We start from the raw sequence: 46,086 nt of genomic DNA on the forward strand, positions 1-46,086 counted from the left end.
CCCCGCCCCCCGGGCGGGCGGTCTTCGTCCGCCCCCCCCGCGCGCCCCCCCCGCCCCCCCCCCCGGGCGCCCCCCCCCCCCCCCCCGCCCCGCGGGCCGCCCCCCCGGCTCCGGTTCCGGCTCTGGGGTCGCGTTGCGGCCTTGCGCAACAGCGTCCGCACTGGCAACGGGCGTGGAGGGACAGCGGCTCGTCCGGTCCGGTCAGGTGGCCGGAGGCGCGCCCTGCTTCGGCGCCGCCATGTGTGGCGGATTTCTTCGTTCGGGCAGACAGCTGCCGCAGTCATGCGTCGGCATGACTGCGGCGGTGGGGAGTTCTGCGAGCTGCGTCGACTGGGCGCTCACGGCCGGGAGACCGCTGTCAATCGCTGCGCTGCGCCCAGCCGTGAATCATCCGGATTGACGTCACCCTGAGAGGGCGTGGTCACACTCCCCAGTCGTCGTTGACGGTGACCGCGTCGGCGATGCGGAACCGGCCGCCGGGGACCGGCGGTTTCGCGGACTCACCCATTTCGACGACGTGCTTGCCGAACTGAGGGGCCAACGGGCGGCCGACGTCCCGCTTGAGCCACAGACGCAGCAGGTGCCGACGACGTTCCGGCTCCGGGTGGTCGACGTAGCTGGTGCGCGAGTGCAGCGCGGCGTAGTTGAGCAGCCACTGCACGTCCCCCGGCTGGAAGTCCATGTCGATCGGCAGGCCGGGCTCCTGCGAGATCTCCTCGAAGAGGGTGATGGCCGCAACCTGGTCGGGCGTCAGTTGCGGGACGCCGGGATACTCCTGGGCACTGAAGATCATCGAGCTGCCGGCGTAGGTGCTGAAGACGCCGTCGACGTAGCTGATGATCGGCGAGGTGTACGTCAGTTCCGGGGAGTCGGGGTCCTGGCGCCGCCAGTCCCAGTGGTAGGTGTCGAAGAGCCGGGGGGCGAGGTCCGGCCTGAGGCGCAGCATCTCGTTGTAGATCGTGGTGCCGCTGACCAGGCTGGAGGCTCCGCCTTCCTTGGCACCGCGCAGGCACATGAGCGCGACGACGTCGGAGCTGTCGGAGTGGAACGGCAGCCGGTCCCGTACACGAGAGGGCAGCGCCCCCTCGTCGGACAACGTCTTGTTCGACGTGGCGATCACGTGGTCGAGCAGGTCCCCCCGCTGGTTCTGCCCGATCGGCTGGCCGAGGTGCAGGCCCATGATGAAGAAGATGGCAGCGGCCATGGCGTCGCCGTACTCTTCGGTGCGCAGGCCGCGCACCAGGACGAAGCCGCGTCCGGCGTCCATCTGGGCGGCGCACTCGTCGTTGAGCGCGCGACAGGCGTCGAACGGGTAGTCGGCGGCGGTGACGGTGCGCAGGTCGGGGTCCTCGGCGGCGAAGCGCCGTCCCAGTGCCTCAAGCTCGGCGAGCTCGGCGTCGCTGAGCGTGTAGATCCATTCGGTGGACCTCGACAGTGCGTCGCCGCGCCAGGCGGACGGTCCGGAGATCGGCTGAAGGCCGACAGAGATGGTCATGGTGATGCGCTCCTCGAAAAACGCGGTGAAACGCCCGTGGGCGAAGACGGACGGACGACGAAGGTTTCGGTGCGGCGGGCGTTCGTCGCTCGGCGACGAACGGCACCCGGAACACTCAGAACGGGGTCTGAGGCTCGCCGGCGGCCGTACCGGGGCGCAGTCCTTCCCTGGGTGGGAAGTAGCTGAGCGGCTCGTCATAGGTCCGGCGGCCAGCGCACGACACGAGCAGAACGCCGATCAGGGCGACTGTCTTCATGCTGGTCCCGTCCTTTCGAGAAGTGCCTCCACCATAGGGGAGGGCCGATTTGTAGTCAACGGGCGTGATGACGTCTCGCAATGCGAAAGTGAAAACCCCACCGGCGTCGGCGGGACCCTCGGGTTGATCGCCGCCGTCGGCTCGTAGGGCGGCACGCTGTCGGCCCCGACGAGATACGGGTCGTGGCCGAGGAAGGTCGCATGCAGCGTGCTGGCGAGGTGGTTCAGCGAGCGATGCTCGACGGCTACACCCTTCGGCGCGCCCGTCGAGCCGGACGTGTAGATGAAGCCGCCGTTCGGCCACCCCGGACAGCGGCAGATCGCCGAGGCGACGCCCCGGGGCCGCGGCGGCGGCGCCGAGCAGCGTCAGATACTGGGCGGCCAGCAGGCCCATGCGGGGCCGGTCGAACAGATCGGGGCAGTGGTTCAGGACCCCCCGGTACGAACCATCGTCTGACCGCTTGATGTCCAAGGACAGGTCGAACTGCGAGACGGCCCCCCGACCGTGTACCGCTCCACCTCCGCCCCGGGCAGGCCCGGTCGCGCCGCCGACGTGCTCAGGAGGTGGATGGTGGCCTGGACGAGGGGGTTGTGGCTGAGGTCGCGCTCGGGTGCGGATGTGCCTCGACCAGGGGCTCGACGCAGGTCCTGATGGGCAAAGGCGCCGAGTGCGGCCGGTTTGCGGGCTGTGGAGGGACACCGGTGCCTTCGTTGGGTCAGTTCCCGGGGACCATGAGGTCACTGGCGTTGCTGGCGGCATTCATGAAGTCCGAAGGGGGGCGGCCCCGCCCGTCGGTCTGTACAGGATCAGCCCTTGTGGGTCTTGATCTCCTCGGTCAGGGCCGGGACGACGTCGAAGAGGTCGCCGACGACGCCGTAGTCGACGAGGTCGAAGATCGGGGCCTCGGCGTCCTTGTTGATCGCGACGATGGTCTTCGAGGTCTGCATACCGGCGCGGTGCTGGATCGCGCCCGAGATGCCGTTGGCGATGTACAGCTGCGGCGAGACGGACTTGCCGGTCTGGCCGACCTGGTTGGTGTGCGGGTACCAGCCGGCGTCCACCGCGGCCCGCGAGGCGCCGACGGCCGCGCCGAGGGAGTCGGCGAGGGTCTCGATGATCGCGAAGTTCTCGGCGCCGTTGACGCCGCGGCCGCCGGAGACCACGATCGCGGCCTCGGTCAGCTCTGGGCGGCCGGTCGACTCGCGCGGGGTGCGGCCGGTGACCTTGGTGCCGGTGGCCTGCGCGGAGAAGGAGACGCTCAGGGCCTCGACCGCACCGGCGGCCGGGGCGGCCTCGACGGCCGCGCTGTTGGGCTTGACGGTGATGACCGGGGTGCCCTTGGAGACACGGGACTTGGTGGTGAAGGACGCGGCGAACACCGACTGCGTGGCCACCGGGCCCTCGTCGCCGGCCTCCAGGTCGACGGCGTCGGTGATGATGCCGGAGCCCAGACGCAGCGCCAGACGGGCGGCGATCTCCTTGCCCTCGGCGGAGGACGGGACGAGAACGGCGGCCGGGGAGACGGCCTCGACGGCGGCCTGGAGGGCGTCGACCTTGGGTACGACGAGGTAGTCGGCGTACTCGGAGGCGTCGTGAGTGAGGACCTTGACGGCGCCGTGCTCGGCGAGCGCGGCGGCGGTGTCGGCGGCGCCGTTGCCGAGCGCGACGGTGACGGGCTCGCCGATCCGGCGGGCCAGGGTCAGCAGCTCCAGGGTGGGCTTGCGGACGGCACCGTCCACGTGGTCGACGTAGACGAGAACTTCAGCCATGGGAATGCTCTCCTGCGGATTGCGAAGTCTGAGGGGCGGAAGGGGGGTTGAGCCTCGGCGGGCCAGAACCCTTAGATGAACTTCTGGCTCGCGAGGAACTCGGCGAGCAGCTTGCCGCCCTCGCCCTCGTCCTTGACGATCGTGCCGGCCGTGCGGGCCGGACGCTCCGTGGCGGAGTCGACCGTGGTCCAGGCACCCTCGAGGCCGACCTGCTCGGCCTCCAGGTCCAGGTCGGACAGGTCCCAGGGCTCCACCGGCTTCTTCTTCGCCGCCATGATGCCCTTGAAGGAGGGGTAACGCGCCTCGCCCGACTGGTCGGTGACCGAGACCACTGCCGGGAGGGAGGCCTCCAGCTGCTCCGAGGCGGCGTCGTCGTCGCGGCGGCCCTTGACGGTGCCGTCCTCGAGGGAGACCTCGGAGAGCAGCGTGATCTGCGGGACGCCCAGGCGCTCGGCCAGCAGGGCCGGGACGACGCCCATGGTGCCGTCGGTGGAGGCCATGCCGGAGATCACCAGGTCGTAGCCGGCCTTCTCGATCGCCTTGGCCAGCACCAGGGAGGTGCCGATGGCGTCGGTGCCGTGCAGGTCGTCGTCCTCGACATGGATGGCCTTGTCGGCGCCCATGGACAGCGCCTTGCGCAGCGCGTCCTTGGCGTCCTCGGGGCCCACCGTCAGGACGGTGACCTCCACGTCGTCGGCGTTCTCGGAGATCTGCAGCGCCTGCTCGACCGCGTACTCGTCGAGCTCGGAGAGCAGACCGTCCACGTCGTCCCGGTCGACGGTCAGGTCATCGGCGAAATGCCGGTCGCCGGTGGCGTCGGGCACGTACTTCATGCAGACGACAATTTTCAGAGCCATCACTTCTCCTTGTGGCGTGCTTGCGTCGTCAGTGGCCGCGGTCGATCCATTCCTGAAGGTGCGGGGCCTCGGCACCGATGGTGGTGGGCTCGCCGTGACCGGTGAGGACCTTCGTCTCGGGCGGCAGGGCCAGCAGCCGCTCGCGGATCGAGTCGATGATCGTCGGGAAGTGGGAGAAGGACCGGCCGGTGGCGCCCGGGCCGCCCTGGAAGAGGGTGTCACCGGTGAAGACGGTGCCGAGACCGGGGTCGTAGAGGCAGACCGCGCCCGGCGCGTGGCCGGGGGTGTGCAGCACCTGGAGGTCGGCTCCCGCGGCCTCGATGACCTGGCCGTCGCGCAGATGGGCGTCGGGGTCCCGGTCCGGATGGGTCTGCTTCCACAGCGGCAGGTCGTCGGGGTGCAGCCAGATGGTGGCGCCGGTGCGCTCGGCGAGGGCGGGGGCGGCGTCGATGTGGTCGTTGTGGGCGTGGGTGCAGACGATCGCGGTCAGCCTGCGGTCGCCCACGGCCTCGAGGATGGCGTCGGCGTCGTGGGCCGCGTCGATGACGACGACCTCGTGGTCGTCGCCGATGATCCAGACGTTGTTGTCGACGTCCCAGGTGCCGCCGTCGAGACTGAACTGCCCTGAGGTGACGAGGCGTTCGATGCGGGCGGCCATCAGAGCACCACCACCGAGCGCAGGACGTCGCCGTGGTGCATGCGCTCGAACGCCTTCTCCACCTCGTCGAGTTGGATGGTCTCGGTCACGAACGCCTCCAGGTCCAGGCGGCCTTGCAGATGCAGGTCGATCAGCATGGGGAAGTCCCGGGAGGGCAGGCAGTCGCCGTACCAGGACGACTTGAGCGAGCCACCGCGCCCGAAGACGTCGAGGAGCGGCAGCTCCAGCTTCATCTCGGGGGTGGGCACGCCGACGAGGACGACGGTGCCGGCGAGGTCGCGGGCGTAGAAGGCCTGCTGGTACGTCTCCGGGCGGCCGACCGCCTCGATGACGACGTCGGCGCCGAAGCCGCCGGTCAGTTCACGGATAGCCTCGACCGGGTCGGCGTCCTTCGAGTTGACGGTGTGGGTCGCGCCCATGGTGCGGGCCTTCTCCAGCTTCCGGTCGTCGATGTCCACGGCGATGATCCGCGCCGCGCCCGCGAGGCGGGCCCCGGCGATCGCCGCGTCACCGACACCACCGCAGCCGATGACGGCGACGGTGTCGCCCCGGCCGACGTTGCCCGTGTTGATCGCGGCGCCGATCCCGGCCATCACCCCGCAGCCCAGCAGACCCGCGACCGCGGCGGAGACCGACGGGTCGACCTTGGTGCACTGCCCGGCGGCGACCAGGGTCTTCTCGGCGAACGCGCCGATGCCCAGAGCGGGCGAGAGCTCGGTGCCGTCGGTGAGCCTCATCTTCTGCTTCGCGTTGTGCGTGTTGAAGCAGTACCAGGGGCGACCGCGCAGACAGGCCCGGCAGTTACCGCACACGGCACGCCAGTTGAGGATCACGAAGTCGCCGGGCGCGACATCGGTCACCCCCTCGCCCACCGACTCCACGACACCGGCCGCCTCATGGCCGAGCAGGAAGGGGAAGTCGTCGTTGATCCCGCCCTGCTTGTAGTGCAGATCGGTGTGACAGACCCCGCATGCCTGCACCTGTACGACAGCCTCCCCGGGTCCCGGATCCGGCACCACGATCGTCTCCACCCGCACCGGCTCGTCCTTGCCGGGTGCGATCACACCGCGAACTTCCTGCGCCATGTGTGCTCTTCTCTCTCCGATTCCGAGGGCTTGCGGTGATCAGACGGCCGGTGCCGTCGCGTGGTCGTGGAAGCCGCGCCCCGACTTCCTGCCGAGCAGACCCGCCTCCACCATGCGCAGCAGCAGGGGCGGCGCGGCATGCTGGGGGTCCTTGAACTCCGTGTACATCGCGTCGGCGATCGCGGTGAGGGTGTCCAGGCCGATCAGGTCGGCGAGGCCGAGCGGCCCGATGGGGTGGGCGCAGCCGAGGACCATGCCCGTGTCGATGTCCTCGGCGGAGGCAAAGCCCGACTCGAGCATCCGGATCGCGGAGAGCAGGTAGGGCACCAGCAGGGCGTTCACCACGAAGCCGGCCCGGTCCTGAGAGCGAATCACCCGCTTGCCCAGCACCCGCGTCGCGAACTCCTCGGCCCGGGCCTGCGTCCGCGTGCTCGTCAGCAAGGAGGGCACGAGCTCCACCAGGTCCAGGACCGGCACCGGGTTGAAGAAGTGCACTCCGATCACCTGGTGCGGCCGCGCGGTGGCGGTGGCCAGCTTCATGATGGGGAGCGAGGAGGTGTTCGACGCCAGCAGCGCGTCCTCCCGTACGACGACGCGGTCCAGGGTGGTGAAGAGTTCGAGCTTGACCGCCTCGTCCTCCGTGGCCGCCTCCACGACCGCGTCCCGGTCGGCGAGGTCCGCGAGATCGGTGGTGGCCCGCAGCCGGCCGAGCGCGGCGTCGCGTTCCTCACCGGTGAGCTTGCCGCGGCGGACCCCGCGGTCCAAAGAGGCGGTGATCCGGGACAGGCCCGCCTTCGCCGCCTCCTCGGTCACCTCGTGGATCACCACGTCCAGCGCCGCCCGGGCGCAGACTTCGGCGATGCCCGCGCCCATCAGACCGCAGCCGACGACGCCGACCCGGCGGATGTCCGGTGCCGACGGCCGGGTGTCGGTCACCGGAAGGCCGCCTGGCCGGTCAGGGCCTGGCCGATCATGAGGGTATGCATCTCCACGGTGCCCTCGTAGGTGAGGATCGACTCGAGGTTGTTGGCGTGCCGGATGACCGGGTACTCCAGGGAGATGCCGTTCGCGCCCAGGATCGTGCGGGCGGTGCGGCAGATCTCCAGGGCGGCGCGGGTGTTGTTGAGCTTGCCGAAGCTGACCTGCTCAGGCCGCAGGCCACGGTCGTCCTTGGTGCGGCCGAGGTGGAAGGCGAGCAGGGTTCCCTTGGCCAGCTCCAGCGCCATGTCGGTCAGCTTGGCCTGGGTGAGCTGGAACGAGCTGATCGGACGGTCGAACTGGACTCGCTCGTTCGCGTACGCCAGTGCGGTCCGGAAGGCCGAGCGCGCGGCGCCCATCGCGCCCCAGGCGATGCCGTAGCGGGCCTCGTTGAGGCAGGACAGCGGGCCGCGAAGTCCCCGTACGCCAGGGAGGACCGCTGTGGACGGCAACCGTACGGAGTCCAGGACGAGTTCGCTGGTCACCGATGCCCGCAGCGACATCTTGTGCTTGATCGCGGGAGCGGAGAAGCCGGGGGTGTCGGTGGGGACGACGAAGCCGCGGACCCCGTCGTCGGTGCGGGCCCAGACCACCGCCACGTCGGCGACCGACCCGTTGGTGATCCACATCTTGCGCCCGTCGAGGATCCAGTCTCCCCCACTCTCGGCTTCGCTCGAGCGGGAGGTGCCCCCACCGTCGCGGCGGGCCGAGGTGCGCATGCTCCCTGGGTCGGAGCCGGAGTCGGGCTCGGTGAGGCCGAAGCAGCCGATGGCGGTGCCCGCGGCGAGGCGGGGCAGCCACTCCTCCTTCTGCTCCTCCGAGCCGAAGGCGTGGATCGCGAACATGGCCAGCGAGCCCTGCACCGAGACCAGAGAGCGCAGACCGGAGTCGGTCGCCTCGAGTTCCAGGCAGGCCAGCCCGTAGTCGACGGCGCTCATCCCCGCGCATCCGTAGCCCTCCAGGTGCATGCCCAGCAGGCCGAGCTCACCGAGTTCCTTGGTCAGGCCGCGGATGTCCTCGATCGCCCCCTGCTCGAACCACTCGGCGATATGTGGTTCCACGCGCCGGTCGCAGAAGGTACGGACGGTGTCGCGGACGGCGCGCTCGTCAGGGGTCAGCAGGGAGTCGAGCTCCACGAGGTCGAGGGGGTCGGCCGGACGGCCGGACTGCTGTGCGTGCATGAGGTCTCCAGGAGAGGTCGTATGGGGGAGGAGGCCGCCGGTCGGGGGAGGGACCGGCGGCCCGGGCTACGAAGCGGTCGTCAGGCCGGCGCTCACGCGCTCGCTGTCGGGCTGATGATGAAGTTGCTGAAGCCGCCGTTGCGCTCGGCGATGCCGCTGATGGCCTCGTTGACCTGTTCCAGCGGGAACACCTGGTGCTCCAGCGCGCTGAGGTCGATCACACCGGCCTCCACCAGGTCGGCCATGGCCTGGCCCTCGCCGGAGGTGAACCAGGCCGAGCCGATCAGCCGCAGCTGCTGGTCCATCATCCGGTGGATGTCGATGGGGAGGTCACCGGCGACGGCCCCGATGTTCACCGCGATGCCGCCGCGCGCCATGGCGCGCATGCCGGCCAGGAACGTCTCGTGCGGCGCGCCCGGGCCGAGCGCGTCGATGTAGATGTCGACGCCGTAGCCGTCGGTCTCCTTGCGGATCCACTCGTCGAGCGGGCCGTCGTGGAGGGAGTGCAGGCGCAGTCGGCCACCGCCGAGCTGCGCGACCTGGTCGAGCAGGCCCTTGTCGCGGCCGGTGCCGTAGACGTGCGTGAGGCCGAAGGCGGGAGCGAGGAGCGCTGCGCCGATGCCGAGGGTGCCGCTGATGCCGTTGATCAGGACCGACTTGCCCGGGGCGGCGCCGGCTTTGCGCAGGGCGGAGTACATGGTGCCGAGGTAGCCGAAGCGGGCGGCGGCCTCGAAGGACAGGTTGTCGGGCAGTTTCACCAGGGAGTACGCGGGGGCCAGCATGTACTCGGCGAGGCCGCCCTGGTAGCGGTCCAGAAGGTCGATCGCGGTCGGTGAGAAGCCGAAGTAGCCGGCGAAGGCGTAGCTGGCGCAGTTGATCGAGTCGTCGTTGCGGCAGGAGCGGCACGAGCCGCAGGAGCGGCCCGGGTTGACGTAGACACGGTCGCCGGGCTTGAACGCCTGGACGCCCTCGCCGACCGCCTCGACCACTCCCGCGGGGTCCAGGCCGAAGATCGCCGGAAGGGTCGGCAGAGGGCTGTGCGGGAACCACGTGGTCCACATGTTCAGGATGTTGGCGAGGTTCGGGACGATGTTGACGGCGTGAACGGCCACGCGGACGTCGCCGGGACCCGGCTCGGGAACGGGGAGTTCCTCGATCTTCATGGGCTCGCCGACGTGGTGCATCCGCGCGGCTCGCATGGTCGCACTCATGGCTTCTCCTGGGGTGTGGGTGTGGAGATGTCGCCGGTGGCACCGGCCCCCATCTCACGGGCGGGGGTGTGTGGGGGAGCTGGGAGGGGCGTGGGGGTGTCGGCCGACGGGTGTCAGTCGTCGAGCAGGATGGCGAGGCGCTGCCGCTGGAGCTTCCCTGTGGCGCCGCGCGGCAGTGCCGGTACGACGCGCACGCGGCGGGGCCACTTGTGCCGGGCCAGTCGGCCGTCGAGGTGGGCGCGGACGTCGTCCAGGGAGGGCTCCCCGGCATCGGAGACCAGGAAGGCGGTGACGACCTCGCCCCAGATCGGATCCGGCGTCCCGGACACCGCGACCTCGACGACGCCCGGCAGGTCGGCCAGCGCGTTTTCGACCTCGGCGGGGTCCACGTTCTCCCCGCCGGTGATGATGGTGTCCTTGACCCGGCCGACGACCTCCAGGCGGCCCTCGGCGTCGAGGCGTCCGCGGTCTCCGGAGTGGAACCAGCCCTCGGCGTCCGTGACGGGCAGCGGCCCGGCGGCGGTCCAGTACTCGGCCGCCACCGACGGCCCGCGCACCCAGATCTCACCGGGCCTGCCGGCCGGGGTGGGCGATCCGGTCGCGTCCACGACCGCCAGCTCGACGTGTGGAACCGGGGATCCGGTGGAGGCGGCGGGCTCGTCCGGTGCGGAGTACGTCACCCCGGCCGCGGTCTCCGTCAGGCCGTACGAGTTGACCACACCGATCCCGCGGGCCCGGAACTGCTCACGGGTGGCGGCCTGGGCCGGTGATCCGCCGGACAGGATCCACCGCAGGCTGTCCAGATCGCCGCCGGCGAACCGGGGGTGGCGGGCCAGCAGGGCGGACATGGCCGGTACGGCGAAGGCGCAGGTCACCCGGTGGTCGCGGACCAGGTCGATGAACAGGTCCGGGTCGAAGCGCGGTGCCAGGACCACTGTGCCGCGTCGCGCCCACGTGTACTGCGGAAGTCCGCCCAGTACGGCGACATGGGCCAGGGGTGTGGAGACGAGTGCGGTGTCGTCCTCCCCGAAGGGCAGCCCAGCGAGGCCGTTGAGCATGCTCCAGTGCAGGTTGTCGTGGGTCAGTGCGACGCCCTTGGGGCGGCCCGACGTACCGGAGGTGAACGCGATGACGGCGACGTCGGAACCGGCCGGCGGGTCGCAGGCGGGAGCCTCGGGCCCGTCGTCCTCGGGATGCAGTTCCTCCCAGGTCAGCCGCAGGCCCGTGCCCGCCGGGAACTTCTCGTCGGCGACCACGGCCGTGGGGCCGGTCTCCTCGCACACGACCGTGAGCTCCCCGCCGGTCACCTGGGGGTGCAGGGGCACGAGCACCGCCCCCATCCGCGTCACCGCGAACAGCGTGATCAGGGCCTCGGGCCGCGCCGCGCCCTGCATCACCACCCGGTCGCCCCTGCACACCCCGGCCTTGTCGAGACGGGCGACGGTGCGGCGTACGGCGCGGTCGAGTTCGGCGTAGGTCCAGCTCCGGTTCTCGAAGACGAGGGCGGTCCGGGATCCGGTCTCGGCGGCGCCTGTGGCGAGGTGGGCGCCGAAGGTGTTCGTCATGCCCTCACCTCCGCGGCACGTCTGGCACGGGCGAGCGCGCCGAGGGTCGATCCCGCGAGGTCAGCGGCGCGGACAGGGACCGGTCGCTCCAGCAGCCGACGGGCTGCCAGGTGCTCGGCGGGCCAGTTCAGTGTCTCCACGGCGACCAGCCGGTCGTCGCGGAAGGCGTACGCCGCCAGTCGCTCCGGGGCGTCACCCTGGGCCACGAGTACCTCGTCGGTGCTCGCCCGCAGCCCGGCGATCTGCAGTTTGATGTCGCCCTGGTCGCTCCAGAACCACGGCAGGCTCCGGTACGGGGCCGGCGAGCCCGCGATACGGCGGCCCACCAGCGCTCCCTGATCGGTGGCGTTCTGCACGGACTCCAGCCGCACCGGTCCGTCCGCGTGCGGGTGGGGATGGCGGGCGCAGTCACCGACGGCGGAGATCCGCGGGTCGCTCACCGAGCGCAGCTGCTCGTCCACGAGCACACCGTCGTCCACGGCCAGGCCCGCGTCGCGGGCCAGCTCGTCGCGTGGGGTGGCGCCGATGCCGTAGACGACGAGGTCGGCGGCGAGCACGCCACGGTCCGTGACGACCCGCTCGACCCGGCCCGCGCCCTCGATGGCCTCGACGCCCGTCCCGGTGAGGATGCGGACTCCGCTGCTCTCGTGCCGCTCCCGCAGGTGTTCCTGCAGCTGTGGGGAGACGGCCCGGCTCAGCAGCCGGTCGGCCAGCTCGACCACGGTCACGCGTGCCCCGCGGGCGGCGGCGACCTGGGCGAGTTCGAGCCCGATGAACCCTCCGCCGATCACGACCACGTCCCGGGCCGTCGTCAGCGCCCGGCCGATCGCCAGGGCGTCGTCGAGGGAGCGCAGCGCGTGGACGCCGTCCAGTGAAGCCCCGGGGACGGGGAGCCGGCGGTTGCGGGCGCCGGTCGCCAGGACCAGGTGCTCGTACGGGACGCGCGTGCCCGAACCGGTGACGACCGTGCGGGTGGCGGTGTCGATGGCGGTCACGCCGTCGCCGAGACGCAGGTCGATGTCCCGCTCGCGGTAAAAGGACTCGGGGACCAGATCGACGTGTATGCCGTCGGGGTCGGTGTGGGCCTTCTTGGACAGGGGCGGCCGCTGGTAGGGCAGGTGGTGCTCGTCGGCGAGGACGGTGACCGGGCCGTCGTATCCGGCGCTGCGCAGGGTCGAGACGACGCTGAACCCGGCCTGTCCGCCGCCGACGACGACCACGCCCGCGGCGGACGTCATACCTGCTCCTCGGGCACGCGCACGACCAGTCCGTCGAGCGCGTCGGAGAGCTGCACCTGGCAGCTGAGCCGGCTGCTGGGCCGGCGTTCGGCGGCGGTGAAGTCCAGCATCTCGTCCTCCACGTCGTTGGGCGGTCCCACCAGCTCGGTGTGCCGGTCGTCGACGTAGACGTGGCAGGTGGCGCAGGAGGCGTTGCCCCCGCACTCGGCGACGATGCCGTCGACGCCGTGGGAGACGGCCGCCTGCATGAGCACGGTCCCCGGTGCGGCGGTGACCTTGCGTTCGCTGCCGTCGGGCAGCTGGAAGATGACGGTGGGCATGAAGTCCTCCCGGTGGGAGCGGCTCAGGCTGCTTGCCAGGTGACGTGCAGCGAGGTGAGTCCCCGGAACACCCAGCCCTCCAGGTGGTCCTCCGCGCCCTCGACGAGGCGGAGGCCCTTCAGGCGGTTGAACACGAGGGGCCAGGCGAGGGCACTGACCTCGTGGCGGGCGATCCAGGCGCCCATGCAGAAGTGCGGGCCGCCGCCGAAGGCGAGGTGCGGGCGGTGGGGGCGGTCGATGTCGAACTCGTCGGCCCGCTCGAAGACCGACTCGTCCCGGTTCCCCGAGGCGATCACCAGGGCCACACGGCTTCCGGCGGGCAGCGTCACACCGGCGATCTCGTAGTCCTGGGTGAGCTGGCGCGGGTACATGCCGATCGGCGAGATCCAGCGGGCGCTCTCCTCGAAGACCCGCTTCCACAGTGCCGGGTCAGCCAGGACCCGGTCCCTTACGTCGGGGCGGCGCAGCAGTGCCCAGGCGCCCACGCCGAACACGTCGCGCGGCTCGTTGACGCCTCCGCCGATGATGACCTTGACGTTGTTCTGGATCTCGGTGAGCTCCACGGGCTCGGCCGCGTGGACCATGGAGGAGATCACAGAGCCGTCGGGCTCGTGCCGGACCGCCTCGGCGGTCTCGGCGACCGCTTCCTCGATGGCCCTGGTGGCCTGCTCGGCCCGGAGCCAGATGTCGGGGTCGTCGACGTAGTTGCTGTTGCCGGCCATCATCGCCCGCGACCAGTCGGCGATGTCGTCGGCCGTGGCGCTGCGCAGACCGAGGACGAGGGCCAGGTTGGCCGCGGCGAGCGGTTCGGCGAAGTCGGCTATGAGGTCGGCCTCGCCGCGGCCGGCGATCCGGTCGAGCAGCTCGTGCGCGGTCTTCTCGAACGCGCCGGCCCACAGGTCACGCACCTGGCGGGGCCGGGTGGGCGGCTCTGCCGCCGCGCGCAGCCGCCGGTGTGCGGGGTCGTCCTCGCGGAGCAGGTTGGGGCCCACGGTGCGCAGCAGCAGCGAGCCCTCCTCGCGGGAGCTGAACACCTCGGGCAGCTTCTCGGCGTGGACGATGTCCTCGTACCGGGTGAGCAGGTGGCGGCCGACCGACGTGGCCCAGGCGAGCGGCGCGCTGCGTCGCAGTGCGGCGTAAGCCGGGTAGGGGTCGTGGCGCAGCTCGGCGAGGTCGAGCTCGACGACGGGCGCGCCGGGTGCCGCCGTCGCCGGGGCGCTCATGGGGTGCCGCCCGCGCCGATCAGGACGAAGAACAGCGTGGCGGGCTCCGTGCCGAGGTTGCGCCAGGCGTGCCGGGTGGCGTTCTGGACGACGATGTCGCCGGGCTTGAGGACCGCGGTCTCGCCGCCGTCGAGGTCGAGGACGATCTCGCCGGACAGGACGACGCCGTAGTCCACGGTGGGCGTGGTGTGCATGCCGGGGCTGTCGGGCTCGAAGAGCTCGGCCAGACCCGGGGTGGCCTCCAGCTGCTCGGCGGCCGCTGCCGCGGGGTCCCAGGCGGGGTCGGCGTAGACGCTGCCCGGGGGGAAGGTCACGGTCAGCGCGATCGTCTCGCCGGGGCCCGGTACGAAGGACTGCAGTGACCCGGTGGGGTCGGCCGAGGGGGCGGCGGGGGCGGCCGTGTTCCATACGAGGGACCGGGCGAAGCCGGGGGTGTGGGTGTACTGACGGGTGCGCGGCGGCTCGCCGTCACTGACGATCACGGGCTTGCCACTGGGGCTGACACCGGTGACGATACGACGGACCATCCTTCTCTCCTTCAGGAACCGACGCAGAAGGCGTCGTACGAGGTGGCTGAACGTTAAAGCAGCTTGAGAATATTTGTTAGAGCCTTGACAGTAAAAGTTCTTACTATTCCGAGGGTGTGCGTCCCCCCGCACCGCATGCGCGGGGGAGGCGGTGGCTCAGTCGTCGGCCGGTGTCTCCTGGTTGACCAGGGTGCGCAGCAGGTGGACCAGCTCGCTGAGCTGGTCGTCGCGCAGGACGGCCGTCCAGGCCCGTTCGCGCCTGGTCTGGGCTTCGATGGCCTTGTGCAGGGTCTCGCGGCCCTCGTCGGTGAGCTCGACCGTCAGCTGCCGGCGGTCGGTCTCGACCCGCTCCCGGGAGACCAGACCGCGGCTCTCCAGGGTCGCCAGGGCGCTGGAGATGCTGGCCCGGGTGGATCCCGAGAACCGGCTGATGTCCTGCTGGGGAAGCGGGCCGTAGACCCACAGGGCGTTGAGGATGCGAAAGCCCGCCCAGGTCAGGCCGAGCGGCCGGTGGACGTGCTTCTCGAAGTCCTTGGTCAGTCGCGCTTCGAGACGGGTCAGGTCGGTGACCATCTCGATCGCGTCGAGGTCGCGGGGATCGGTCGTACCCACCTCGCGATGGTGGTGGCGCAGCAGCTCCGAGAACTTCCGGGTCCGGCCGGCGCCGGCGTCCCCCGTCTCGCGCACGGTGTCGGTCACGATCTCCCGCCCTTCCCCTCGGCTAACCGGCCACGATCGGATTGACCATAGTGCCCACGCCCGTGACCTCGGTCCGCAGGACCTTGCCGTCGGTCAGGTACAGCCGCGGCGTGCGGCGGACGCCGCAGCCGGCCGGGGTGCCGGTGAAGATCATGTCACCGGGTTCGAACGTCACCCGCTTCGACAGCCAGGCGATCAGCTCCGGCACGCTGAAGATGAGGTCAGAGGTGCGGCCCCGCTGCACCTCCAGGTCGTCGACCCAGCCGGCCACCTCGATGTCGTCCGGGTCCTCGAACTCGTCGACGGTCACCAGGCAGGGACCCACGGGGCTGAAGGTGTCGTACGACTTCGGCAGCGTGAACTGGTTGATCGGCTTGCGCCACTGCTCCTTGCGGTCGCTGACGTCCTGCCCCGCGGTCACACCCGCCACGTAGGACCAGGCGTCGGCCTCGGGGATGTTCTTGCCCTCCTTGCCCATGACCACCACGAGCTCGGCCTCGAAGTCCACCTTGTCGTACTGCGGCTCGACCACGATGGCGTCGTAGGGGCCGACCACGGACGAGGCGAACTTGGCGAACACCGACGGCTCGTCCGGGACGGGGAGATTGGACTCCTCGGCGTGCGCGCGGTAGTTCAGGGCGACCCCGATGGCTTTGTAGGGCTTGGACACGCGGCCCAGGTCACGGGGCTCGAACGGCTTCCAGTCCGCCTCCGCGGCCCGCTCGGCGAGCGTGCGCAGCTCGTCGTGGAGCGACAGGTCGGACAGGACCTCCAGGCGCGGTTCGATCGCTCCCTTGCTGGCGTCCGCGATGTCGAGGGCGCGGTCGTCGCGCACGACGACGGGGCGGCCGGCGAGGTTGGCGAGCTTCATGCGGCAACTTCCTTCAGGTCGGCGGGGCGGGGGAGGGGAAGGGCGAGCTCGCCCTCGGTCTGGACGCCGAGCGTGTTGATCACGGTGGCGATGGTCAGGTACTGGCCGACGGTGTAGAGGACGTCGATGACCTGCTCGGTGCTCAGGTGGGCGGTCAGCCGGCCCCACAGCTCGTCGTCGACGCCCTGGTGGTCGATGAGCGAGTCGGTGGCGGTCAGCAGCACCTGATCCAGCTCGTCGAGTCCGTCCCGGCTGCCGGTCGCGGCAGCCAGGATCGTCTCGTCGGCGAGACCCGCGCGGCGGGCGATGCGCACGTGCTGGTCCCACTCGTACGCCGCCTGCGCCCGGGCGGCGATCCGCAGGATCATCAACTCCCGTGACGTCAGCGGCAGGGTGTTCTTGCCCAGTACGTGGTTGCTGAAGACGAGGTAGCGGCGCAGCGCGTCCTCGTGGTGGGCCAGCGTGGCCCAGATCGTGTAGATGCGGCCGTCCTGGTCGCGATAGGGCGCCAGCGACGCCAGCGTCTTCTCCTGCAGATCCGCCTCGTCGACGGGGTGCAGGCGGGGCTTCTCCGGCATCGGAGTCCTCCTCGGCTCGATGACGAGCAACGTATTCGTCAGAGCCTTGACCGTCAAGGGTCTAACAAATACCGTCCTCGTCATGACGATCCAGAGCCTTGGTTACGTAGGGATCGGCACGCCCGATCCGACCGCGTGGGCGGAGTACGCCCGGAACGTGATAGGCCTCGCCGTCGAGGACGGTGAGCCCGAGGGCCCGGTGCGCTACCGGCTGCGAATGGACCAGCATCCGTTCCGCATGTGGCTGACGCAGACACAGACCGGTGGCGTCACGGTCATCGGCTGGGAGGTCCGCGACGCCGCCGCCGTCGACGAGATGACCGTGCGGCTGAAGGAGGCCGGCGTCGATGTGACGGCGGGCACCGAGGAGGAGTGCAGAGAGCGCCAGGTGGCCCGGCTGGTGCACTTCACCGGACCGGTCGGCATCCGCACCGAGTTGTTCTGCGGCCGTCGTCTCGGAGCGAGCCAGTTCGTCTCCCCGCTCGGCGTCGACTTCGTGACCGGTGATCAGGGGCTCGGGCACGTCGTGATGAAGACGCCGCACGTGCAGGAGGCGGTCGACTTCTACCGCGACGTCCTGGGCTTCCGGCTCAGCGACACCGCCGACTTCCCCTGGGGCACCTTCTACTTCCTGGGCTGCAACCCCCGCCACCACAGCGTCGCCTTCGTCCGCTCGCACAAGAACGAGGGCACCCACCACATCCTGTGCGAGGTGAGCACCCCGGAAGAGGTCGGCCGCGCCCTGGACCGCACGCGCGAGCACGACGTCAAGCTCATGGCCACACTCGGCAAGCACTCCAACGACGGGATGTTCTCCTTCTACATGCGCTCACCGGCCGGCTTCGGCATCGAAATCGGCGCGGGCGGCATCCAGGTCGACGAGGAGACCTGGGTCAGCCGCACCTACACGGCCGACATCTGGGGCCACCACCCGGTCTCCTAGCCCGACTTCACCTCCCTGGACCCCTCCGAAGAAAGGCGGGCCGAACCCCCATGCTTCTCGAGAGCTATCTGCAGGACACCTGGGTCACCCCGACGGCGGCCGACACGACGGCCGTTGACGTGCACGACGCCGTCACCGGCGAGACCGTCTGCCGCGTCTCCTCCCAAGGCCTCGACCTCGCGGCCGCGTTCGACCACGCCCGCGCCCACGGCGGACCCGCCCTGCGAGGACTGACCTTCCACCAGCGCGCCGACCTGCTGGACGCGCTCGCCGCAGCCGTCCGCGCCCGCCGTGAGGAGCTGTACGCCCTCTCGGCCCGCGCTGGAGCCACCCTCAACGACGCCCGCTACGACATCGACGGCGGCATCCGCGTCCTGCGCGACTACGCCGCCCGCGCCCGCACCGAACTCCCGGACACACCCCACCTGATCGAAGGCCCCGCCGAACGCCTGGCCAGGGGCGAGGACTTCCTGGGCGTTCATCTCGTCACGCCCTCCCCGGGCCTGATGCTCCAGGTCAACGCCTTCAACTTCCCCGTGTGGGCGCCCCTGGAAAAGCTCGCCCAGGCGGTGCTGGCGGGCATGCCCAGCGTGGTGAAGCCGGCCACCCCGACCGCGTACCTCACCGAGCGCCTGATCCGGATCGTCACCGACGCCGGTGTCCTGCCACCCGGTGCGCTGCAACTCGTCGTCGGCTCGGTGCGCCCGGCCCTCGACCTGCTCGGCGAACAGGACGTCCTCTCCTTCACCGGCTCCGCCGCCACCGCCGCGACGCTGCGCACGCACCCCAACGTGGTCGCCCGCTCCGTGCGCTTCAACGCCGAGGCCGACTCCGTCAACGCCATCGTGCTGGCTCCGGACGTCACACCGGGATCACCGCTGTTCGACGCGTTCGTACGCGAGGTCGTGACCGAGATGACCGTCAAGGCGGGCCAGAAGTGCACCGCCATCCGCCGCGTCCTCGTCCCCAGCGAGCACGAAGCCGCCGCCCTGGACGCCCTCGCCGCCGAGCTCGCCGACGTGACCATCGGCAACCCCGCCACGGAGGGCGTACGGATGGGCGCGGTCGTCAGCCTCGCCCAGCGCGACGACGTACGACGGGCGGTGCGCACCATCGCCGCATCCGGCCGCTTCGTGTACGGCGACCCGGACAAGGTGCGTGTGGTGGACGCCGACCCCGAGCGGGGCGCCTTCCTGGACACACTGCTGATCTCCGCGGACCCGGAGGCGGCCGCACCCCACGAGGTGGAGCCCTTCGGCCCGGCCGCGACCGTGCTGGCGTACACCGACACGGCCCATGCCACGGACCTGATCGCGCGCGGCCGGGGCAGCCTCGCCGCCTCCCTGGTCGGCGACGACCTCGCCTGGACGACCGCCTTCATTCGCGAGGCGGCACCCTGGCACGGGCGGCTCCACCTGCTGGACTCGACGAACATGGCACAGACCACCGGACACGGCTCCCCGCTCCCCGCCCTGCGCCACGGGGGCCCCGGCCGGGCCGGCGGGGGATCGGAGATGGCGGGCACACGCGGTGTCGTGGACCTGATGCAGCGCACGGCACTCCAGGCATCGCCCAGGATTCTGGACCTGCTCCGGACCACGCCCACGGGCCCGTCGGTCGACTCCGCGTGATGGCCGAACGCGGGGCACGGACCGAAGGGTGCAGCAGGCGCGCCGCACCCGAAGAACGGGGAACGGACCTGCCGGCGCCGATGCTGTCGGCGCTCGCCCTGGCCTACGGAGTCTCACCGCTGGCCATCGACATGTATCTGTCGGCGTTCCCCCGCATGGCGCGTGATCTCCACGCCTCGACCACCGGCATCCAACTGACGCTGATCACGTTCATGACCGGCCTGGCCGTAGGACAACTGGTCATCGGGCCGCTGTCGGACCACTGGGGCCGGCGTCGACCCCTGCTGGCCTAGGGGGTGTCTGACAAATGATCACCTGGCGGGTTCGCGGAGCCACAGGGACAGGGCTGCCAGGCGGCCACCGTGAATTCCACGTCGCCGGTGGTTTGTCACCTGGTCCCGGCGCTCGGGGATCGTGGCAGCGATGCCCCGGCGCCGCGGAAGGTGCCGGATCGCCCTGCTGAATATGCGCTATCGCCGAGCACTCGCACTGGCGCCGTGCGGGGCCGGCCGGTGGTGGCGCGCGGGACGCGAATCCCGTCGAGTACCTGGCCGAAGGCGGTGGCGTCGTTGGTGTTGCCGGGCGTGAGCACGATTGACAACGGCAGGCCCCGACCATCAATGGCGAGGTGGCCCTTGGTGGTCAGCCCGCCTCGGGACCGGCCGAGGGGCTGGCGCGCTTGCGAGCTGACCGGATGTTCCAGTTCGTCCCCGTCGCCTGCCCCTTTTCGGGCGCCGGCCGCATGCTGGTGGGCCCGGTTGACCGTGGAATCGACGGCGACACTCCACTCCACCCGGCCCACCGAGTCGTCGCGGACCTGGACGTGTTCCAGCAGCTTCGTCCAGGTCCCACCGCCTCTCAGCGGGCGAATCGCTCGTAGACGGTCTGCCACGGTCCGTACCGCTCAGGCAGATCTCGCCACGGGGCCCCGGTCCGCAGCCGCCACAGCACCCCCGTTGACCACCTGCCGGTGATCACCGCACGGACGACCACGCCCATCAACTGCGGCAACAGGGGCTCTATTCGCTCCCACGCCGCGTACGTCAACTCACCTCGACCTGCCACAAGATCAATGATCAGAGTGCTCGTGCTCGGACTCCCGCGCCGGATCCGTCACGAACCGGCTCAGCCGATAAGTGGTCGGCAGCGCCAGGCGCCCGCACAGCGTGTCGATCCGGATCATCGGCCCGTCGACGCCTGCCTCCCGAAGACGGCACCTCACTCAGCTTGGCCCCCGGCCGCATCCGGAGCGACTCGATGTCACCCTTCAGCCGCTCGTAGACCGCCTCGCTCTTGCCAGTCGCCCGGGCCATGAGACTCCCTGTCCATCCATGCGCACACGCTTCTGTATACAGACTACGACTGGTGCGCTGCTTGTAGGCCTCGCGGTCGAAGGCTGGCGGCCTGCCGCCCCGGCTGCCTCGACGCAGCCGGTGGCCACGCCGATCTGCCGGGACCGGGATCACTGCTCGGATGCCGCGCTTGCGCAGGTGGCTGCGGATCGCGCGGGAGGAATGGGCCTTGTCCGCCAGGACCACGTCCGGTCTGGTGCGAGGGCGTCCGCGCTGCCGGGGAACTCGCAGGCGGGCCATGACGTCGGTGAAGGCGCCGCCCTATCGCTCCCGGACCATCCCGGTCTCCCACGCCCAGGCGGCGATCTCGACCCGGTTACGGGCGTCGATCTTCTGCTGGATGCTGGTCAGGTGCGTCTTGACGGTGGACAGCGACACCACCAGCTGCTTGCAGATCTCCTGGTTGGTGCGGCCCACCGCAACCAGCCGGGCCACGTCCAGTTCCCGTTCGGTCAGCGGGCAGGCGGCTTCCGGCTCGGGCCGCGCGGCGGACAGTTGCTTCAGCAGCCGGACGGTGACGGCCGGGGAGACCAGCGCGTCGCCGCGGGCGGCGGCCCGCACCGCCTCGATCAGCAGGCTGGGCGGGGCGTCCTTGAGCAGGAAGCCGCAGGCCCCGTTGCGCAACGCGGTGTGCACGTAGTCGTCCTGGTCGAACGTGGTGATCACCACGACCCGCATGGGGTTGTGGACTCCGGGTCCGGCCAGCGCCCGGGTGACGTCCAGGCCGTCCAGTTTCGGCATCCGGATGTCGACCAGGCACACGTCCGGCCGCAGCCGGCGGGCGAGTTCCACGCAGGCGGCGCCGTCGGCGGCCTCGCCGACCACCTCGATGCCGGGCTGGGCGCCGAGGATCAGCCGGAAGCCCATGCGGACCAGCTCCTGGTCGTCCGCGATCAGTACGCGGATCGCCGTGTCGTTCACGCCGGTGATCCTTCCACAGCGGCCAGCACAGGGAAGGCGGCGGTGACCCGCCAGCCGCCGTCGTCGGTGGGGACGGCGGTCAGCGTGCCCTCCACCGCTTCGACGCGTTCGCGCAGGCCGACCAGCCCGAAGCCGCCGCGCCCGCCGACCGGAACGGCTTGGCGTGCGGCGGGTGCCGTGTTGTGCACCTCGACCCGCAGCCGGGGCCCGTCCACGTCGACCCGTACGGCCACCGCGGCGCCGGAAGCATGCCGGCGCACGTTGGTCAGGGCTTCCTGCACGACCCGGTGCACGGAGGTCTCCACCTCGGGGGCCAGTCGCACCTCACGGGCAGCCGCGGCCACGTGCAGCTGGACGCCCGTGTCGTCCGCGGAGAACACCGAGACCAGGCGGGCGAGCTCGCTCCACAGCTGCCCCGGCCGGATGCTGTCGTGGTCGTCCTCGCGCAGGACCCGCACCAGGCGGCGCATCGAGTCCAGGGTCTCCGATCCGGACCGGCTGATGTTCTCCAGCAGCGGGCCGACCTGTTCCGGTGCGCTGTGCTGGAGGGCCAGTGCGGCGTTGGCCTGGACGATGATGCCGGTGACGTGGTGGGCGACGAAGTCGTGCAGGTCGTGGGCGAGTTCCAGGCGCTGACGCTGGCGGACGGCGGCGATGTCGCGGGCCCGCCGCTCCTCCAGCAACCGGGTGCGCACACCCCATGCGAGAGCCAGGCCGACGCCGAGCGTCATCACCAGGCACCCGTTGACGAAGTCGTCGGTGCCGTAATACAGGTCGGTCGGCATCAAGCGCAGCGGGATCGCGATGATCGCCACAGCCAGTGCGGCCGCCACGGCCGCCCCCCTCCTCGGGCGCGGCACCGTCCCCACCGCGCGGGAGAGCAGCACCAGCGAAGCGACACTCTCCAGCACCCCGAACGTGTCGTCTAGGTCCGGACTCGCCCAGGTGACGATCACGGTCGTGAGGGCCAGCGAGCCACCCGCGACGAGCGCGGCACGTACCTGCACATTCGGCCGACGAGCGGGCCACAGCAGCGCCAGGCAGGCAAGCGGGCCGGACACCATCGTCAGCAAACTCGTCCAGCGGAATTCAGGCACTCCGTGGACAAACACGTCGAACAGGCCCAGCAAGCCCAGGAGGGTCCAGCCTGCGACGATCAGTGTCCGGCGGGGCAGCGAATTCTCGGAGTTCACGTCCCGCAGGATACGGAAGCGGTGCTTCCTGGCGGCCTCGGCCGAATGGCCGATGTCCGGCCCCCACAACCGGCCGTCCGGCCGAGCCAGGCGGGTGCCGTGCGCGCCGATCGTGGGCGGCATGCATCTGATGATCACCGTTTCCTCCGGGGAGTCCGCCCGATGAGCACCACCTGCGCCGTCCTGACCGGCACCGGCCTGTTCAAGTCCTACGGCATGGCCCGCGCCCTGGCCGGGGTCGACATCGACGTGCCGGCCGGCGAGTCGCTGGCCGTCATGGGCCCGTCCGGCTCCGGCAAATCCACCCTGCTGCACTGCCTGGCCGGCATCGAACGGCCCGACTCCGGTGAGGTTGTGCTGGACGGCAAGCGGATCGACCAGCTCCGCGAACCGGCCCGCAGTGAACTGCGCCGCACCGCCTTCGGCTTCGTCTTCCAGTCCGGTCAGCTGCTGCCGGAACTGCCCGCCGACGAGAACGTGGCCCTGCCGCTGATGCTCGGCGGCACGCCGCGCCGGGCGGCCGTCGAGCAGGCCCGGCAGTGGTTCGGTCCGCTGGGCCTCACAGGCCTGGAGGACCGGCGTCCCGGGCAGCTGTCCGGGGGCCAGGCGCAGCGGGTGGCCATCGCCCGGGCCCTGGTCGGTAAGCCGAAGGTGATCTTCGCCGACGAGCCGACCGGCGCGCTGGACCAGGCCACCGGCATGGACGTGATCCAACTGCTGACGGAGGTCAGCCGCCGCCAGAACACCGCCCTGGTCCTGGTCACCCACGACGCGAACGTGGCCCGCTGGTGTGACCGCACGGTACACGTCCGCGACGGACGGCTGGCCCATGCGCACTCCGCGACGGACACCGGCTCGGAGTCGAAGGCGGGGTACCGGCGATGAAGGCACTGGACCGCACCACCTGGACACTGACCTGGCGGCTCACCCGGGCCGGTGGCCGCACCGGCCTGCTCGCCATCGGGCTCGCGGTCGCGGCGGCGGCCGTGTCCACCACACTGCTCCTGCTGTGCGTCGCGATGAACCTGGGCTTCCAGCACCGCGCGGACCGCACCGACTGGCGCACCCCGGTGACATCCTCCCACCCGGTGGCCGTCCAAGCGGTCGGAACCACGTTCACCGGGGGTGAGCCGGTCACCGTCGTCGACGTCGCCCAGCTGCCCGGACGCGCCGCACCCGCCCCGCCCGGCCTCGACCGCTTCCCCGCCCCCGGCGAGCTGTGGGTCTCCCCCGCGCTCGGCGCCCTGCTCGACCGGCTGCCCGCCGACCGCCACCCGATCCCCGGCACGCCCACCGGCACCCTGGGCCGCGCGGCACTGGCCCACCCCGGCGAACTCGTCGCGGTGATCGGACACCGCTCCACCGACCCGGCGGTCACCACCCCGCGCGAGCCCGACCCGCGCCGCGTCGGGGACATAGCCTCCCCCACCCGCGTCGCCTCCTTCACCGGTGGGCCGCTGGCGGACGGCACCGGCCGCATGTACGAGTCCTTGGCCCGGCTCGCCACCATCCTCGTCATCGTTCCGCTGCTGGTGCTGGGAGCCTCCGCCGCGCGGCTGTCGGTCTCCCGCCGCGACCAGCGCCTCGCCGCGCTGCGCCTGATCGGCGCCACGCCGGGCCGCATCGCCGGAATGACGACCGCCGAGGCGCTGCTCACCGGAACGGCCGGAGCGCTGCTCGGTGCCGTGGGCTACGCGGTGCTGCTGCCGGTGGCGGCGAGCCTGCCGCTCGCGGGCGGCGCCTGGTACCTGGCCGACCTGTGGATCGGCGCACCGCCACTGCTGGCGGTCATGGCCGGAGTGATCGCGCTGGTCGTCATCAGCGCGCTCGCCGGACTGCGCCAGGTGGTCGTCGGCCCGCTGGGCGTGGCACGCCGCTCGACCAGCCGGAAAGCGAGCGCCGTGCGGGCGGTGGTTTTCGTGGCCGTCGTCGCCGTATACGGCTGGATCACCAAGCAGTACGGCAGTGACGACGTCGTGGCGCTCTCCGCGTTCGCCGCACTCTTCCTGGCGCTGGCCGTGATCGGGCCCTGGGTGGTCCGGCTGCTCGGCAGGATCGTCACCGCCCTGGCCAAGCGGCCGGCGACACTGCTGGCCGGGCGCCGGCTCCTGGACGATCCGAAGGCCGCCTGGCGGATCGTCTCCGGGCTCACTCTGGCCGGTTTCGTCGCCGGCTTCTTCGCCCTGCTCAGCATGGACAGCACTCCCCCCTGGGGAGGACGGCCCGACCAGCTCGCCATCGCCGTCCCGGCCCACAAGGTGACCCAGATGCGGACGCAGGCCGAACAGCGCCTGCACGCCGCCGGAGTGAGCGCCGTGATCGGCGTGGACGACGGCTTCGTAGCCACGGGCCCCTACGACGACAGCCGCCAGATCACCGCCACCGTCTCCGGCGGCCCGGCCGAACTGGACCGCGCCCGCACCGCGCTGACCGGCCTGACACCCGACCAGTACCCCCTCACCACCACCGACGTGAACTGGTCCGAGGCACAGTTCACCCAGGACTTCAACACCATCACCCGGGTCGTGCTCGTGGTGACCTTCACCGTCGCCATCACCTCGGCCGGCATCACCGCGGCCGCAGGCGTCCTGGACCGCCGCCGCACCTACGCCCTGCTGCACCTGGCCGGGACCCCACTGCGGGTCCTGGACACCGCCCGCAGCCGGGAGACCCTGATCCCGGTCACGGTGCTGGCAGGCGGCGCTCTCGCGGCAGGACTGCTGTGCGGGGGATCGATGATGCTCGCGGGCGGCGACTCGTCGTTCGACGCACGCGGCTTGATCGTTCTCGCGGCGTGCTGCGCCGCCGGGGTCGGCGGGATCCTGGCGGCCGGCGGGCTGAGCCGTTCTCTCCTGCACGCGGTCACCCGGCAGGCAGGGGTGCGGGGAGAGTGAGCACTGCGGGGGCTGAGCCCGACGGCCCGGTCCCCGCCGCGCGAGCGGAGGCGCCGATGACGTGAGGCCTCGGCAAAGTAGCCGGGGCAGAGCCGGTGAGCTGGCAGGCGGCGTGCGCCCGGCGCTTTGGTCGGCCGCGGCCTACGCGGCCCCGGGAGCCGTTCGCTGCCCACGTCGCCAATCAGTCGTGTCTTGCACTCCCTCGCCCTGCGGTCGCACTTCGACGGCGGAATCAGCGGTGTAACGATCTCTCACAGTCCGTCACCACGTAGGACATCCTGTAAGCCTGGCCCCAAGCGCTGTGACTGAGGGTAGGCAGGGGTAATGCTTGTCCACCCGGCTTTCCACGACTGCTCCGGTCGGGCCCTGGCGGGCGAAGCAGTCGGGAAACCTGATCTTGAATGCGGAGGGTCTGATGCAGTCAGGTGGTTCTTTCCGGCCTGAGTCTTCGCCGCAGCGGGGTCCGACTCTGGACGGTCTGATGTCGGCGGTAGGGGCCGGTGCCCTGAAGCTGGTCACGGCTCCGCACGGCGTGGCGGTTTCGGTGCGAGGCGTGACTGTCTGGGACGTGTTGGAGCCGGAGATAAGGCCAGGAGAGGTGCTGCTGGCGGTCGGGGTCGACTCGCGGTCGAGTGCGGCGGTCGATGTGGTCCGGGCCGCCGGTCGGTCCGGGGCCGTGGCAGTGGTCTTCGGTCCTGACGGACCGGAGTCGGCGAGTTCGGAGTTGCGTGGAGCGGCCGAGGCTGCGGGCGTGGCGGTGCTCTTCCGCCCGGCGTGGGTGGGATGGGTGCAACTGGTGGGGCTGCTCCGCGCGGGGCTGGCTGCCGCCGGCTACCAGGCCGATCCGCCGTTCGCCCAGGTGGCCCTGGGTGACCTGGAGGGGTTGGCCGATGCGGTGGCGGCGACGGTCGGCGGGGCGGTGACGATCGAGGATCCGCAGTCGCGGGTGCTTGCCTACTCGTCCACGGACGAGGACGTGGACGAGATGCGCCGACGCACCATTCTCGGTCGCCGGGTGCCGGCTTCGACGGTGGCGGCGATGCGGAAGAGCGGGTTCTTCCGCGTCCTGTGGGGTTCAGGGGACGTGGTGCGTCGACCGGCTGAAGAGGATCTCCCCGAGCGGCTGGCCATCGCGGTCACCGCCGGCAGTGAGGTTCTGGGATCGATCTGGGTGGCGCCTGCCGGGCGTCCGCTGCCGGAGACGGCCGCGGACGACCTGCGGGCGGCCGCCCGGGCCGCGGCTCCGCATCTGCTCCATCACCGCTCTCGGCGGGCCGGTCACCTGCGGGCCGTCCAGGAAGCCGCACGTGCTGTCCTGGACGGTTCGGGCTCCGCCGAAGCTCTGGCGGCATCCGCGGGGCTGCCTGTCGACGGCCGGTGCGCGGTCTTGGCGGTGCGCGCCGCGCCCGGTCCGGGCAGGGGTCGGGGAGAGGATCGCCTGCCGGACCTGGTGGCCCTGCACTGTGCCGCACAGGAGTATCAGGCAGTCGTGGTGGCAGTCCCCGGTGGGGTGCTCGTGCTCCTGGGCGACCTGCTGCCGGACTCTCAGCGAGCCACGGCGCAGGTGACGCGGCTGGCCGAGTCCCTTGCCGGACACCTGTCGGCAATGGTCGGCGCAAAGGTGTGGATCGGTGTCGGAGAGGTGGCGGCGGATCTGCACCGGGCGGTCGAGTCCCGACGCACGGCCGATCTGGCACTGCGGGCGCTTCTGTCCGGCAGCACGTCCCGAGCGGTCGCGCGGCTGGGTGAGGTGGCCGAGACAGCGACATTGCTGCGCATCCTGGACGCGCTGCGCGAAGTACCCCTGCCACCGGAGCTGCCGGTGACGCGTCTGGCAACATACGACGCCGAACACGACGGCGGCCTGGTGGACACCCTGCGCGCCTACCTCGACCACTTCTCGGACGTCCCCGCGGCAGCCCGGGCGCTGGGCGTCCACCCCAACACCTTCCGGTACCGGATCCGGAGGCTGCGCGAGGTGTGCGGCATCCGCCTCGACGACCCCGAGGCCCGTCTCCTGGCCCAGTTGCAGCTGCGGCTGATGGACCGCGGCGGCTCCGGCGACGGCTGAACTTGTCGCCGCGCACCATTGCCACGGGTCGGCTTCGTGGCCGGGCACAACCGCCAGCGGAGGGCTCACGGTCCCTGTCCGCAGGCACAGCTCACCCCGAGAAGGTGTGCCTTCCAGGACGAAGACGCGGTCGCGGCAGTCCGGAAACCTGGTCCTTGCGCGCCCAGTCCCCCCCGGGCGCACCGACTCGGAAGGTGCAAAAGGTGACTCTTTCCCAGGCAGCACAGCGGCGTGAGCGCATCCTGAGCGCCGCGGTACAGCAGCGGCTCCTCGACGCCGACGACGCTCCGCTGGCGGGGTTCGTCGACCTCGACGGCGTAGCCGACAGCGTCGCGGCCCTTCAGAACGCCTTCCCGTCGTCGGTCTCCGTGCAGCATGTGTTCGCGGCGAAAGCGAACCCCCTGGTGCCGCTGCTCCAAGAGCTCCGCAGGCTCGGCATGGGCTGTGAAGTGGCCAGCGCGGGCGAGCTCGCCCAGGCACTGGCCGCCGGCTTCGCCCCCGAACAGATCGTGTTCGACTCGCCGCTGAAAACCCGCGCCGAACTCCTTCAGGCACTCGAACTCGGTGTCGCGGTGAACGCGGACAACTTCCAGGAACTGGCCCGCATCGACAAGATCCTCGCGACCCGCTCGTCGACATCGCGTATCGGCATCCGGATCAATCCCCAGGTCGGCGCCGGCTCGATCGCCCTGAGCAGCACCGCCACCGCCACGTCCAAGTTCGGCATAGCCCTGGAGGACAACGGCAATGTCGATCGACTCCTGCGGGCGTACCGAGAGCATCCCTGGCTGACCTGGCTGCACGCGCACGTCGGATCGCAAGGGTGTCCGCTCGACCTGATCGCCCAGGGCATCGCCAAGACCGTCGCGTTCGCCGACAAGGTCAACGCCGAACTCGGCCGACGGCAGATCGTCGGTATCGACATCGGCGGGGGACTGCCGGTCGACTTCGGCAGCGACGACAGCGCCCCCGGCTTCGACACCTACGTCGCCCGGTTGCGTGACCACGCGCCGGGCCTGTTCACCGGTGACTACCGGATCATCACCGAGTTCGGCCACTCCCTGCTCTCCAAGAACGGCTTCACCGCCGCCTACGTCGAGTACACGAAGACCGCCGGGGAACGCCCGATCGCCATCACTCACGCCGGTGCCCACGTCGCCACGCGCACCGTGTTCCAGCCCGACTCCTGGCCCCTGCGCGTCACCGCCCACCACCCCACGGGCACCACCAAGACCGGCCCGCTGACGGCCCAGGACATCGCGGGCCCTCTTTGTTTCGCGGGCGACATGATCGCGCGAGCCCGTCCTCTGCCCGAGCTCTCCCCGGGCGACATCGTGGCCGTCCTCGACACCGGCGCCTATTGCTTCTCCGCCCCTTACCATTTCAACGGCATGCTCGAGCCTGCCGTCTACGGTGGCCGCACAGCTACCGACGGGAGTATCGGCTTCCAGCTCCTGCGTTCCGCCGAGACCATGGACCACCTGCTGAGCAGAAGCGGCACCGATGTCATGAGTTAGTGTCGCATCAGAGGGTGGCGAAGAGCGTCGAGGTGACGTTCACCAGCTCCAGGTCGACGGCGGCCGGGGCCATGCCGTCTACGGCTTCCCCTGGGGCCCCCGCCTGTGTCACCGCCACGGTGAACACCTACCTGGCCGAGGGCCGGCTGCCCGCCCGGGACACCACCTGCCGCGCGTAGGGGCTCCTCGCATCATGAAGCGCTGGCCGGACCTGGAGGCCCGTCGCCTCCATGTCCGGTTCACGAGGCTTTTGTTACCGGCGCCAGACCCCAGGCGGAACCCTGCGGGTCCGCTTCGCCCGTCACAGGGCGTGCACGGCGGCCCGGTTCCGGACTCCTCCTGTCAGCGCGCCACCTTGAAGCCGACAGGGAGGAAGTAGCTCCAGCCCTCGCCCTCGGCACCCGCTTCGGCTTTGAGGTGGGTGACCTTCTTGTCCCAGCTCTTGGGCAGGGACACCTTCACCTTGTACGTGGCGGTGGCGCCCGGCTTCAGAGTCCTGTCCACCGCCGGCGCAGCGAACGAGTGGGTGCCGCCGTTGCGCTGAGGGGTGTGGCCCACTGCGCGGCGTACTCCTCGAACCGCATCGCCCCGTACCTCGCGATCCGTTCCGCCTTCGCCTGCCCCCGCGGCGCAGCCTTCTTCGCGTTGTAGACCTCCGTCAAACGCGCGATCGCCTTGTCCTGGGTCGCGAACCCGGACTCCTTCACCTGCCTCCCCGCCGCCGACCGATACCGCACCTTGTACGGGTGAGGACACCTCGACCACCGCGACCGCGGATGCTCACACTCCTTGAAAAACGACCCCATCCCACGAACCAAGGCATTGGAACTCACGGTGGCAGACTCCTCCGGGACCGATGCTGACAGTTTGCTAACCGTCCGCGGTCCGGAACGCCGCTGACCTGCACTGATGCGGGCAGGGTTCGCTATGTTCTGGAACTGGATCGGGCGGTCGCAAGGGGAGATCGAGCAGGCGCGGCGGGACTGGATGGAGGGCACGCGGTTCGGGGAGGTGAAGGGGTACGACGGTGCCCCCCTGCCCGCACCGGAACTGCCGCCGGTGCCGTTGAAACCGCGGGGAAGGGTGCGCTGAGCTGCGGAAATGCGTCAGCGGCGGTGGCTGCTGATGGGCAGGCGGTCGGGAATCCCTACTTGACTTTGCTGACGCCTCGTCAGGACAGGGTGAGCGGCCCTCTTCTGAGGTCATTCACCTCCGAATCGAGCAAGGTGCTCTGCCCGAGACCGGGTGGGGGATGCTCGACCTGTCGGGTGGTGTCGTCACGGCAGGCAGGGGGGTGGACGGACGACGGTGCGGTACATGAGGTTCGACCAGCGGCCCCACTGGCGCGAGTGGGGCCGCTGGTCGTCTCACTCGGCGGCGCGGGCCTGTGATGCGCGCCGAGCCCCGGCTGCGCGGTGCCGAATGGTCAGTTGTCGACCCAGAAGTGGCTGATCGTACGGTTGTTGACCTCGACGGCTGTATCCGCACGAGTCATCTTGAGGCACACGTCGTCGCCGTACTTGGCGCTCAGCAGTTCCTGGGAGTACGACTCGCAGGACCAGCCCGATATCCGCTGCCGGCTGCCCCACTTCAGGTCCTTGAAGTTCTTGATGCGCTGCGGCAAGGTCGTGGTGCCGACCTTGTCGGTCCTGTCGATCGCGCGCTGGCAGGCGATGCCGTCGGTCTTGGGCACCTCGATCACTCTGGACCAGATGACCTCTTGAGTGCCGCCGTTGTAGGTGCCGGCCCACCAGTTGCCGCAGATGCGCGATCCTGACTGGGCTTCAGCCATCCCGGGAGCCATGACCGTGAACATCGCCCCGGATGTCATGGCGATTGCTGCGAGCGTCGCTGTGCGGCGCTTCGTACGCTTCGTGCTCTTCGACTGCATGGTGTGCCTCCTTGCTGTTCGAAAGCAGGTCAGATGCGGCCGTTGATGGCCCAGCCGACCTTCTTCTCTACGAACACGTTTCTGCTCCAGTTGCCGAACCTGGCGTTGCCGTTCCACTCGTAGGTGGTTCCGGACTGGCAGCCCCGGTTCGTGCGGACCCAGCCGCCGGCCCAGTTGCCCTGGGTCCAGCGGCGGACCGCGATCATGACGGGCTGCGCCGTCTGCCCGGGCTTGGCGGTGACGCCGATGCTGACGGTCTTGGAAATCTCGGTGGTCTTCTGGTAACCGACCACCAGGGGGAGCACGACGTTGTACCACTTCTTGCTCGGTGAACTGCTGTTACCGAGATCGGTACCGCCACCGACGGCCCAACCGGTGTTCACGGTTTCCGATTCCGACCACGAGTAGGGGCAGGGGTCTCCGTCGCGGGCGCACTGGGCCTTGGTGCCGCGCCACACCCAGTCGTCCCAGGTGTTGCGCGCCTTCTGGAGGGTGATCGCGCGGGTCACGTGCCCGCCTCCCGTGCCGGGGACGATCTTCGCGCCGTCGGAGTAGCTCTGGCTGAAGCACGCGGTCGTCGCCGCGTTCGCCGTACCGGTCATGCAGACCGCCGTCGCGGCGATAAGGGCCCCGCACATCACAACGCGCTGCCCGATGACTTTGCCGTGCACCGTAAGCTCCTTTCTTCTGCTGCCGTCGAGTGCGGGTCAGATGCGGCCGTTGATGGCCCAGCCGACCTTCTTCTCCACGAACACGTTTCTGCTCCAGTTGCCGAACCTGGCGTTGCCGTTCCACTCGTAGGTGGTTCCGGACTGGCAGCCCCGGTTCGTGCGGACCCAGCCGCCGGCCCAGTTGCCCTGGGTCCAGCGGCGGACCGCGATCATGACGGGCTGCGCCGTCTGCCCGGGCTTGGCGGTGACGCCGATGCTGACGGTCTTGGAGACCGTGGTGGTTTTCTGGTAGCCGACGGTCAGAGGAAGTACGACGTTGAGCCACTTGCCTGTCGGCGAGGAGGCGTTACCGAGGGACGTACCGCCACCGACGGACCAACTGACGGTTTTGCTCTCCGATTCGTCCCACGAGTAGGGGCAGGGGTCTCCGTCGCGGGCGCACTGGGCCTTCGTGCCGCGCCACACCCAGTCGTCCCAGGTGTTGCGCGCCTTCTGGAGGGTGATCGCGCGGGTCACGTGCCCGCCTCCCGTACCGGGGACGATCTTCGCGCCGTCGGAGTAGCTCTGGCTGAAGCACGCGGTCGTCGCCGCGTTCGCCGTACCGGTCATGCAGACCGCCGTAGCGGCGATAAGGGCCCCGCACATCACGACGCGCTGCCCGATGACTTTGCCGTGCATTACTTTCTCTCTTCTTTGGCTTATTGCTGCAGGGTGACGTCTGTGACGTCTGAATGCGCGTGGATATGTGCCGCCCTCAGTACACCTGCGACCACACGGCGGCGTGACGGCCGTTCACCTGACCGATCAGGTCCACCCTGTTCATCTTGTTGCAGGGATCGGCCCCGTACTTCTGGTTGAACAGGTTGCCGGCCTCCTCGCAGGTGTAGGACCGGATCACCTGTCGAGGGTTCCAGGTCACCTTTCCCTTGTAGCCCGGGAGCTGCATATTGCCGATGCTGTTCGTGTGGTCTATGACGCGCAGGCAGATATTGAAGTCGACCTTGGGGACTTCCAGCACCTTGGCAACCCGCCCGACCGTCTTACCGTTGGCCCTCGCATCCCAATAATTTCCGCATATGCGGGATCCGGACTGCGCCTGGGCCGTCCCGGGCAGCGTGATCACTGCTGCCGCAACCGCGAGGCCCAGAATTGCCACGCGTGTGTGTCGGCGTACGTTCGCCATCTCTTCTTCCCTTTCTGTTCGTGGAGACGATCAAGGTCCAACAGGCCCTGATGAATACCGGCTTGACCTGAGAAGGCCTGCTCGGCGGAATCAATATGTGGCTTGCCGGATTGCGAGTCAAGCCTTGAAGGGGGAATTTTATGCACGCTGAAATGCATTTGATTTCGGGCAGGTGGAAGCGGCCCTCGCCGCGTTATCGGCAGGATCGGCAGACAGCGAGAAGGTGAGCAGAACATGTACGGAAGGTGGTTGTCGCCGCGCTTCTGAGAAGGAGAGGAGCAACGCTCACCTATGAGATCGGGTGGACGCCCCGCCGAACGCGAGGCCGGTCTCGTGGGCCCGAGTGGCGGGAAGAGCTGCCAGAGCGCCCAGGGTGGGCGCGGCCGTGATGTGACAGAGCCATGCGCGCTGCTCTCCCAGTGGTTCTGTGCCGGACAGTCGACCTTGCCGCCCCAGGCTTTCCGAGTCGCAGTTGATTGGCACCCCCTGCGCCTACGGCGATCAACTCGGTTTGCGAGGCCTCGTTGTCCGGCACCACGCCCAGCCGCCGCGATCAAAACGAAGCAGGCGCCTCGAGGGTCGGCGTGGCCTGGACGCACGAGGCCGAAAGACGCAGCCAGGTGCGCGCGGGGCCGAGGCCCGTCACGAGGCAAGAGGCCAAACCCGCGGTGCAGGGCCCGCCGATCCCGGCACATTGCAGAGGAGCGATATGAAACGAGTGCGCCGCTACGCTCACTCTGAGCGGCTGGCTGCCCCGCCGAGGCGTGTCTGTTCTTTGTGCGGGGTGGTCGCCGAGCTTCGATCACCCGGCCGCACGTACAAGCTCACAGAACTCTTTTCCTTCTCTGATCCATGCCGGAGGGATCGCGCGAATCGGGGCGTCCCAGCGGCTGTGGGCGCGGACCCCGTCGACTTCCAGGGCCGGGCGCCTCAGAGCGGAACCTTGGCCACGTCATTTCGGCCCCAGGAGATTGATCGGGCCGGTCAGCCGCAGTCATCAATCCCAGTTGTCGCCGCCCGGCAGACCGTGCACTACGAAGGTGGCGTCTACGCAGGCAAGGTGCGGTCGCCTGGTTCGGTCAGAGGGAATCCTGGCGGTGTCTGCGTCTGCTGGAAGAGCTTGGCCGGGATTGCGTCGGCGAGGGCCCGGTAGCCGGCGGGGTTGAGGTGGAGGTGGTCGCCGACGTCGTACGCGGGGGAGAGCCGGCGGGGGTTCTGAGGGTCGCGGACCACCTGGTCGAAGTCGATGACGGCGTCGAAGCGGCCGCTGGTGCGGATCCACTGGTTGACTGCCTGGCGGGAGGACTCGTGGAGGCCGGCGGCGTCGTCGTAGCCATTCCCCCCGAAGGGGGTGAGCGTGGCTCCGTAGACGCGGATGCCCTGGGCATGTGCTCGGGTGATGATCTGCTGGTAGGCGTTGATGAGGTCGGCCGTGACCTGCTGCGCGGAGGACTCCGTGGTTCCGCCGGGGATGTCGTTGACGCCGTGGAAGACGAACAGCCAGCTGACGCCGCTCTGGGCCAGCACGTCACGGTCGAGGCGGGCCAGGGCGTTGGGGCCCAGTCCGTCGTTGAGGATCCGGTTGCCTCCCGCCGCTTGGTTGAGGATCGCGATGCCGGAGGTGGCGGGCCGGGACTGGAGCCGATTGAGGAGCTGGTCGGGCCACCGGTTGTTCATGTTGGTGGTGGACCCACGCCCGTCGGTGAGGGAGTCACCCAGCATCACGGCCGCGGCGGTGGTGCGCGTGGACCACGCCTCGACGCCGCTGAGGAAATACCAGTGATCGACCGGGGTGGCACCCGGCAGGTCGCTGTCGCCGACATGGTCACCGGCCAGCATGTAGGAGGTCGTTCTCGAGCCGGGGTGCGAGGTGATGGAGCTTGAGGCCTGGCCCTCGGCCAGGTAGAGCGTGACGGTCAGATTGCTCCCCGGCCGGACCTCGAAGTCCAGTGGGTCGCTGACCCCCTGCGCGCCCTTGGCGATGGTGAGGCCCGGGTGCCCGCCGAACGTCAGCGGGTGTGTGCTGCCGGGCACGATGGCGCTGACACCCGCCCTGCCGTCCGCCGGCAATGCCACGGCGGCGGCGGTGATGGGCAGGTGCGTACCCCCGAACGCGTTCGAGAGGCGTATCCGGGTGTACCGCCCGCCCACCGACACGCGCACCGTCTGGCGCAGAGTGACGTCGGCGAAGACACGGTTGCCCTGGGTGAACGGGGCCGGTGGCATGTTGGCGGGTTCGGTCAACTGCGGCATGGCGGTCCATGTGTTGACCCAGTGGGCGCCTTGCGTCGTCGGGGTGGGGTAGCCGGGCGAGCGGGTCGCCTCGTCACGCGCCGCACCCACCGCCGCGGGTGTCGAGAGACCCACGGCGGCTACCGCCGGGGTGACGATGACACTCACCAGCGCTGATCTTCGTCTCATGAAGGAACCGCCTCCGTCTGTGCGGGCATGTGCTTCCGGCCGGTCAGGTCAGTCGCGTGCTCTCCGGTGGACCGAGGTAGCTGTACTTCAAGCCGCCCGTGTCGATGACGATCTTGTTGAGGACCACGGTGGGGTCGACCATCCAGAACTTCAGTACGTGCCGCCCGGCGGTGCCGATGCGGTGCGTCGTACTGGTGCGGTTGACGTTGTCCGCGGTGTTGCGACCCCACTGGTTGTTCATGGTGGCGTCGCTGGAACCCGTGGCGGCGATGATGTCCACACTCTGGGGCACCTGGTCGTCGAAGGACACAGCGTAGCGGAGGCCGGGAGCGGGCAACGCCGCGTTGCGCGGGGCGAGATGGGCCCAGACCGTGACGGTCCCGGTGGTGAAGAGACTGAGGTCGTACTCGAGCCGGGGCCCGGAGCCCACGGGCTGACGGGCGGCGGTGACGGGAAAGGGCTCCAGGCCGTCGCCGGTGCGGCCGATGCCGGGGACGCGCCGCCAGGAGACGCCGTCTGCGGGGACGTTGCGGGTGAAGTGCGCGGCCTCGATGGCGACATAGCCGTTCGCCTCGACGAATCCGGACAGCTGAGACCGGGGGACACCCGGGTTGTCGACGGCTGCCTGCACGGTGACCGTCGTGCCCTCCGAACCGGTGAGGGTGACCGGAACACGGCGGGTTCCCTTGGGGGCACGGCGCCAGTCGACGCTGAGGACGACCCGCTGCTCCGTGGTGACGGTGCCGCGGGGCCGGTCGACGGTCAGCCAGGGCGCGCCGGTTGTGACGGCATAGCTGAAGGAAGTGGCTCCGCGATTGAAGAGGTCGATGTACTGCTTCGGCTGCGCCTGGTAGGGGCTGAAAGCGGGCAGAACCGCCTCGCCCTGCTCCTGTGGCCACCATCGGTCGGAGCCTTCGACGGCCACGCCCATGGCCGCTCCGGTCGGCACGGTGATCCGCCGGACGGCCGGGTAGATCTGGTCGGGCTGGGGCGGGTCGGCCCAGGAGGCGTTGGCCCCGTAGCGTTCCTTGTCGCCGTATCCGATGTGGGTCTGGGTCTGGAAGCCCTTCCATTTCCCGCCGGCGATCCGCTGGTTGAAACGGTCGGCCAGTGCGAAGTCGTCGGCCAGCCGGGCCTCCGCGGCATCGGCCAGGGCGTTGGTGCCGGACCTGCCCTGAGCGGCGTGGAGGAGATTGGTGAACTGCGCCCGCCGCAGCAGGTACAGGTTCGCCGTGGCCAGCACCGCGTATCCCACCAGCTCGAACCACGCGTCCCGGTTGCTCGCGGGCAGCTTGGACGCGACCGCGTCGGCCCGTTTCGCCAGGTCCTGCCACTCCTGAGTGACCCGCTCGAGCTCCCGGTAGTCGGTCTGGCTGAAGGGGGTGGCCCGGTCGTTCGTGACGACCGCGGACGCACTCGCGGGATCCTTCGCTGGGTCGAGGGTCTGGCGGCGGTTGAGCAGCTCCGGTTTCCGACGCGCTTGTAACCGCTCGTAGCCGCGCAGTACCTCGGCGATGTCGCCGGCGAGCCGGCCGTCGAAGTTCTGCCGCGCGAACCGCAGATCCCACTCCGCGAGTGTCTCGGGGCTCCAACGGTCGGGATCCCAGGCGTAGTCGAGGAAGAACTGCGTGGGGCGCTCGTTCCCCTTGACGTCACCCGCGTTGGTCACCCACAGTCCGCGGCCGCCATGGGCGTACGTCTGGTGGAGCTGGTCCCAGATGTTGGGCAGGGCGTTGGTGTCGATCCACTTGTAGCTGCGGCTGCCACCCACGTAGTCGAAGTGGTAGTAGAGCCCGTAGCCGCCGGAGCGCGGGTCGGCGGCGGTGTCCGGCAGCTTGCGGACGTTGCCCCAGTTGTCGTCGGTGAAGACGACGGTGACGTCGTCGGGTGCGCGCAGCCCCCGGTCCCAGTAGCGCTGCACCTCTTTGTACATCGTCCAGACCTGGGGGATGGTGGTGAGGTCCTTGCCGGTGACCTCGGCGAGGATCTTGCGCTGGGCGGTGATGATCTGCTGCATCAGCTCGATGCCGTCGCCGTCGCTGAGCGCGGTGTCGCCGTTGCCGCGCATGCCGAGGGTCACCACTCCCTCGAAGTCCTCGTCGACCATCCGCCGGATGCCGTCGCGCCAATACGCCTTGAGGGCCTCGGCGTTGTAGCGGAAGGACCATTCGCCGGTGCCGCCGTAGGGGTCGTGCCCCGGGGTGACGACGGTGCCGTTGCCGTCCCGCACGGCGGCCTTCGCGTGGCGGTTCCATTCTTCGATGCCGCGCATCATCGGCGCCTCGTGGGACGTCCCCATCACGATGCCGTACTTCTTCGCGGTGGCGTGGTTGCCGGGATCGTCCTCGGCGAAGGCCCGGCCCCACACGGCGGGCCACAGGTAGTTGCCCTTCAGGCGCAGCAGCAGCTCGAAGATCTTCTCGTGGAACGCGGAGTTGAATCCGCCCGGGAAACCAGGCGCCTTGCCCGGCCCGAACGTAGCAGGCGCCCAGGTGCCGAGGGCTGGGTTCTCGTCGTTGATGAAGAAGCCGCGGTACCTCACCGCCGGTGTGCCCTGGGTGTGCGCGCCGGGAAGGACGTACAGGGCGTCCCGGTGGACGGGCACGACGTCGTCCCAGTAGTGCCAGGGGGACACCCCGATGCCGCGTGATACGTCGTAGGCGCCGAAGACGGTGCCGCGCTGATCACTGCCGGCGATCACGAAAGCTCGCCCGACCCCCGGCATCGGCCGGTCCACCACGGTCTGGAGGGACGTTTCCCATTTGCCCCGGATGGCTTTCACATCGAGTTTCCCGGCGGCGATGAGCTGGTCGATGAGCGGGCTCCGGCCGATGGTCCCGATGATGGCGATCTCCGGAGCGTTCGGTGCCTGATCCCGGACGAGGGCCGGCCGCACTCCGGTCACCCGCTGGATGTCGCTCTGCAGATCACCTGCCACGCGGATCACTCCGGGCCAGTCGTTGCCGCTGACCACCAGCGGTACGGCGCGACCGGAACGCACCAGGGGGAAGCTGTCCGAGGACGGCGTGAAGGAGATGTACGCCCCGGGGTCCGTGGGACGCGATGCGCGGCCGGCGGCGGAAGCCTCGCCGGCACACGCCGCCATGGAGGCGAGCGGGCCGGCAAGAGCGGCCGCGCCCGCGGCCCAGCCCAGAACCGATCGTCGGCTCAGCGGGGGTCTGGCGGTTTCGTCCATGCGAACTCCTAGCCGCGAAAGGTTAGGTGGACTGTCCGAATCTTTAGAACGACCGAGCCTCGACATGTTCACATACATGGACGGACGCCATGCTTGCGAACCGCCTCGGGGAATGTAGAGCTGCCCGCTCGTCCGGGTCAAGACGCTGGCGACGTGCGGATTTACGCAGTGCGGAGTCGAGGGCGTGCAGGGTGTGAACGACGCGGTCAGGGCCCGTATGCACCGCTCGGCGCCAGAAAGTTTCGCTGCCGCCGGAGCGCTGAAATGCGGAACGGTCTTTACCTGTGCGTCACCCACGGTCTGTTCGGGTGAAAGGTTTCATCACGTAGGGTCTCTCCGCCTGCGTCGGTTTCGTCGGCTGTGTGGAGGTAAGTACGCATGGGTCGTCCCGAAAGACCCCTGGACCCGGCGGCGGGTCCCCTGGCCCGGTTCGCCCATGAGCTGCGTGAGCTGCGACGAGCGGCGGGCAGTCCTTCATACCGGCGGATGGCGGGGGCGTCCGGCTTCTCGGCGAGCACGCTGTCCGAGGCGGCGGCGGGGGAACGGCTGCCGTCCCTTCCCGTGGTGCAGGAGTACGTGCGCGCCTGCGGCGGCGATCCCGGCGAGTGGGAGGCCCGTTGGAAGGACGCCGAGGCGGAGGCGGCGGGGAAGGCCCGCGAGGACGACGAGGAACTCGTGTTGCCCTACCGGGGCATGGCCCGGTTCGAGACGGCCGACCAGGCGCTGTTCTTCGGCCGGGACCAACTGGTGGACGAGCTGCTGGAACTGGTGTGCGGGCACCGGTTCGCCGCGGTGTTCGGTGCCTCCGGAAGCGGAAAGTCCTCGCTGGTACGGGCAGGGCTGATCCCGCGCCTCCAGCGGCGGATCGAGGAAGAGGACCGGCAGGCACTGCTGCGGGTGGTGACTCCCGGCGACCGGCCGGCCACCACGCACGCCCGTCTGCTGACGCCGACCCAGGACGATCCGGAGAGCTGGTTGGTGGTGGACCAGTTCGAGGAGGTCTTCACCCTCTGTCGCGACCGGGCCGAACGCGCCCGGTTCATCGAGTTGCTGCTCGCCGCCCGCAACCCCGGCAGCCGGCTGCGGGTCCTCATCGCCGTACGGGCAGACTTCTACCCGCGGTGCGGCGAGCACCGGGGCCTGGCGGACGCGTTGCGCGGTGCCGGGCTGCTGGTCGGCCCGATGACAGCGGACGAGCTGCGGCAGGTGGTCGTCAAGCCGGCGCAGGAGGCCGGTCTCCTGGTGGAGCGTGCGCTGACCGCGCGCATCGTGGAGGACGTCCTCGACGAACCCGGCGCGCTGCCGATGCTCTCGCACGCCCTGCTGGAGACCTGGCGGCGCCGCAAGGGCAGGATGCTGGCCCTGGCCGCATACGAGGCGGCGGGCGGAGTGCGCGGTGCCATCGCGGCGACCGCCGAGGAGACATACGACCAGCTGACCGCGGACCAGGCGGCGGCCGCGCGGCGTCTGTTGCTGCGCATGGTCGAGCCGGGCCAGGGCACCCCGGACACCGGACGCCCGTTCACCCGGGCCGAACGGGCGGAGTGGACCTGCCCCCACCTGCCTGTCGTGCTGGAGGTACTGACCCGCGCGCGGCTGCTGACCGTCGACGAGAGCGGTGTCCGTCTCGCCCACGAGGCGCTGATCAGCGCGTGGCCGCGGCTGCACGGCTGGGTCGAGGAGGAACGTGAGCGGCTGCGCCGTCATCGCCGGCTGGCCGAGGACGTCCGCGCGTGGCTGGAACACGACCGGGACCCCGGCAGTCTGTACCGGGGCACCCGCCTGAAACGCCTGGAGGAGCTCTTCCCCGACCGCGAGCAGGACCCGTCGTTGACCGTGCCGGAACGGGAGTTCCTCACCGCCTCCCTGGAGGCCCGCGAGGCGGAGCGCAGGGCCGCAGCCCGTTCTGCGCGCCGGGCACGGACCGCGGTGGGCGTGCTGTCGGGCGTCCTCGCGGTGGCGCTGATCGCCGGTCTGAGTGCCTGGGTACAGCACCAGGACAACCGGCGTCGCCGCATCGACGACGCGGCCCGCCGTGTGGCCGCCGTCGCCGACGCCCTGCGCACCACCGACCCGCGTACCGCGCAGCTGCTGGGTGTCGCCGCCTGGCGGGTGGCCGAGCTGCCGGAGACCCGGCGGGCCCTGCTGGGCTCACTCGGCCAGCAGGAACAGGACATCTTCTCCGATCCGGCACCGGGCGACGGCCCCTTCCGCGCTCTGACGGATTCCGGCCGCAGACTGCTCAGCGTCGAGGACCGTACCTGGCGGACCTGGGACGTCGTGCGGCGCCGGCGGATCGCCTCGGGGACGCTGCCGCGGGACAGCACGGTGATCGGGGTGAGCCCGGACGGGCGGCTCCTGGCACTCGACACGGGCGACGCCGTACGTCTGTGGGACACGACGGCCGGAATGTGGTTCGGGGACCGGCTGCCCACGTCCTCGTACGTGCTCTTCGCCCAGCACGACTACGTCGTCAGCAGCGCGGACGGCGCGCGGATGCAGGTGCGCTCGACCTCGGACGGCAAGCTGCGGTGGCAGACGGACTCGGGTGGCACGGTCGTACCGAGCGAGGACGGGCGACTGGTCGCGGCCTGCCCCGCAGGGGGCGGGCCCGTGCAGGTGCGGGACCTGGCGGGCCGGCGCGCACTGCACGGCGACTGGGAACACGTCGGCGACGTCTGCCGAGAGGTGGGCTCGCTGCTGACGTTCGACGGCGGGCAGCGGTTCGCCGCCGTGACGGGAAGCGGGGTGCGCGTCTGGGACACCGGGTCGGGCAAGCAGCTCGCGGATCTCGCCGACCCGGGCGTTACCCACGTCACCTTCGACAAGGACGGGAAGTTCCTGGCCACTGCCGACAAAGAGGAAGTCCGGGTGTGGCGGCTCGGCGTGGACGCCCCGGTGCACCGGCACTCCCTCGACAACGAACACCTCGACGGTGGCCTGGCGTGGGATCCCGCGCGCCCGGTGCTGCACTACCTCGAAGGCGGCGCCGTCCACTCCATGGACGTCGCGCAGGCCGTGACGTCCGCTTGGCAGGCCGAGCCGCTGGACAAGGTACTGCTCGGCCCGGACGGCCAGACCCTCGCCACAGCGCGGCGCACGGGTGGCTCGTACCGGTTCGAACTGCGCGACGCCCGTGACGGACACCTGCTGAAAGCCCTGCCGGCCACGCCCCTGCCCGTCTCTCATGACCCCTCCCGGCCGGTGCAACCGCAGGACACCCTCCCCCTCATGGCCTTCGCCCCAGGCGGCAGGACACTCGCCTACACCGTCTCGGCACCGGGCACCGACGCCTCGCCCCAGCCCCTGACGATCTGGGACATCGGCAGGGACCGAGCCCGCACGACCCTGGACCTGGCCACGACGACCACGGCAGGCGCGGTGGTCACCATCGCCCTCGGCCCGGAGGCCCGCACGCTCCACCTCATGCGCACCACCGCTGTCGGAGAGACGAGCGACGAGACCTGGGACACCGCCCGCCGGCGCCGTACGAAAGCCGTCGCGGGCGACCTGTCCAGCGGGACCCTCGCCCTGAGCCCCGACGGACGGCTCCTGGTCGGCGACAACCACGTGGTCACTCTGCCGGACGGCGGGAGCACGGGACGAAACCTCATCCAGGGAAGCGACATCGAAGCCCTGGCCTTCTCCGAGGACGGTTCGCTGTTCGCCGCAGGGGACCAGACGGGCCGCGTCGCCCTGTGGGACGGCAAGCTGCGACAACGGGCGGGTCTCCTGCCGAATGTCTTTCCCGCCCTCCCGGAAGGACACGCCGACGCGATCACGGACGCCATCACCGACGACGCTTCCGAGGCCGTCAGCGCGCTCGCCATCAGCCCCGACGGCCGCACGATGGCAGTGGGCGGCGAGGCCGGAAGCCTTCAGCTGTGGGACGTCGCAACCCAGCAGCCCCTCGGAGGCCTGCTCACGACCCCGGGCGAGGCGATCGACAGCGTGGCGTTCGCAGCGGACAGCTCCGTGCTCTACGCGGGAAGCGCTCACGTGCCCCTCCAGCGCTACACGATCGAGCCGTCGAAGGCGGTCGCGTCGGTGTGCGCACGGGCGGGCGGGGATCGTCTGACGCCGGCGCAGTGGCGGACGTACGTGCCCGACGTGCCGTACCGCAGGGTGTGCGGACATTGATCGCTCCGGCATTGAATTGCCTGGTGAGAGCGTTTTGATTGCTGCTGCGGAGCGGGTTGCTCGGCCGACGATGATGGCCGGTTCGGCCAGCAGAACCAGCTTGGCCGGGCTGCGGTGCGCTTCTTCCGGATCGTCGGTTACGGCCTGGGCGCCTACCTCCTCTTCGTCGTCAACGACCACGGCGTCAGCGTCTACGTGGGCACGCTCGTCGTCTCCGCGCTCGTCGCGCTGCTCGCCTGGCCGCTGTCGTATCTCGCGTTCCGTTTGCGCGGCGGCTACTTCGCCGTCGGAACGTGGGTGATCGCCGAGGTGGTCCGTCTGATCGTGGTCCGCTTCGACTCTCTCGGTGCCGCCGGCGGACGCAGCCTCTCGGACGTCACCGCCGACCCCGTCCTGCGCCGCGCCTTCACCTACTGGCTGGCCCTGGCCGTCATGGCGGCGGCGGCGCTGGGCACGTTCGCGGTACTGCGCAGCCGCCTCGGCCTGGCCCTGCAGGCCATCCGTGACGACGACACCGCGGCCGGCTCGCTCGGCGTGAACGTCACCAGGGGCAAACGGATCATCTACATCGCGGCGGCGGCCGGCTGCGCCGCCACCGGTGGGGTGATCTGCGTGAACAGCCTTGGCGTCGCCTCTCCCACCCAGATCTCCGACCGTGGGACCGCTGGTCGCCACCGCACGCCCAGCAGCGTTGCTTCCCTGTCCCGGAAGACAGGGAGTGCGATGGCCGCAAGCCTTGCACTCCCCATCAGCCGGGGCCTCGCGGCGGTCGATGCAGTAGGAGCACCCTCAGGTGGCCACGTAACGTAACCGACCGAGGGCTTTGTGTAATGCCGATCCGGACAGTTGCCATTTGACAACTATAGCCGTGAGGCAACAAAGTAGCCGTGTCAGACGTGCACGGGAAGGGACGGCAATGTTTGCGGAGGCCGCTCCGTGTGCTGGTGGCCCGCAGGTATTGGTATCTGGGAGGCCGGCGGCGCGCCCTGCTGCTCAGGCGGTCTGGCTGCCGGTTTCCTCGGCGTCGTCGTGTATCTGGGCCGTCACCACGGCGCAGAATGCCTCCAGGCCGTGCAGCAGCGCGTGCCGGTCGGCTGCGGACATCTGGTCGAGGACTTCCTGGAGCGTCTTTTCCCTGCGGGCCCGCAGATCCGCAAGAAAGGCCCTGCCCCGGCTGCTGAGGCGCAGGTGCACTTCACGTCTGTCGGCTTGGCTCCCTTCCCGCTCGATCAACCCGGCGGCCTGGAGCCGGTCACACAGCCGGCTGGTCGAGGGCGGGGTGGAAGCGAGAGAGGCGGCCAGGGTGCGCAGGTTGATGCGCTCGTGGTGCTCGAGGATGAGCAGCACGCGCAACTGGGACGCGGAGGCCGGGGCCGTCGAGGCGCGGCCCCACAGGACTTCCAGCAGCTCCGCGGCCGTAGCAGTCACGCGGGCGACCTCGTTCGGCTCTCGGCGGGGGCGGAAGGCAGTCACGGTCACACTCTCGCAGGCACTGGGAAGACTCTCAGCGTACTCGGCGCAGGCGGGGGCTAGAGATGACTTGGAATATCGGCACGGTCGATTGGGCGGCTGTGTCATGCGGGTGATGCCTGTGGCCGCCCGGCGATAGATTGGTGTATCGACCATCGTGAACAGATATGTGGCTGCTGAACGTGCACTGCGTACAGCGGCTCCTCATGAGTTGCTCAACGCTGTGCGTCGCGTTCTTGTCGAGCAGTACGAGGCCGAGGCCGTCGAGCTGTTCATGGCCGACTACGGCCTGACGGTGCTGCAGCCGGTGTCCGTGCTCCCGCACACCATGGAACCGGTGTCGATCCACAACAGCCCCGCCGGCCGGGCGTTCGCCGCCCAGGAGCCCTTTGTCGAACCCGCGGCGCCCGGCAGCCATCAGGTGCGCGCCCACCTGCCCGTCAGTGTGCGGGGCGATCGGCTGGGTGTGCTGTCGGTGACGCTGCCTGCCGACCAGGTCGACGACTGCCTGGCGGAGCTGGCCGACATCGCTGAGGTGCTGGGGCACGAGGTGACCGTTGCCGAGCGGGACACCGACCTCTACCTCCAGGCCCGGCGCAAGGACCGGCTCACGCTGGCCGCCGAGATGCAGTGGCAGCTGCTGCCGGGGCGCTCGTGCGCCAGCCCCGAGTACGAGCTGGGCGCGCAGCTGGAACCGGCGTATGCGATCTTCGGCGACAACTTCGACTGGTCCGCGACTGCGGACCGGCTCACGCTCTACGTCACCAACGGCATGGGCGAGGGCATAGAGGCCTCCCTGCTGACGAACCTGGCGATCAACGCCCTGCGCAACGCCCGGCGCGCGGGCATCTCCATCGACGACCAGGCCGCCCTGGCCGACCAGGCCGTCTTCGCGCACTACCGGGGCCGCTGCTACCTGTCGGTGCTGATGTTCGACTTCGACCTGGCCACCGGGCGTGTCCGGGTGGTGGACGCCGGCTCCCCTCAGATGCTGCGCCTGCGCGGCGGCACCGTGGAGCGGATCGCCTTCGAAGCCCAGCTGCCGCTCGGCATGTTCGAGGAAACCGACTACGTGGCCCAGGAGTTCCATGTCGAGCCCGGGGACCGGCTGGTCTTCGTCAGCGACGGGGTGTACGCCGTCGCCTCGCCGCGCGGAGAGGCCTACGGAGACGCCGCCCTGAACCGGGCGATCCAGTCGACGCGGCTGCTTCCGGCCGCCGAGGTGCCCCGGGCCATCCTGCGCGAGCTGACCGGCCACCGTGGCCAGCCCGTCCCGGACGACGACGCCCTGGTCATGTGCCTGGACTGGCGCGGGCGCTGAAGCCGTCGCGCCGGCATCCCCGTGCCTTCGACTGTTGTTTGCTTCACGGGCCCAGCGCTAATATTTGCCATACGACAATAATTGCCTGATGGTCTCCCGCGCGGGTGGACCATCAGGATCTTGTGCAAGGAGAGATGCAGTGTCGGAGCAGGACGCGGCCTCGGAGCCGGCAGCGCGGCAGGTGGGCGAGTTTCTCCAGCTCAGGCAGGAGCAGATCGCCCAGCGCTGGGCCGACGCCGCTCTCTTCCGCACGGTGTTCACCGTCTCCCGGGACGAGGCGGTGGAGGCGTGCAAGGCCGTGGTCGAGGCTCTTTCCGAGGTGGCCCTCTCCGGTCGGCTGGAGGACATCACGGCGCCCGGCTTCCAGACGGTGCGTGAGCAACTGGGCCGGATGGCGGCCTCCCGGGCCCGCACCGGTTCGAACCCGGCGCAGGTCGCAGCCGAGGTCGCGGACCTGCGCCGACCTGCCGTAACGCTTCTTCGGCAAGAGTTCCCGGATCCTGGCGACGACCAAGCGCAGGAATGCGCGCTGGCTCTCACCCTGCTGATGGGCACGCTGCGCCTGGTGGTGATGGAGACGACGCTCAGCCAGGGGCAGGAGCTCATCGAACGGCAACGCCAGCAGCTCATGGAAGTGGCCACCCCGGTGATCAAACTGTGGGAAGGCACGGTCGCCGTTCCGCTGATCGGCACACTCGACAGCGCGCGCAGCCAGGTGGTCATGGAGAGCCTGCTGGACGCGATCGTGGCCGAGCGCGCC

General features: G+C 70.2%; 43 protein-coding genes and 2 pseudogenes. 14 read left to right on the forward strand and 31 right to left on the reverse strand.

Annotated elements, in window-relative coordinates; all coding sequences use genetic code 11:
- Nucleotides 1-421: 421 nt before the first annotated feature.
- From ACFY5B_RS38565 to ACFY5B_RS38575, 3 genes are all read right to left on the reverse strand, one after another.
- Nucleotides 422-1,495, reverse strand: coding sequence for a TauD/TfdA family dioxygenase (locus tag ACFY5B_RS38565; RefSeq protein ID WP_389979643.1), 1,074 nt, complete (start codon nt 1,493-1,495; stop codon nt 422-424).
- 115 nt (nt 1,496-1,610) lie between these two features.
- Nucleotides 1,611-1,751 carry a hypothetical protein gene (locus ACFY5B_RS38570; RefSeq protein ID WP_181361494.1) on the reverse strand — a complete coding sequence of 47 codons (141 nt, stop codon included), beginning with the start codon at nt 1,749-1,751 and terminating at the stop codon, nt 1,611-1,613.
- Nucleotides 1,748-2,071, reverse strand: a complete 324-nt coding sequence (locus ACFY5B_RS38575; RefSeq protein WP_389979759.1) for an AMP-binding protein — start codon at nt 2,069-2,071, stop codon at nt 1,748-1,750. Before ACFY5B_RS38575 ends, ACFY5B_RS38570 begins: the two co-directional genes overlap by 4 nt.
- Here ACFY5B_RS38575 and ACFY5B_RS38580 point away from each other — a divergent pair.
- Nucleotides 2,034-2,207, forward strand: a complete 174-nt coding sequence (locus ACFY5B_RS38580) for a hypothetical protein (RefSeq protein WP_389979647.1) — start codon at nt 2,034-2,036, stop codon at nt 2,205-2,207. The genes ACFY5B_RS38575 and ACFY5B_RS38580 overlap by 38 nt on opposite strands.
- A gap of 350 nt (nt 2,208-2,557) precedes the next feature.
- Here ACFY5B_RS38580 and ACFY5B_RS38585 read toward each other — a convergent pair whose 3' ends face one another.
- The 15 genes from ACFY5B_RS38585 to ACFY5B_RS38655 all read right to left on the reverse strand — a co-directional run bounded on the left by ACFY5B_RS38585 (nt 2,558) and on the right by ACFY5B_RS38655 (nt 16,511).
- On the reverse strand, nt 2,558-3,520 hold the full coding sequence (locus ACFY5B_RS38585) for an electron transfer flavoprotein subunit alpha/FixB family protein (protein WP_389979650.1): 963 nt from the start codon (nt 3,518-3,520) through the stop codon (nt 2,558-2,560).
- A gap of 71 nt (nt 3,521-3,591) precedes the next feature.
- A complete protein-coding gene (locus ACFY5B_RS38590; protein WP_389979653.1) occupies nt 3,592-4,377 on the reverse strand; it encodes an electron transfer flavoprotein subunit beta/FixA family protein in 786 nt (261 codons plus the stop codon).
- Nucleotides 4,378-4,405: 28 nt separating this feature from the next.
- Complete coding sequence (locus tag ACFY5B_RS38595) at nt 4,406-5,035, reverse strand: MBL fold metallo-hydrolase (RefSeq protein WP_389979656.1); 630 nt, start codon at nt 5,033-5,035, stop codon at nt 4,406-4,408.
- Nucleotides 5,035-6,120 (reverse strand): S-(hydroxymethyl)mycothiol dehydrogenase, encoded by a 1,086-nt coding sequence (locus tag ACFY5B_RS38600; RefSeq protein ID WP_389979659.1) that lies wholly within the window; start codon nt 6,118-6,120, stop codon nt 5,035-5,037. Before ACFY5B_RS38600 ends, ACFY5B_RS38595 begins: the two co-directional genes overlap by 1 nt.
- Before the next feature lie 39 nt (nt 6,121-6,159).
- Nucleotides 6,160-7,056 (reverse strand): 3-hydroxybutyryl-CoA dehydrogenase, encoded by an 897-nt coding sequence (locus tag ACFY5B_RS38605; protein WP_389979662.1) that lies wholly within the window; start codon nt 7,054-7,056, stop codon nt 6,160-6,162.
- On the reverse strand, nt 7,053-8,279 hold the full coding sequence (locus ACFY5B_RS38610; protein WP_389979665.1) for an acyl-CoA dehydrogenase family protein: 1,227 nt from the start codon (nt 8,277-8,279) through the stop codon (nt 7,053-7,055). Before ACFY5B_RS38610 ends, ACFY5B_RS38605 begins: the two co-directional genes overlap by 4 nt.
- 92 nt (nt 8,280-8,371) lie before the next feature.
- Nucleotides 8,372-9,490 (reverse strand): alcohol dehydrogenase catalytic domain-containing protein, encoded by a 1,119-nt coding sequence (locus ACFY5B_RS38615; protein WP_389979668.1) that lies wholly within the window; start codon nt 9,488-9,490, stop codon nt 8,372-8,374.
- A gap of 113 nt (nt 9,491-9,603) precedes the next feature.
- Nucleotides 9,604-11,055: a class I adenylate-forming enzyme family protein gene (locus tag ACFY5B_RS38620; RefSeq protein WP_389979671.1), complete on the reverse strand. Its 1,452-nt coding sequence runs from the start codon at nt 11,053-11,055 to the stop codon at nt 9,604-9,606.
- Nucleotides 11,052-12,293 carry an NAD(P)/FAD-dependent oxidoreductase gene (locus tag ACFY5B_RS38625; RefSeq protein ID WP_389979674.1) on the reverse strand — a complete coding sequence of 414 codons (1,242 nt, stop codon included), beginning with the start codon at nt 12,291-12,293 and terminating at the stop codon, nt 11,052-11,054. Before ACFY5B_RS38625 ends, ACFY5B_RS38620 begins: the two co-directional genes overlap by 4 nt.
- A complete protein-coding gene (locus ACFY5B_RS38630; protein WP_389979677.1) occupies nt 12,290-12,613 on the reverse strand; it encodes a 2Fe-2S iron-sulfur cluster-binding protein in 324 nt (107 codons plus the stop codon). Before ACFY5B_RS38630 ends, ACFY5B_RS38625 begins: the two co-directional genes overlap by 4 nt.
- A 23-nt stretch (nt 12,614-12,636) precedes the next feature.
- On the reverse strand, nt 12,637-13,836 hold the full coding sequence (locus tag ACFY5B_RS38635; RefSeq protein WP_389979680.1) for a cytochrome P450: 1,200 nt from the start codon (nt 13,834-13,836) through the stop codon (nt 12,637-12,639).
- Entirely contained in the window at nt 13,833-14,363 is a 531-nt protein-coding gene (locus tag ACFY5B_RS38640) for a cupin domain-containing protein (protein ID WP_389979683.1), read from the reverse strand. The genes ACFY5B_RS38635 and ACFY5B_RS38640 overlap by 4 nt, the downstream gene beginning before the upstream one ends.
- Before the next feature lie 156 nt (nt 14,364-14,519).
- Complete coding sequence (locus ACFY5B_RS38645; RefSeq protein ID WP_389979686.1) at nt 14,520-15,062, reverse strand: MarR family winged helix-turn-helix transcriptional regulator; 543 nt, start codon at nt 15,060-15,062, stop codon at nt 14,520-14,522.
- A 22-nt stretch (nt 15,063-15,084) separates the two neighbouring features.
- Nucleotides 15,085-15,933, reverse strand: a complete 849-nt coding sequence (locus ACFY5B_RS38650; RefSeq protein ID WP_389979689.1) for a fumarylacetoacetate hydrolase family protein — start codon at nt 15,931-15,933, stop codon at nt 15,085-15,087.
- The gene (locus ACFY5B_RS38655; protein ID WP_389979692.1) at nt 15,930-16,511 is read right to left on the reverse strand and encodes a carboxymuconolactone decarboxylase family protein; all 582 of its coding nucleotides are present in this window, start codon (nt 16,509-16,511) and stop codon (nt 15,930-15,932) included. Before ACFY5B_RS38655 ends, ACFY5B_RS38650 begins: the two co-directional genes overlap by 4 nt.
- A gap of 82 nt (nt 16,512-16,593) precedes the next feature.
- Here ACFY5B_RS38655 and ACFY5B_RS38660 point away from each other — a divergent pair, with 82 nt between their 5' ends.
- From ACFY5B_RS38660 to ACFY5B_RS38670, 3 genes are read left to right on the forward strand one after another with little or no spacing between them, the layout of a single operon-like run.
- Entirely contained in the window at nt 16,594-17,454 is an 861-nt protein-coding gene (locus ACFY5B_RS38660; RefSeq protein WP_389979695.1) for a VOC family protein, read from the forward strand.
- Between the two features lie 50 nt (nt 17,455-17,504).
- Nucleotides 17,505-19,085, forward strand: coding sequence for a phenylacetic acid degradation bifunctional protein PaaZ (gene paaZ, locus ACFY5B_RS38665; RefSeq protein ID WP_389979698.1), 1,581 nt, complete (start codon nt 17,505-17,507; stop codon nt 19,083-19,085).
- Nucleotides 19,085-19,378, forward strand: coding sequence for an MFS transporter (locus ACFY5B_RS38670; RefSeq protein ID WP_389979700.1), 294 nt, complete (start codon nt 19,085-19,087; stop codon nt 19,376-19,378). Before paaZ ends, ACFY5B_RS38670 begins: the two co-directional genes overlap by 1 nt.
- A 95-nt stretch (nt 19,379-19,473) precedes the next feature.
- Here ACFY5B_RS38670 and ACFY5B_RS38675 read toward each other — a convergent pair whose 3' ends face one another.
- From ACFY5B_RS38675 to ACFY5B_RS38695, 5 genes and pseudogenes are all read right to left on the reverse strand, one after another.
- The gene (locus ACFY5B_RS38675) at nt 19,474-19,977 is read right to left on the reverse strand and encodes a transposase (protein WP_389979703.1); all 504 of its coding nucleotides are present in this window, start codon (nt 19,975-19,977) and stop codon (nt 19,474-19,476) included.
- Nucleotides 19,944-20,084, reverse strand: a complete 141-nt coding sequence (locus ACFY5B_RS38680; protein WP_389979763.1) for a transposase — start codon at nt 20,082-20,084, stop codon at nt 19,944-19,946. Before ACFY5B_RS38680 ends, ACFY5B_RS38675 begins: the two co-directional genes overlap by 34 nt.
- A gap of 368 nt (nt 20,085-20,452) precedes the next feature.
- Nucleotides 20,453-20,689 (reverse strand): annotated as a pseudogene (locus ACFY5B_RS38685) (IS5/IS1182 family transposase); the annotation flags it as partial.
- Nucleotides 20,690-20,698: 9 nt separating this feature from the next.
- Nucleotides 20,699-21,358 (reverse strand): response regulator, encoded by a 660-nt coding sequence (locus ACFY5B_RS38690; RefSeq protein ID WP_389979706.1) that lies wholly within the window; start codon nt 21,356-21,358, stop codon nt 20,699-20,701.
- Nucleotides 21,355-22,674 carry a sensor histidine kinase gene (locus ACFY5B_RS38695; protein WP_389979709.1) on the reverse strand — a complete coding sequence of 440 codons (1,320 nt, stop codon included), beginning with the start codon at nt 22,672-22,674 and terminating at the stop codon, nt 21,355-21,357. The genes ACFY5B_RS38690 and ACFY5B_RS38695 overlap by 4 nt, the downstream gene beginning before the upstream one ends.
- A 39-nt stretch (nt 22,675-22,713) precedes the next feature.
- Here ACFY5B_RS38695 and ACFY5B_RS38700 point away from each other — a divergent pair, with 39 nt between their 5' ends.
- The 5 genes from ACFY5B_RS38700 to ACFY5B_RS38720 all read left to right on the forward strand — a co-directional run bounded on the left by ACFY5B_RS38700 (nt 22,714) and on the right by ACFY5B_RS38720 (nt 29,212).
- On the forward strand, nt 22,714-23,436 hold the full coding sequence (locus ACFY5B_RS38700) for an ABC transporter ATP-binding protein (protein ID WP_389979712.1): 723 nt from the start codon (nt 22,714-22,716) through the stop codon (nt 23,434-23,436).
- Nucleotides 23,433-25,445, forward strand: coding sequence for an FtsX-like permease family protein (locus ACFY5B_RS38705; protein WP_389979715.1), 2,013 nt, complete (start codon nt 23,433-23,435; stop codon nt 25,443-25,445). Before ACFY5B_RS38700 ends, ACFY5B_RS38705 begins: the two co-directional genes overlap by 4 nt.
- 481 nt (nt 25,446-25,926) lie before the next feature.
- Nucleotides 25,927-27,516, forward strand: a complete 1,590-nt coding sequence (locus tag ACFY5B_RS38710; RefSeq protein ID WP_389979718.1) for a PucR family transcriptional regulator — start codon at nt 25,927-25,929, stop codon at nt 27,514-27,516.
- A 194-nt stretch (nt 27,517-27,710) separates the two neighbouring features.
- Complete coding sequence (locus ACFY5B_RS38715) at nt 27,711-29,033, forward strand: diaminopimelate decarboxylase (RefSeq protein ID WP_389979720.1); 1,323 nt, start codon at nt 27,711-27,713, stop codon at nt 29,031-29,033.
- Between the two features lie 71 nt (nt 29,034-29,104).
- Nucleotides 29,105-29,212 carry an alpha/beta hydrolase gene (locus tag ACFY5B_RS38720; protein ID WP_389979766.1) on the forward strand — a complete coding sequence of 36 codons (108 nt, stop codon included), beginning with the start codon at nt 29,105-29,107 and terminating at the stop codon, nt 29,210-29,212.
- 163 nt (nt 29,213-29,375) lie between these two features.
- Here the strand turns inward: ACFY5B_RS38720 and ACFY5B_RS38725 are convergent, their stop codons facing one another.
- Complete coding sequence (locus tag ACFY5B_RS38725; RefSeq protein WP_389979723.1) at nt 29,376-29,591, reverse strand: hypothetical protein; 216 nt, start codon at nt 29,589-29,591, stop codon at nt 29,376-29,378.
- A 369-nt stretch (nt 29,592-29,960) separates the two neighbouring features.
- Here ACFY5B_RS38725 and ACFY5B_RS38730 point away from each other — a divergent pair.
- Nucleotides 29,961-30,125, forward strand: a pseudogene (locus tag ACFY5B_RS38730) (pirin family protein); the annotation flags it as partial.
- 334 nt (nt 30,126-30,459) lie between these two features.
- On the opposite strand, the gene ACFY5B_RS38735 reads toward ACFY5B_RS38730, so the two are convergent.
- From ACFY5B_RS38735 to ACFY5B_RS38760, 6 genes are all read right to left on the reverse strand, one after another.
- A complete protein-coding gene (locus ACFY5B_RS38735) occupies nt 30,460-30,924 on the reverse strand; it encodes a hypothetical protein (protein WP_389979726.1) in 465 nt (154 codons plus the stop codon).
- 29 nt (nt 30,925-30,953) lie between these two features.
- Nucleotides 30,954-31,595: a hypothetical protein gene (locus tag ACFY5B_RS38740; protein ID WP_389979729.1), complete on the reverse strand. Its 642-nt coding sequence runs from the start codon at nt 31,593-31,595 to the stop codon at nt 30,954-30,956.
- 36 nt (nt 31,596-31,631) lie between these two features.
- Nucleotides 31,632-32,273, reverse strand: coding sequence for a hypothetical protein (locus ACFY5B_RS38745; protein ID WP_389979732.1), 642 nt, complete (start codon nt 32,271-32,273; stop codon nt 31,632-31,634).
- 76 nt (nt 32,274-32,349) lie between these two features.
- Nucleotides 32,350-32,778 carry a hypothetical protein gene (locus tag ACFY5B_RS38750; RefSeq protein ID WP_389979735.1) on the reverse strand — a complete coding sequence of 143 codons (429 nt, stop codon included), beginning with the start codon at nt 32,776-32,778 and terminating at the stop codon, nt 32,350-32,352.
- 1,047 nt (nt 32,779-33,825) lie between these two features.
- Nucleotides 33,826-35,199, reverse strand: a complete 1,374-nt coding sequence (locus tag ACFY5B_RS38755) for an SGNH/GDSL hydrolase family protein (RefSeq protein WP_389979738.1) — start codon at nt 35,197-35,199, stop codon at nt 33,826-33,828.
- Nucleotides 35,200-35,242: 43 nt separating this feature from the next.
- Nucleotides 35,243-38,395 carry a glycosyl hydrolase 115 family protein gene (locus ACFY5B_RS38760; protein WP_389979741.1) on the reverse strand — a complete coding sequence of 1,051 codons (3,153 nt, stop codon included), beginning with the start codon at nt 38,393-38,395 and terminating at the stop codon, nt 35,243-35,245.
- Nucleotides 38,396-38,773: 378 nt separating this feature from the next.
- Here ACFY5B_RS38760 and ACFY5B_RS38765 point away from each other — a divergent pair, with 378 nt between their 5' ends.
- Together ACFY5B_RS38765 and ACFY5B_RS38770 are read left to right on the forward strand one after the other, a co-directional pair.
- Nucleotides 38,774-42,535: a hypothetical protein gene (locus ACFY5B_RS38765; RefSeq protein WP_389979744.1), complete on the forward strand. Its 3,762-nt coding sequence runs from the start codon at nt 38,774-38,776 to the stop codon at nt 42,533-42,535.
- A 114-nt stretch (nt 42,536-42,649) separates the two neighbouring features.
- Nucleotides 42,650-43,345: a branched-chain amino acid ABC transporter permease gene (locus tag ACFY5B_RS38770; protein ID WP_389979747.1), complete on the forward strand. Its 696-nt coding sequence runs from the start codon at nt 42,650-42,652 to the stop codon at nt 43,343-43,345.
- Between the two features lie 183 nt (nt 43,346-43,528).
- Here ACFY5B_RS38770 and ACFY5B_RS38775 read toward each other — a convergent pair whose 3' ends face one another.
- Nucleotides 43,529-43,963, reverse strand: a complete 435-nt coding sequence (locus ACFY5B_RS38775; protein ID WP_389979750.1) for a MarR family transcriptional regulator — start codon at nt 43,961-43,963, stop codon at nt 43,529-43,531.
- 199 nt (nt 43,964-44,162) lie between these two features.
- Between ACFY5B_RS38775 and ACFY5B_RS38780 the strand changes: the two genes are divergently transcribed.
- Both ACFY5B_RS38780 and ACFY5B_RS38785 read left to right on the forward strand, forming a co-directional pair.
- A complete protein-coding gene (locus ACFY5B_RS38780) occupies nt 44,163-45,326 on the forward strand; it encodes a PP2C family protein-serine/threonine phosphatase (protein ID WP_389979753.1) in 1,164 nt (387 codons plus the stop codon).
- An 88-nt stretch (nt 45,327-45,414) separates the two neighbouring features.
- The coding region (locus ACFY5B_RS38785) for an RsbRD N-terminal domain-containing protein (protein WP_389979756.1) at nt 45,415-46,086 on the forward strand (672 nt) is incomplete at its 3' end.

It is taken from the genome of Streptomyces sp. NPDC013187 (genome assembly GCF_042899705.1).
Classification (GTDB): Bacteria; Actinomycetota; Actinomycetes; order Streptomycetales; family Streptomycetaceae; genus Streptomyces; species Streptomyces hawaiiensis_A.

Excerpts from the sequence above, each read along its gene's own strand:
- ACFY5B_RS38565 (WP_389979643.1), bottom strand. The coding sequence starts at position 1,495 with ATGACCATCTCTGTCGGCCTTCAGCCGATCTCCGGACCGTCCGCCTGG.
- ACFY5B_RS38570 (WP_181361494.1), bottom strand. The coding sequence starts at position 1,751 with ATGAAGACAGTCGCCCTGATCGGCGTTCTGCTCGTGTCGTGCGCTGGC.
- ACFY5B_RS38580 (WP_389979647.1), top strand. The coding sequence starts at position 2,034 with ATGAAGCCGCCGTTCGGCCACCCCGGACAGCGGCAGATCGCCGAGGCG.
- ACFY5B_RS38585 (WP_389979650.1), bottom strand. The coding sequence starts at position 3,520 with ATGGCTGAAGTTCTCGTCTACGTCGACCACGTGGACGGTGCCGTCCGC.
- ACFY5B_RS38590 (WP_389979653.1), bottom strand. The coding sequence starts at position 4,377 with ATGGCTCTGAAAATTGTCGTCTGCATGAAGTACGTGCCCGACGCCACC.
- ACFY5B_RS38595 (WP_389979656.1), bottom strand. The coding sequence starts at position 5,035 with ATGGCCGCCCGCATCGAACGCCTCGTCACCTCAGGGCAGTTCAGTCTC.
- ACFY5B_RS38600 (WP_389979659.1), bottom strand. The coding sequence starts at position 6,120 with ATGGCGCAGGAAGTTCGCGGTGTGATCGCACCCGGCAAGGACGAGCCG.
- ACFY5B_RS38610 (WP_389979665.1), bottom strand. The coding sequence starts at position 8,279 with ATGCACGCACAGCAGTCCGGCCGTCCGGCCGACCCCCTCGACCTCGTG.
- ACFY5B_RS38615 (WP_389979668.1), bottom strand. The coding sequence starts at position 9,490 with ATGAGTGCGACCATGCGAGCCGCGCGGATGCACCACGTCGGCGAGCCC.
- ACFY5B_RS38620 (WP_389979671.1), bottom strand. The coding sequence starts at position 11,055 with ATGACGAACACCTTCGGCGCCCACCTCGCCACAGGCGCCGCCGAGACC.
- ACFY5B_RS38625 (WP_389979674.1), bottom strand. The coding sequence starts at position 12,293 with ATGACGTCCGCCGCGGGCGTGGTCGTCGTCGGCGGCGGACAGGCCGGG.
- ACFY5B_RS38630 (WP_389979677.1), bottom strand. The coding sequence starts at position 12,613 with ATGCCCACCGTCATCTTCCAGCTGCCCGACGGCAGCGAACGCAAGGTC.
- ACFY5B_RS38635 (WP_389979680.1), bottom strand. The coding sequence starts at position 13,836 with ATGAGCGCCCCGGCGACGGCGGCACCCGGCGCGCCCGTCGTCGAGCTC.
- ACFY5B_RS38640 (WP_389979683.1), bottom strand. The coding sequence starts at position 14,363 with ATGGTCCGTCGTATCGTCACCGGTGTCAGCCCCAGTGGCAAGCCCGTG.
- ACFY5B_RS38650 (WP_389979689.1), bottom strand. The coding sequence starts at position 15,933 with ATGAAGCTCGCCAACCTCGCCGGCCGCCCCGTCGTCGTGCGCGACGAC.
- ACFY5B_RS38655 (WP_389979692.1), bottom strand. The coding sequence starts at position 16,511 with ATGCCGGAGAAGCCCCGCCTGCACCCCGTCGACGAGGCGGATCTGCAG.
- ACFY5B_RS38660 (WP_389979695.1), top strand. The coding sequence starts at position 16,594 with ATGACGATCCAGAGCCTTGGTTACGTAGGGATCGGCACGCCCGATCCG.
- paaZ (WP_389979698.1), top strand. The coding sequence starts at position 17,505 with ATGCTTCTCGAGAGCTATCTGCAGGACACCTGGGTCACCCCGACGGCG.
- ACFY5B_RS38670 (WP_389979700.1), top strand. The coding sequence starts at position 19,085 with ATGGCCGAACGCGGGGCACGGACCGAAGGGTGCAGCAGGCGCGCCGCA.
- ACFY5B_RS38680 (WP_389979763.1), bottom strand. The coding sequence starts at position 20,084 with ATGGGCGTGGTCGTCCGTGCGGTGATCACCGGCAGGTGGTCAACGGGG.
- ACFY5B_RS38695 (WP_389979709.1), bottom strand. The coding sequence starts at position 22,674 with ATGCCGCCCACGATCGGCGCGCACGGCACCCGCCTGGCTCGGCCGGAC.
- ACFY5B_RS38700 (WP_389979712.1), top strand. The coding sequence starts at position 22,714 with ATGAGCACCACCTGCGCCGTCCTGACCGGCACCGGCCTGTTCAAGTCC.
- ACFY5B_RS38705 (WP_389979715.1), top strand. The coding sequence starts at position 23,433 with ATGAAGGCACTGGACCGCACCACCTGGACACTGACCTGGCGGCTCACC.
- ACFY5B_RS38710 (WP_389979718.1), top strand. The coding sequence starts at position 25,927 with ATGTCGGCGGTAGGGGCCGGTGCCCTGAAGCTGGTCACGGCTCCGCAC.
- ACFY5B_RS38720 (WP_389979766.1), top strand. The coding sequence starts at position 29,105 with ATGCCGTCTACGGCTTCCCCTGGGGCCCCCGCCTGTGTCACCGCCACG.
- ACFY5B_RS38735 (WP_389979726.1), bottom strand. The coding sequence starts at position 30,924 with ATGCAGTCGAAGAGCACGAAGCGTACGAAGCGCCGCACAGCGACGCTC.
- ACFY5B_RS38745 (WP_389979732.1), bottom strand. The coding sequence starts at position 32,273 with ATGCACGGCAAAGTCATCGGGCAGCGCGTCGTGATGTGCGGGGCCCTT.
- ACFY5B_RS38750 (WP_389979735.1), bottom strand. The coding sequence starts at position 32,778 with ATGGCGAACGTACGCCGACACACACGCGTGGCAATTCTGGGCCTCGCG.
- ACFY5B_RS38755 (WP_389979738.1), bottom strand. The coding sequence starts at position 35,199 with ATGAGACGAAGATCAGCGCTGGTGAGTGTCATCGTCACCCCGGCGGTA.
- ACFY5B_RS38760 (WP_389979741.1), bottom strand. The coding sequence starts at position 38,395 with ATGGACGAAACCGCCAGACCCCCGCTGAGCCGACGATCGGTTCTGGGC.
- ACFY5B_RS38765 (WP_389979744.1), top strand. The coding sequence starts at position 38,774 with ATGGGTCGTCCCGAAAGACCCCTGGACCCGGCGGCGGGTCCCCTGGCC.